The following is a 51,745-nucleotide window of genomic DNA, read 5'->3' as shown; positions in this document are numbered from 1 at the left end:
GGGATCAGGGCCGTCCGGACGAGGCGCGAGGCGACCGCGGGTCGAGACCGTGCTCCATCCTGAAACTCCTCGTCCCTCACCCCGACCCTCTCCCGCACGGGAGAGGCGGCTTGTCGCGCACTGCCGCCGGCGTCGGTGCGCGACCCCTATGGGTGACCGACGCGGCCAGGGGCGGAGACAGGGAGAAGGCCCAGTCGTTGCGGAGCGTGGCGTCTCCGCGCCCGCTCGCGTCCCGAACCGCAGTGGCTCGAGGCGCGGATATGCTCCTTCGAGCCGCGCTCCTCCTTCTCGCCCTGCTCCTGCCGACCCTTCCGGCCCGGGCCGGCCAGCTCGATCGCGCGGGCGTCGAACGCCACTTCCCGCCCCCGCTGGTGGTCGGCGAGAAGGACGACAGGCTCCCGGTCTGGCCGATCCTGAAGCAGCAGGCGGGCTCCTACGAGGTCTTCGCCTACGCGTTCGAATCCGTCGACCTCGCGCCGATCCCCGGCTTCGGCGGCACGCCGCCCGACCTGCTGATCGCGCTCGCCCCGGACGGCACCTTCCGGGACGTGACGGTGCTCTCGCACCACGAGCCGGTCTTCCTGGAGGGCCTCGGCCCGGAGCCGCTCTTCGCCTTCGTCGAGCAGTATGCCGGCCTCTCGGCCCGGCAGGCGATCCGGGTCGGGCGCCCGAACGCGCGGGCCGCCGGCGCAGCGCCCCAGACCACCGTCGACGGCATCTCCATGGCCACCGCCTCGACCCGGGTGATCAACCAGTCGATCCTGGCCTCGGCGCTGGCGGTCGCCCGCGCGAAGCTCGGCTTCGGGGCGGCCAATGTCGGCCTCAAGGTCGAGGCCCGGCCGGACCGCTACGAGCCCCTGTCCCTGGCCGACCTTCTCGCGCGCGGCTGGGTCCGGCGGCTGACGGTGACGAACGCGGACGCCGCCGCGGCCTTCCGGGGCACCGGCGTGGCGGACCCGTCCGAGGGGCCGCCCGATGCCGCCTTGACCGACCTGTACGTCGCCGTCCTGGACCCGCCCTCGATCGGCCGCAACCTTCTGGGTCCGTCGCGCTACGACGCGCTGATGCGCGAGCTCGGCCCCGGCAACCACGCCGTGATGGTGGTCAGCGCCGGGCCGGAGGACGCGCCCGAGAACCCGGTCGGCGACCGGTTCGTGCTGGGCGCCGTCCCCGACCGGCTGGCGATCGGCCAGGGCGGCCTGATCGTGAACGCGCGCGACATGGCGGTGGAGCGCCGCGAGGCCGGCCTCGCCGAGGGGCTGCCGCCCGGCCCCTGGACGGTCCTGCGGATCGACCAGGCCGCTGGCTTCGACCCGTCCGCGCCCTGGGCGCTGACCGAGACGATCGTCCGCGAGCGCGGCCAGATCCTGTCCGAGAAGATCGCCCGGACCTTCACGGTCGAGACCGCCCTGCCCGCCGACCTGTTCACGCGGTCCCGGCCGGATGACGGGCCGAGCTGGACCGACCCCTGGCGGGCCCGGGCGCCCGAACTCGCGCTGATCGGCCTGATGCTCGCCGTGCTGGTGCCGGTCCTGAGCCGCCAGCGCGGTCTCGTGGCGGACGGGCGCCGCTTCGCCCTCTTCCGCCTCGGCTTCCTGGCGCTGACCCTCGGCTTCGTCGGCTGGTTCGCGCAGGCGCAGCTGTCGATCGTGACCCTCGTCGGGCTCGTGCGGGCCGCCACCGCGACCCACGACCTCGCCTTCCTGCTCTACGACCCGCCCTCGCTCGTGCTCTGGGCCTTCGCGCTGGCCGCCCTGGTCGCCTGGGGGCGCGGCACGTTCTGCGGCTGGCTCTGCCCCTTCGGCGCGCTGCAGGAACTCGTGGCGCTGCTCGCCCGGCCGCTGCGCATCCGCCCGGTCGCGGTGCCGCCCGGCCTCGACCGGGCGCTGCGGTCGCTGAAATACGTCGTGCTGGCCGGCATCCTCGGCGCGGCCGCGGCGGGGTCGCCCCTCGCCGACACGTTCTCAGAGGTCGAGCCGTTCAAGACCGCCGTCACCTTGTACTTCGTCCGGGCGTGGCCGTTCGTCGCCTACGCGGCGGGGCTGCTGGTGCTCAACCTCTTCGTCTACAAGGGCTTCTGCCGCTACCTGTGCCCGCTCGGCGCCGCCCTCGCCCTCCTCGGGCGGGTCCGCGTCCTCGACTGGATCCCGCGCCGGGCGGAGTGCGGCTCGCCCTGCCAGCTCTGCAAGGTCCGCTGCCGCTACGGCGCCATCGCGCCCTCCGGCCGGGTCGACTACGCCGAGTGCTTCCAGTGCATGGAGTGCGTGACGATCATCCACGATCCCGGGCAGTGCGTGCCGCAGGTGGTGGCGCGCAAGCGGGGCCGCCGCGCCGCGCCCCGGCCGGTGACCGTCGGATGAGCGCGCCGGTCCGCTTCGCGCCGGCCCGCTTCGCGCCGGCCCGGCGCCGGCTCCTCGTCGGTGCCGCGGGGCTGGCCGCGCTCGGCGGCGTCGCGGCGCTCCGCGCCTCCGCGGCGTCGCGGGGGGCTGGCGCTGCGCACCCGCGCCGGCCTCGCCTTCGGCACCACCGTGGCGCTCACCGCCGCGGGACCCGACCCGTCGGCGATCGAGGCGGCCCTCGGCGACGGGTTCGCGGCGATGCGCGCCGTGGAGGCGGCCGCCAGCCTGTTCCGGGCCGACAGCGCCCTGGCCCGCCTCAACCGGGACGGGTCCCTCGAGGCGCCCGACCCGCACCTGCTCGCCCTGCTGCGCTTCGCCCTCGCCCTCGCGGCCGAGACCGGCGGCGCCTTCGACCCGACCGTCCAGCCGCTCTGGCCGGTCTGGGCCGGCGCGGCCGCCCGCGGCGAGCGCCCCGGGGCGGAGGCCCTGCGGGGGGCCCTGGCGCGGGTCGGCTGGCGGCGCGTGCGGGTCGCGACGGACCGGATCGTCCTGGAGCCCGGGACGGCCCTGACGCTGAACGCCCTGATCCAGGGCTACGCCGCCGACCAGGTCATGGCGGCGCTCCGGGCGCGCGGCATCGCCGACGCCTTCGTGGATACCGGCGAGTTCGGTGCCGCCGGCGCGCATCCGGACGGCACGCCCTGGCGCCTCGGTCTGGCCGATCCCCGCCACCCCGGCGAGGTCGCCGCCGTCCTCGCGCCGTTCACGGGCTTCGCCGCGACCTCGGGCGACTACAACATGAGCTTCTCGGACGACCGCGCGGACCATCACATCTTCGATCCGGCGACCGGCCGGTCGCCGCGCGCCCTGTCGTCGGTGACGGTGACCGCGCCGACGGGGCTCGTCGCCGACGGGCTCTCGACCGCCTGCATGGTCATCGGCCCCGCGCGCGGCGCGGATCTCGTCGCGGCCCGTCCGGGCTGCGCCGTGCGCTTCACCGGGAAGGGCTGACCCAGCCGTCTCGGGCGCGCGGGGCGGGGGGAACCGCGCCGCGCGCCCTGCCCCCGCGGCGGCGATGGCTCTACGGAGGGGCCGATCCGCGGCGCGGGCCCTGCATGCGTCCGCACCGGAGAGGACCGTCAGGAGACGCGCGTGACCGAAGTGACCGGGCCGTACTGGCCGACGGATGACTGGGCGGGACAGGACCCGGAAGCGGCGGGGCTCGATGCCGCGCGGCTCGCGGAGGCGGTCGGCTTCGCGGAGGCCCACGAGAGCGCGTGGCCGCGCGGCCTGTACTATCCCGACGGGCGCTACGTCGGGATCGTCGAGTGGAACGAGACCGGGCCCTGGAGCGCCATCGACGGGCCGGTGCGTCCGCGGGGCGGCCCGGCGGGCGTGATCCTGAAGGGCGGCCGGCGCGTCGCCACCTGGGGCGACACGGCCCGCCCGGACATGACCTTCTCGATCGCCAAGAGCTATCTCGCGGTCCTGGTCGGCCTCGCCCACGACGACGGCCTGATCCCCGACGTCGACGCGCCGGTGCGGGACAGCGTCCCCGACCCGCTGCTCGACGGCCCGCACAACGGCGCGATCACGTGGCGCCACCTCCTGCAGCAATCGAGCGAGTGGCAGGGCACGCTGTTCGGCAAGTCCGATCAGGTCGACCATTTCCGGCAGATCGGCCCCGGCGCCGACAACAGCCGCAAGGGCGAGGCCCGCGCGCTGCGGCGCCCGGGCACCTACTACGAGTACAACGACGTCCGGGTGAACCTGCTGTCGTACTGCCTGATGCGCCGCTTCGGCCGGGCCCTCCCGGAGGTGCTCCGCGAGCGGATCATGGACCCGATCGGCGCCTCCCGCGACTGGGCGTGGCACGGCTACGGGACGGCCTGGGTCGCGGTCGCCGGCGCGCGGGTCCAGTCGGTCCCCGGCGGCGGCCACTGGGGCGGCGGCCTGTTCATCGGGGCCGACGACCACGCCCGCTTCGGCCTCCTCATCGCCCGCGGAGGCGCCTGGAACGGGCGGCAGCTCCTCTCGGAGCGCTGGATCCGCGCCATGCTGACGCCGTCCCCGACCCTCGACAGCTACGGCTACCTCTGGTGGCTGAACCGCGGCGCGGCCGCCAAGCCGCACCTGCCGGCCTCGGCCTTCAGCGCCCTCGGGGCGGGCAACAACGTGATCTGGTGCGATCCCGAGCACGACCTCGTCGCGGTCCTGCGCTGGATCGACAAGACGGCCGTCGACGGCTTCCTGCTGCGCCTCGTCGCGGCCCTGCGCCCGTAGGCGGGCCGGCGGCGCTAGCGGCCCCGGACGTGATCGACGAAGCTCCTGAGCACCGGCCGCATCTGGCGGCCGGCCGCGATATCCCGGCCGCCGCCTGCGCCTCGAACGGACAGGCGCGTCCGGCGCCGCGGCGTCCGCCCGGAGACGGCGACCGCTACGGCGCGGCCGGGCCGGCGATGGTCGGTCTCTGCGCCGTCAGAGCGCCGCGATGGTCTCGGCCATCGCGCGCGCCCGCGGCACGAGGCTTCCCACCTCCAGGTACTCCTCGGGCGAGTGGGCCTTGCCGCCGACCGGGCCCACGGCGCAGAGCGTGGGGCAGCCGACGCTGGCGGTGAAGCCCGAATCGGCGCAGCCGCCGGCGAACTCGCCGGTGACGGGATGGCCGCCGTCCGCGCTCACCCGGGCGTAGGTCTCGAACAGCGCCCGCGAGGCCTCGTCCTGCACGAGCGGCAGGAACTCGCCCTTGATGGTGAGATGCGCGGTGGTGTCGGGCACCGTCGATCCCGCCACGATCTCCGCGATCCGGCTCATGGCGGCCTCGCGGTCGGGCGGGGTCACGTAGCGCAGGTCGATCTCGCAGGTGACCCGCGGCGCCACGGTGTTCACCGACTGGCCGCCGGAGATCAGGCCGACATTCACCGTGGTGCCGCGGTCGAGGTCGGTGAGCGCGTGGAGCGCGACGGTCTTGTGGGCGAGCTCCAGGATGGCGCTGCGCCCGTCGGCGTAGTTGCCGCCGGAATGGGCAGCCCTGCCGAGCACCTCGAGGTGCATGAACACCCCGCCCTTGCGGCCGGTGACGACGTTGCCGGTCGGCCGCCCCGGCTCGGAATTCAGCACCGCGCGGGCGCCCCGGGCGGTCTCCTCGATGATCGGGCGGCAGGCCGGCGAGCCGATCTCCTCGTCGCTGGTGAACAGGCCGACGAGGGGCACCGGCGCGCCGCCGGCCCGGTGGTAGGCCGCCAGCACGAAGGCGTTCATCACGAGGCCCGCCTTCATGTCGGCGACGCCCGGCCCGTAGGCGCGGCCGTCGGCGACCCGGAACGGCCGCCGCGTCGGCTCCCCCTTCGGGAAGACGGTGTCGCGGTGGCCCATGAGCACGACCGGCCGGTTGCCGCCGCCGGACCCGGCCACGCTCGCCTTCAGCGCGTCGCCGTAGCCGTCGACCGGGATCGTCGTGACCGGGATGCCGTGGCCGGCGAGGAACTCGGCGATGCGGATGCCGACCGCGTCGACGCCCGGCTTGTCGTAGGAGCCGGAATCGATGTTCACCAGCGCCTCGAGGAGCGCCAGCATCGCGCCCTCCTGCCCGTCGAGCCAGCGGAGAACGTCGGTGTCAGGTGTGGTCATCGGGGTCCTCATACCGGGCTGCCGGGACCGTGCGGCCCGGACGTCCGTGCGAGCGGAGTGAAGCGATCCGGTCGGCGCCAGACTGCGAGAGCTGCGCCGCCCTGGGTTGCTCCGCTCGCAAGGACGGCGCCGCGCCCGCACGATCCGCCGATCTGGTCGGCCGCGCCTACTCGACCGTGACCGATTTGGCGAGGTTGCGGGGCTGGTCGACGTCTTTCCCCATGAACACCGCCGTGTGGTAGGCGAGCAGCTGGATCGGCACCGCGTACACGATCGGCGCCACCGTCGGATCGAGCGCCGGCATGGTGAAGGTCGCGAGCGTGTCCAGCCCGTGCTCGGCCGCGCCCTTGGCGTCGCCGATCAGCACGATGCGCCCGCCGCGGGCGGCCACCTCCTGCATGTTCGAGACGGTCTTCTCGAACACCGCGTCGTGCGGCGCGATGACGATCACCGGCACGCTCTCGTCGATCAGGGCGATCGGCCCGTGCTTCAGCTCGCCCGCCGCGTAGCCCTCGGCGTGGATGTAGCTGATCTCCTTGAGCTTCAGCGCGCCTTCCAGCGCCATCGGGTAGCTGGTGCCGCGGCCGAGATAGAGCACGTCCCGCGCCTTCGCGACCTCCCGCGCCAGACCCTCGATCGCCGCCTCGTGGGTCAGCGCCTCCGCCATCAGGCCCGGCGCCTTGATCAGGCCGTCGACCAGGCGCCGCTCGCCCGCCGCGTCGAGCGTGCCGCGGGCGCGCCCCGCCGCGATGGCGAGGCAGAGCAGCACGGTGAGCTGGCACGAGAACGCCTTGGTGGAGGCGACGCCGATCTCCGGCCCGGCCAGCGTCGGCATCACCACGGAGGATTCCCGCGCGATGGTCGAGGTCGGCACGTTGACGACGCTCAGCGTGTGCTGGCCCTGGGTCTTCGCGTAGCGCAGGGAGGCCAGGGTGTCGGCGGTCTCGCCCGATTGCGAGATCACCAGCGTCAGCCCGTCCTTCTCCAGCGGCGCCTCGCGGTAGCGGGCCTCGGAGGCGACGTCGATCTCCACCGGCAGGCGCGCCACCTGCTCGAACCAGTAGCGGGCCACGAGGCCCGCATAGTAGGCCGTGCCGCAGGCGGTGATGTAGACGCGGCTGAGCTTGGCGAAGTCGAAGGGCAGCGCCTCGGGCAGCATGACCCGCCCATTCGCCATGTCGACGTAGTGGGCGAGCGTGCGGCCCACCACCTCGGGCTGCTCGTGGATCTCCTTGGCCATGAAGTGGCGGTACTCGCCCTTGTCGATCCGGTAGGCCTGCGTGGCGATCTTCTGCCGGGCGCGCTCGACCGTGGCGCCCGACGCGTCGCGGATCTCCGCGCCGCCCCGGGACAGGATCGCCCAGTCGCCCTCGTCGAGATACGTGATCGCGTCGGTGAACGGGGCGAGCGCCAGGGCGTCGGAGCCCAGGTAGGTCTCGCCCTCGCCGAAGCCGATCGCCAGCGGCGCCCCGTGGCGGGCCCCGATCAGCAGGTTCTCCTCGCCGGAGAAGAGGAAGCCCAGCGCGAAGGCGCCGCGCAGCCGCGGCAGGGCGGCGGCGACCGCCTCGACCGGCCCCATCTGCCGGTCCATGTTGCGGCTGACGAGCTGGGCGACGACCTCGGTGTCGGTCTCGGTCTCGAAGACGACGCCGTCGGCCTCCAGCTCCTGCTTGAGCTCGCGGAAATTCTCGATGATGCCGTTGTGCACGACCGCCAGGCGCGCTGTGGCGTGCGGGTGGGCGTTGGTCTCGTTGGGCCGGCCGTGGGTCGCCCAGCGGGTATGGCCGATGCCGATCGTGCCGGTGAGCGGCTCCTGGGCGAGCTTGGCCTCCAGGTTGACCAGCTTGCCCGAGGCCCGGCGCCGCGCCAGCCGGCCGTGCTCCAGGGTGGCGATGCCGGCGGAATCGTAGCCGCGGTACTCGAGCCGCCGCAGGGCCTCGATCACCTGCCCCGCCACCGCGTCGCGCCCGACGATGCCGACGATGCCGCACATAGGAGTGTCTCTCGCTGTCGCGCCCGGATGGCTACGCGCAGCGCTGCGCAAGGTCCGGGCCGCCCCGCGCCGTGCGGGGCCGAGCGGGACTTCTACCGGATCGGGACGGCGCAGGGCCAGCCCCGGTCACGCGGCCCTTCGCGCTCACGCCTTCCCGCGCCGCGCCTTCTCGGCCTGCAGCGCCGCCCGCTTCTCCCTGGCCCAGCCCGGCTTCACCGCCTGCCGGCCCCGGGCCACCGCCATGGCGTCCGCCGGCACGTCGTCGGTGATCACAGAGCCCGAGGCGACGTAGGCGCCCTCCCCCACCGAGACGGGGGCGACCAGGGCCGAGTTCGAGCCGATGAACGCGCCCGCGCCGATCGTCGTCCGGTGCTTGAGCACGCCGTCGTAATTGCAGGTGATCGTGCCGGCGCCGATATTGGCCTTGGCGCCGATCTCCGCGTCGCCGAGATAGGTGAGGTGCGCGGCCTTGGCGCCGGCCCCCATCCGGGCGTTCTTCAGCTCGACGAAATTGCCGAGCTCCGCGCCGGCCTCCAGCACGGCGTGGCCGCGCAGCCGCACGAACGGCCCGACCTTCACGCCCGCCTCCAGGCTGGTCTCGGTGAGATGCGCGAAGGCGCGCACGGTGCAGCCCTCCGCGACCCGCACGCCGGGGCCGAACACCACGTGGGGCTCCACGATCACGTCGCGCCCCAGCACCGTGTCGTGGCTGAGGAACACCGTCTCGGGCGCGATCAGCGTCGCGCCGCCCAGCATGGCGCTGCGGCGCAGCTGCGCCTGGATCGCGGCCTCCGCCACGCTGAGCTGCACCCGGTCGTTGACGCCCTGCGCCTCGGCCTCGTCCACCGGCACGACCGTGACGGGCAGCCCGTCGGCGACCGCCAGCGCCACCGCGTCGGGCAGGTAGTACTCGCCGGCGGCGTTGTCGTTGCCGATGCGGGCGAGCAGCGCCAGGGCGTGCCGTCCGGCGAGCGCCATCAGCCCGGCATTGCACAGGGTCACGGCCCGCTCGGCCGCGCTCGCGTCCTTCTCCTCGCGGATGGCGAGCACGCGGTCGCCCTCGGTCAGCACCCGTCCGTAGCCGGCGGGCGTGGCCGTCTCGAAGGCCAGCACGGCCACCGCGGCGCCGTCGGCCAGGGGCGCGCGGAGGCGCAGGAAGGTGTCGGCCGAGACGAGCGGCGTGTCGCCGAAGGCGATCACCACGTCGTCGTCCGGGTCGGCCAGGATCTCCCGGGCGGCCAGGACCGCGTGGGCGGTGCCGAGGCGCTCGGCCTGCGGGAAGACCCGGGCGCCGGGGGCCGCCCGGGCGATCTCGGCGGCGACGTCGTCGCGGCCGGGCTCGGCCACCACGGCGATCCGGCCCGCGCCCGCCGCCTGCACGGCGGCCAGGACGTGGCCGAGCATGCTGCGGCCGGCGATCCGGTGCAGCACCTTCGGCAGGTCGGAGCGCATCCGCGTGCCCTTCCCGGCCGCGAGCACGATGGCGGTGAGGCTGCGCGAGGGCGTTCCGGTCGGGGTCATCGCAGGTCCAGGCGTCGATCGAAGGCCACGACGGATGGGCCGGACGGGCGCCCGGCGCAACCCCGTCCGGAGCGATCAGCGCAGCGCCAGGGCGACGTGCTGGCTGGAGCCGTGGGCGAAACGCTCCCGGCGGCGCTCGATCGAGCTCGGGATCCGCAGGGACTCGCGGTACTTCGCCACCGTGCGCCGGGCGATGTCGACGCCCTCCCCGCGCAGCTTCTGCACCAGCGCGTCGTCGGACAGCACGTCGTCCGGCGTCTCGCCGTCGACGAGCTGCTTGATGCGGTGGCGCACCGCCTCCGAGGAGTGGGCGGCGGCGCCGGCCGCCCCGGGGATCGCCGCGGTGAAGAAGTACTTCATCTCCAGGGTCCCGCGGCTCGTGCCGATGGCCTTGTTGGAGGTGACCCGCGAGACGGTCGATTCGTGCATGCCGATCGCCTCGGCCACAGTCTTGAGGTTCAGCGGCCGCAGGTGGGTGACGCCGTGGACGAAGAAACCGTCCTGCTGGCGGACGATCTCGGTGGCGACCTTCAGGATGGTGCGGGCACGCTGCTCCAGCGAGCGGGTCAGCCAGTTGGCGTTCTGCAGCGCCTCCGACAGGAACGCCTTGTCGCCCTCCGCGGCGGCGTTGCGCGAGACGCGGGCGTAGTAGCTCTGGTTCACCAGGACCCGGGGCAGCGCCTCGCTGTTCAGCTCGACCAGCCAGGAGCCGTCCGGCGCGGCGCGCACGAACACGTCCGGAACCAGGACCTCGACGGCGCTCGACCCGAAGGCCCGGCCCGGCTTCGGGTCCAGGCGCCGGATCTCGCCCAGCATGTCGACGAGATCCTCGTCGTCGACGCCGCAGAGGCGGCGCAGCGCGGCGAAGTCCCGCTTGGCCACGAGGTCCAGCCGCGAGACCAGCGCCTGCATCGCCGGGTCGAACCGGTCGCGCTCGCGCAGCTGGATCGCGAGGCACTCGGCGAGGTCGCGGGCCGCGATCCCGGGCGGGTCGAAGGTCTGGACCAGCGCCAGCATCCGGCCGACGAGGGCCGGGTCGGCGCCGAGGCGCTCGGCCACGCCCTCCACCGTCTCGCGCAGGTAGCCGGCCTCGTCGACGGCGTCGATCAGGAACCCGCCGATCAGCCGCTCGGCCGGATCCCGGGTCGCGAGGTCGAGCTGGCCCGCGAGGTGCTCGCGCAGCGAGGTCTCGGCCGTCAGGGTCGCCTCGAAGTCGGGGGCCTCGGCGTCGAAGCTGCCGCCGGTGCTGCCGTAGGGCGGCGGCGTCAGCGAGAGCATGTCGCCCCCGCCCGCCTCGCGCGCCTGGACGGGGCTCTCGTCGGGGAAGACGTTGTCGAGGCGCGTGTCGAAGTCGCTCTCGATCTCGCCGCGGCTCGGGTTGAGGTCGGCCGAGAGCCACGATTCGGGCTCTGCCGCCTCGAACCCGTCCGACCCCGCCTCGTCGGCGTGGCCGCCCGATTCGGCGGCATCGCCCGCGGCCGGCAGGTCCGGCTCGGCGCGCTCCAGCAGCGGGTTGCGCTCCAGCTCGGCCTCGACGTAGGCCGAGAGATCGAGGTGCGACAATTGCAGAAGCTTGATCGCCTGCAGGAGCTGCGGCGTCATCACCAGGGCCTGGCCCTGACGCACTTCCAGCCGTTGCACCAAACTCATGCGAGGCCCCGATGCCCTTCCGGCGCGGTTCGCCAGCCGGAGCCACGCTGCTCACGGCATGGTTCTTGCTTGTTCCGTTGCGCTTTCTCTAGCCCGATCCGGCCCGCGCGTCAAAGCGCGACCGCGCACGCGGATGTTGGCAAGTGCACAGCGCTGCCGCGCCCGTGGCGCGTCGGCCACATCCCGGTCTTCCACCCCGCAGTCTGAAGGCAGATCTTAAAGGAAGGTTTGCGCATTCGTCCGCGCGCGTTTGCCAAGACATCCGAAAATCGCCGGCATTGGTTTGTCTGGTTGCAGACGCTTCGTCCGCTAGATGCAATATCCGCTCGCTATTGCGTGTTGATCCGAGCATGGCTCGGGGGTGCGCCCCGGTTCCCGCACCCGAGCCGGAGCGCGGATGTCGATCTCTGCGTACGCGTCTGCCGAATGCCGCATCAGAACCGCCTTCTGGCTGCCCTATCCGAGGCGGATGGCGCGCTGCTCCGGCCTCATCTCGAGGCGATCGACCTTCCTCTCGGCAAGGTGCTCGTCGAGCCGGCCGCCACGATACCGCACGCGGTCTTCATCGACACCGGCCTGTGCTCCGTGGTGTCGACCATGGCCGAGGGCGGCCGCATCGAGATCGGACTGTTCGGACGCGACGGCATGGCTGCGCCGGCGCTGCTGCTCGGAACCGACACGATCCCGTACCAGATCTTCATGCAGGTTGCCGGTCGCGGGCGCCGGATCTCCGTGTCGGCCCTGCGCGAAGCCCTGCGATCCAGCCCGTCGCTGCGCAACCTGCTGCTGCGCTACGTCCAGACCTTCCTGATCCAGGTTGCCCAGACCGCGATCGCCAACGCGGGCGCGCCCGCCGAGGAACGGCTCGCGCGGTGGCTCCTCATGTACCACGACCGGCAGGACGGCGACGATCTGTCGGTGACGCACGAGTTCCTGTCGATCATGCTCGGCGTACGCCGGCCGACGGTCACGGTCGCGATCCACACCCTCGAGGGCGCCGGCCTGATCCGGGCCCGGCGCGGCCGGATCCGGGTCCTGAGCCGCATGCGCCTGGAGGAGGCTGCCGGCCAGACCTACGGCCCGGCCGAGGCCGAGTACGAGCGCCTGATCGGCCCGCTGCGGCGCCCTCAGAGCACGCTGGCCTAGGGCGCTTCGGCCACCACGGTGCCGGCCGCGCGGCGTGCCGTCGACGTGCGGCCGGCGCATCGCGCTCAGGACGTCGTGGGCGAGGCGCTCGGTCGCGGCCCGGTCGGGCAGCCCGTTGCCCTCCCGATCGGCGATCGGCGTGCCCCGCCGTCGGGATCGGAGCGCCATTCCCCTGTCGGAGCGGAGTCGGGGCCTGAGCAGGGTGTCGGACCGGCGCGGACCACGCCGGGCGGGGGGCCGGCCGCCGCGCACCCGCCGGGAGGAGCAGCGTGCGCGCGGGCGACCGCGGCATCGTGCGCGCCGACGCCTGCGGGTCGGACCATGCCGGCCCGATCGGACGTTCGCGCAGAGGATCCGGCGCTCCGAACGGCGTCCGCCGCACCGGGGCCTATGTCCACACTCATACATTTTTTCGAGGGCGGCCGGATCGCGGCCCGGAGAGCCGCGTTTCCTGCCCGGTCGCCGCGACGCGAGGGTCGGGCGTCCGGTCGCGCGAGGCCATGCCGGTGCCCACACACAGGTTAACGACATCGCTCAGGTCGCGGCGCACGCTCGTCATCTGGCCGTGAGGTTCTGCGCCGTGCGCTACTTCACCGATTTCACCGACGACCGCGGGCTGTCCCGCGACGAGGAGGGGCTGCCCTTCGCCGATTGCCACGCGGCGTGCCTGTCGGCGACCGAGGCCCTGGTCGAGGCCGCGCAGGACCGGCTCCGCGTCAGGGCGGACCGGCCGGCCCCCGGCGATGCCGGCCTGGTGCTGGAGACGCGGGTCCGGGACGCGACCGGCAGCACGGTCTTCCGCGCCCGCCTCACCCTCGACCTGGACTGGCAGGCCGCCGACGGCTGAGCGCGGGCCCTACCAGCCGCAGTTCGGGATCGGCGGCTGCGCCTTGGCCATCGCCGACTTCTCGATCTGCACCATCGCGCCCCAGGCGTATTTCTGGGCGTGGGGCGTGACGTTGGCGAAGAGGCAGCCGAGCTGGAAGTGGGTCGCGCCCATCTCGCCCGCGAAGCCCATGCAGTCCAGGAAGGTCCAGGTCTTGGGTACCGGGGTCATGGACCGCCAGCGCGGCATCGCGACCGGCGAGCAGACCTTGATCGCACCGGTGCCGTCATCGGCGTTCAGCGCGTCGCCCGGGCTCTGCGCCGCGCCGGGCTGCACGGAGAGGCCGAGCAGGAGGGTCGCCGCGAGGGGGGCTCGGCAGGAGATCAAGGCGTGTCGGCTCATCGGTTCAGCGCATCGTCCACCACAGGGCCGCGAGGATCGCGAAGCCGACGACGTTGTAGAGGATCGCCCAGATCCACACACCCAGGACGGCGCGGCTCGGCTGCCGTGGCCGCGACCGACCGAGCCGCAGGCGGTTCCGGTCCTCCGGGGTCGGCCAGATCGCCGCCCGGGGAGCCTTGAGGAGCCGCGTCAGCGCCTCCGGGAGGTGCGGGCCGGGCGGTGTCTCGCCGGTCATGGCGGTCTCCGATGCGACGATGGGCCGTTCCGAGGCGGGCGGGAGCCGGACCTGTTCGGGCGACCGGCGGCCGGGCGCCGCCGCCCGCCGCTCACAGCACCGTGCCGGGTGCCTGCGGGTAGTACTGGTAGGCCCAGGTCTCGGAGAGCAGCCGGTCGCCCGATCTCAGCTGCAGACGCATCTCCACCGGATCCGGTCCCTCGGCGTAGACCTTGAGGAAGACCCGCCAGGGGCTCGGCTTGCCGTAGGGCGCCCAGGTGGCGCCGACCTCCTCGACGCTGCCGCGCGACAGGGTGAGCGCGACCGTCGCCTTCTCGGGATCGAGGCCCGACAGGGCCGCGCCCTCGAATTCCAGGACGAATTGCCGCACGAGGTTGGCGCGACCCGGCCGCCGGTCCGCATCCGCGAGCCACGCGGCCTTGGTGGCCCGGGTCGCGACGCACCGGGCGAGATCGGTGGCGACCGGCTCCGCGACGGTCCAGCGCAGCCGGTAGGCGAAGCTGCGGTCGGACCCGGCCTTCGGCGCGTCGTCCGGCACCCAGAGGGCGACGATGTTGTCGTCGGTCTCCTGGTGGGTCGGGATCTCGACGAGCTGGACGCTGCCGCGGCCCCAGTCGCCCTGCGGCTCGACCCAGATGTCGGGCCGGTTCTCCTCGAAGCCGTCGTCGATGTAGGTCTCGTACGCGCGGTCGCGCTGGAGCAGGCCGAACCCCTTCGGCGACCGGTCCGCGAAGGCGCTGACGCTGAGGCGGGGCGGGTTGTTGAGCGGCCGCCAGATCAGCTCGCCGGACCCGGTCTGCATCAGCAGGCCGTCGGAATCGTGCACCTCGGGACGCCAGTCGCTCGCGAGGAAGCGGCTCATGCCCTCCGAGTACCAGAGCATCGAGGTCAGGGGCGCCATGCCGAACCGCTCCACCGCCTCGCGCATGTAGACCGTGCAGGCGACGTCGATGACGACGTGCGGCTCCTTCCGGGCGACGAACCGGTAGGCGCCGGTCAGGCTCCGGCCCTCGAGGAGCGCCAGCACGGTCACGGCGCCGTCCGAGGCCGGGCTGACGTAGAAGCGGGTGAAGACCGGGAACTCCTCGGTCTTCCCGGGCCCGGGCGCCGTGTCGATCGCGATGCCCCGGGCCGAGGCGCCGTACTGGGCACCGTCCCCGGCGGCGCGGAAGTAGGACGCGCCCAGGAAGGCCAGCCAGTCGCCGTCGTCGCCCGGCTGGCCCGCGGGCGCCTTCTGGAACCGGAATCCCGCGAAGCCCGCCCCGTCCGGGACGTCCTTGGCCGGATTGCCGGGCGGGTAGGTGAAGAGGTCGTGGGCGTACAGCACCTCGCGGGCCTGCCCGCCCTCCAGGGCGTAGACCTTCACGGGGTGACGGAAGAAGTTGCCGAGGTGGAAGAAGGTCACCGGGTAGGGGCTGTCGGCGAACAGGGCGTGGCCCGGCGGGTAGCGGATCTCCTGGAGCGGCCCGTAGGTCAGGGCGTCGAGGGCCGCCGAGGCGGGGGCCTCCGGCGGCGGCGCGTAGGGGCGGTCCCGCAGCGTCCGGGCGAGGTCCTTCAGCCGGTCGAGATCCATGGGCTCGGGCGGCGCCAGGCGCGGCCCGCCGCCGGCGGCCCGGGCGAGGCCGGGATACGGCGCGAGGGCGAGGAGCCCGATGGCGGTCAGGACGCGGCGCGTGATCAAGCTGGAACCCCCCGATGCGGCCGGGCCTCGCGACCCGCGCCGCCCTCTAGCCACGCCGGCGCGGCGGCGCAATTTCCCGGCCCGCGGCTCAGCTCCGCGGACCGCAGCTGCCGGTGCTGCCGTCGGTCGTCCAGAGGTTGGCACCGCCTCCCGGCGGGCACTGCCCCGGCAGCGCCAGGGTGATCAGCTTCGCGAAGGTGCTGGCCTCGTCCTCGCCGTAGCCGATCTCCCCGACCATGCGCCCGGTCCTGTCGAACAGCGCCACGGTGGCGGAATGCTCCATCGTGTAGTCGCCGTCCTTGGTCGGCACGCGCTTGTAGGCGACGTGGTAGGCGTCGGCCATGCGGGCGACCTGCTGCGGCGTGCCGACGAGGCCGCGGATCCGCGGATCGAACGAGGCCAGGTACTCCCGCAGGGCGTCGGGCGTGTCGCGCTCCGGGTCGAGGGTGACGAAGACGACGTTGAGGCGGTCCGCGTCGCGGCCCATCCGGCCGAGGGCGGCCGACAGGGTCGCGAGCGTCGTCGGGCAGACATCCGGGCAGTGGGTGAAGCCGAAGAACAGGACGGACGGCTTGCCGCGGAGATCGGCCTCGGTCACCGGGCGGCCGTCGACATCCGCCATCGTGAACGGCCCGCCGACCTTCCGGGGATGGCTGAACCGCGAGCCCTGCTGGAGGACGATCGCCCCGGTGCCGGTGGCGACCACGGCGATGAGGGCGGCGGAGGCGATGAGGGCGAGAGGGCTCGGTGCCATGCTGTGACCTGCGACGGCGCGTCGAAGCGGACGGTATCGATGCGGCCAATATGGGGTCCGTGTCGACCGGCGTGAGGCCCGGCGCGCCGTGCGGGGCCGGGCACCGAGCCGGGCACCGGGCCGGGAACGGCGCCAGGAACACGCCCGGGCGAGGCCGGTTGGCCAGGATACGGGCGGTCGCGCCATCCGGTGCCGGGACGCCCGTGGCCCGCCGGGATCGGTCGATCCCGTCGGGCCCCGGCCGGGCCGCGCGCCCGACCGTCCCTTCCGCGACCGTGTACGGGAGCCGCCCCAGATGGCCCAGCAGATCCCCGTCGACCCGCAGGCCCGGGCCGACGATCCCCGCCGCGACGCCGAGCGGGACGACGCGACCCACGCCATCGCCGACGACGTCGCCTACCAGCGCCACGTCCTGGTCAACGTCGTGTTCGTGGGGGCCCCCGGCGCGGGCGACCGGGGCTGGGTCCTGATCGATGCCGGCGTGATGGGCGCCAAGCGCGGGATCCAGGCCGCCGCCCGGGCCCGCTTCGGCGCGGGGGCCCGGCCGGCCGCGATCGTCCTGACCCACGGCCATTTCGACCATGTCGGCGTCCTGGAAGACCTCGCGGGGGAATGGGATGTCCCGGTCTACGCGCACGTCCTGGAGCGGCCCTATCTCGACGGCAGCGCCGCCTACCCGACGCCGGATCCGAGCGTCGGCGGCGGCCTCCTGGGTCGCCTGTCGCCGCTGTTCCCCACCCACCCCGTCGACGTGTCCGGGCGGCTGCACCACCTGCCGGAGGACGGTTCGGTGCCGCCCCTGCCCGGCTGGCGCTGGATCCACACGCCGGGCCACGCGCCCGGCCACGTCTCGCTCTGGCGCGAGTCCGACCGGACGCTGATCGCGGGCGACGCCTTCATCACCACGGCGCAGGAATCCGCCTACGCGGTCGCCACGCAGGCGCCGGAACTGCACGGGCCGCCGATGTACCTGACGATCGACTGGCCGGCGGCGCGCGCGTCGGTGCGGGCGCTCGCAGCGCTCGCTCCGGAGCGGGTCATCACCGGGCACGGCCGGCCGCTGCAGGGGCCCGAGATGCGCCGCGCCCTCGACGCCCTGGCGGAGGATTTCGACCGGGTCGCGGTTCCGGAGACGGGCCGGTTCGTGGAGCACCCGCTCGGGGCCGCCGACGGCTCCGCCTACCGGGCGCCGCGCTGACCCGCGCGACGCCGCGCGGGCGGCGTCCCACGCCTCACGAGGCCCGCGCCAGATCCGGGAACGGGGCCGGGGATCGCGCGGCGGCGAGCACGTCGTCCATCTCGGCCTTCGGCATGGCGTGGCCGAACAGGTAGCCCTGGCCGAAATGGCAGCCCTGGTCGGACAGCCAGTCGAGGCTGGCGTCGGTCTCGATCCCCTCGGCGGTGGTGGAGAGGCCGAGGCTCGCCCCGAGCTTGATGATGGCGTCGACCAGCTTCGCCCGCTCGTCGCTCATCGTGATGGCGTCCACGTAGCTGCGGTCGATCTTCAGCTTGTCGAACTTGAGTTCGCGCAGGTGGTACAGGCTGGAATAGCCGGTACCGAAATCGTCCAGCGCGATGCGCACGCCGAGTTCGCGCAGGGACAGCAGGGTCGTCCGGGTCGCCTCCAGGTCCTGGATCAGGGCACTCTCGGTGATCTCGACCTCCAGGCGCTGCGGCGGGAAGCCGGTCTCGGTCAGGATCCCCAGGATGCGCTGGGCGAGCCACGCGTCCTGGAACTGCTGCGGGGCGATGTTCACCGCCAGGATCAGGTGGGGCGGCCAGGCGCGGGCATCCAGGCACGCGCGGCGGATCAGCGTGTAGCTGAGATCCGCGATCATCCCGGTCTCCTCGGCCACCGGGATGAACTCGCTCGGTCCGACCAGCCCGCGCGACGGGTGGCGCCAGCGCGCCAGCACCTCGACGCCGACGATCTCCCGCTCGGGGAGCGACACCACCGGCTGGTAGAAGGGCTCGATCGCGCCCGTCTCGATGGCGCCGCGGAGTTCCGTCTCCATGCGGGCGCGGGCGCGCAGCTCCGCGTCCATGGCGCTGCGGAAGAACCGGAAATTGCCGCGCCCGTCCTTCTTGCCCTGATACATGGCGAGGTCGGCCGCGTGCAGGATCGCGTCGGCGTCCCCGTGCTCGGCCGACACCGCGGCGACGCCGACCGTCGCGCCGACCTTGAGGTCGTTCTGGCTCCACGTCACCGGCTCGGCGATGCGCCCGATGACCGCCTGGGCGAGACGCCTCAGCGCCTCGCTCTCGTAGCGGAGCGGGACCAGCATGGCGAACTCGTCGCCGCCCAGCCGGGCCGCCAGGCCGCCCGACGGCACGAGCTGCTGGAGGCGCTCGGCCACGGCGCACAGGACCGCGTTCCCGGCCGCGTGGCCGTAGAGGTCGTTGACCGGCTTGAACCGGTCGAGGTCGATGAGCAGCACCGCCGCGTCCCCGGCGCCCGACGCGTGCGCCCGCTCCACGGCGTCGATGAAGCGGCGGCGGTTCGCCAGACCGGTCAGCCCGTCGTGCCGGGCGATCGCCTCGGCCTGCGCCGCCGCGGCGGCGCGCTCGAGCATGAGCCGCCGGAGGATGATCGACTTGCGGATGCTGGCGCCCCACTGCGCCACGCCCATGCAGGCGGCGAGCAGGAGGAGATCCGTGAGGTTGTAGGTGGCGACCAGGGTGTTGAGATACGCGAAGGTCCCCAGCGTGACGCCGACGAACCAGATCCCGACGCCGATCACGAGCAGGCACAGGGTCTCGTACAGCTCGCCACGGCCCCAAGCTTTCGACGTCTCGATCGGCATGGTCAGGACCCGGTTTCCAGCGTCAGCGCGAAACATGCTGTCCGCTCATGCGCTGTAAAACAGCCTCCGGACGCGGGCGCCTATCTACATCGTTACGTGACTTTGTCTTGGTTTAATTTGAATTAAAGCCTGCACCACTCTCCGGCGCGCGCGGCTCGATCACGCGCAGGTGTCCCACCGCGCGGGAATTTGCCGCACATGCCCTGGTCACACCCTCGGCGATCCGGCACAGGACCGGCGCCGTCACGCCTCGCCGACGGCGTTCGGACGTTGCGCGCCTGCGCGGCTCTCCTGGAGGGCTGCGGCCGCCTTGACGATCGACAGGATCCCGCCGCGGGTCGTCTCGTCGGTGATGCTGGTGAAGGCCAGAACGAGTTCCATGACCTTCGGATCCTCGAACAGGGCTGCGGGCCCGACGCGTCCGCCGCCGGTGTCCCGCGGATCGGCGAAGAAGGTGTCCACCGGCACCTTCAGCAGGTCGGCGATGGCCTGAAGCCGCCCGGCGCCGATGCGGTTGCGCCCCTTCTCGTACTTCTGAACCTGCTGGAAGCTGACGCCGATGGCCTGACCGAGGTCGGTCTGGCTCAGGCCCTGTGCCACGCGCAGCGCCGCGATACGGCCGCCGATCGTGCGATCGGTCTCGGTGGCGGACTTGGGCTTCGGGGAGGACGACATCGGACGGAAACCTTCGGCATGCGGGACGGGGGCGACTTACCGGGTGTCGCGGTAAAAAACACAACCAAAAACTGCTTAGTGCACCAATAAGTTGCGCAAGTCCTAGTTGCACCGGGCGCATGGCTTGGCTGTTGGTTGTACGCCCACGGTCATCGAAACCGCAATGGCGGGCGGTGTCTGTCACGCGGCGCACAATTCATCGCGACCGTTCCACCGGTTTTCGCCCAGGCGCGAGGCCAGTCAGCCGCTCTACAGGACGACTCGGCGGAGATCGGGCGTCGCGATGTAAAGTACCGACATCGTGGATGATCGTCGCGCGCAGCCACGGATGTGTGAAGCCGCGCACCGCGTCGAGGAATTCCGCCCGCCGCTTCTTCGCAAGACAGCGGCGCCGCGCGCCGTGAGCGGGAATGTCGACGCCGGCAAGGCGCGGTCGCTATTGTCGCCAGGATACTGCGGTTATCGTAGGTCCAAACACTTTGTGTTCCGATCGTGAAAATCTATGAAATGATGTATTCAACGGCCAAGCCCTGCGGTACGGTCGGCTTCCCATCACAGCGCCGGCGTCGATGACCGATCTTCTCGCGACCTTCCAGGAGCCGACCGCCTCTGCCGGGCAGGCCGAGCCGGTGACTGAGAGGTCAGCCCTGCGGGCGCATATCGCGCGGATCCTGCGCAAGCTCCCTTCCGCCAAGGCGGCAGGCGCGGCGCGCTGATGGCCTCCGGGCCGTCATTCGGTCCCCGGCCCGTTTGAACTGCGACTTGCTCCGTGTGGTTGAGCCAGTGTCACTCCTCACAACGACACGGCGGGAAGACCACGTATGATGTCTGAATCCGGTTTCCGGCTCGGGGCCGCACGTCCGGCTTGGCGCATGGCGGCGGCCGTCGCGGCCGGGTTGGGCGTCGGCTCGCTGACCGGCTCTCTCGCCGATGGCGCCCGTGCGGCCGAGGCGATGCCCTCCGTCGACCTGACGATGACCACGGAGAACGGAGCCGCGACATGCGCGCCCGCCGAGCTGCGTCTGCCCGCCGAGTCGGATGTCAGCATCCGGGTGCAGAACAAGTCCACGAGTCAGATCGTCCTGACCGCGCCCCAGATCTTCGAGAACAAGAACGTGCTCCACCACGACGGCGACGTCGTGCACGTGGCCAGCAACGACGGCTACACGGTCAAGCAGAACGGCCAGGGCGAGATCCGCGTGCGGACGATCGCGGCCGGCCAGTATCCCTACGGCTGCACGAGCGTGAACGACAGGTCCCAGCCATTCCGCGGAACCCTGACCCTCAGCCCGGCGGCGCGCTAGCGGCCCGCCGCGTCGGTGTGGCGGCGCTCGGCGACCGGAGAAGGACCGGGCCCCGGCTGGCCCACGAATCCGAGACGGGCCGGACCGACCCGATCTCGCCGGACGCGACGGCCTCCACGGTCGCGCGCCTCGCCGAGCATGCTCGCGGCTGCGCCGCTCGGCGAGAGGCCCCTCGCCTCGGCGCGTTCTGCCGGCGCACCGGTCCGGGCGTACTCCATGGCGAGCGGCTCCTCGGAGTAGACGTGCTCGCCGGCCTCCAGGGCGGCCTCGGTCACCACGCAGCGGCAGGGTTCCGTTCCCGACCCTCATCGACTGGGCGTCGGATCCGCTTTCGGATCGGTCACTGGCCGGTTCGGGTGCCCGAATGCGGCGCGCCCGGATGGATTGTACACGGCGCGGTCGCCGAAAACGGTGGCGCACTTCGGTCGAACAGGCGTTTAACGCTCCGTTTACCGTGCTGTCCGAGAGTTCCAGCTTCAACCGGAGCCCCTGAACAGTCATGCTTGATGTCGCGTTCTGGTGGTGCGTGGCCGTGGCGCTGACCGGATCGGTCGGCCTCGTCGGCCTGGCCCTCTTCGCTGGACGGGGCGCCCGCTCGCGGCCGCGCGGCGTCAGGCTGGCCCGGGCCGAGCCCCTCGTGCTCCGTCACTTCGGGCGCGCGTAGATCGGCGGCCACCGGCCCGACGACGGACGTCCGAGATCTGTCGGTTCGCGGCCGGTTCGATCTCGGGTCGGCATGGTCCGGCCGGCCCGGACGGCGCCAAGATCCAGATGGCGCTCGTCCGGGCCCGTGCGGCCGATCGCTTGTCGCGGACGAGGAGCGGTCGGCGCGGCGGCATCCGAACCGCGGACTCCCCGGGTCACGATTCCGAAGGGGGGAACGGCGCCTGTCGCTGGGCCTCACTCGGCGCGGCCGCAGCACATGCGGAGCATCAAGTCTCTGTAGATCGCCTGCGCCTCCTCGATCCGTTCCACGAGGCAGTACTCATCCGTTTTGTGGCACTGCGCCGCCTCGCCGGGGCCGACGATCAGCGTGGCGACACCGTCAAAAGCCGGCACGAGAGCCGACGCATCGGTGAAGTAGGGTGCCCCGGCCGGTTCCACCGCGGCCCCCGTCCGCTCTCGCAGCAGCGCCAGGAGCGGGGCAGCGGACGGATCGTCCGGCTCGGTCGCGAAGCCCGGGAAGCTCGTGACGATCCGGATCTCGGCCTCGGATCCGAAGAGGCGGCCGAGTTCGGCGACGAGCGCCGCGTGTCTCTGATCCGGGAGGGTCCGGATATCCACGGTGAACTCGGCGCAGTCAGGGACGGAGTTGATATTCTCTCCACCGCGGACGGTGGTGACGCAGGCCGTGGCGCTGCCCAGCAGTGGATGACGGGCGCCGAAATCGTAGCCTTCGAGCCTCCGGATCCACTCCGCGACCTTGCTGATCGCGTTCTCGCCCTCGTGCGGCATCGAGGAATGCGCCGTCCGCCCGCGCGCGGTCACGACGACGCGGAGAGAGCCCTTATGGGCGAAGAGGGCGGCATTCGACGTCGGCTCTGCCACGATCAGGAGTTCGGCGGGCCCGAGACCCTTCTCGCGGGCGACGTGGAATGCGCCCTCGCATCCGGTCTCCTCTCCGGCGGTGATCACGAGCGTGATACCGCGGTGAAAGCTGCGCCCGTCCTCGATCAGGTTGCACGCAGCCGCCACGAACGCGGCCACGCCCGCCTTCATGTCGCTGGCGCCGCGGCCGTACAGCCGGCCATCCTGCACGATCCCGTCGAAGGGAGGGAATTGCCACTCGTTCGACCCGAGTGGCACGACGTCTATGTGCCCAGTGAAGCAGAGCGGCTTGCCGTTGGCCGTCCCAGGCATGCGCGCGACCAGCGTTGGCCGATCCCTGGCGAATTCGTAGCTGACGACATCGAACCCGTATCCGGTCAGCAGGCGAGCGATGAACTCGGAACATTCCTTCTCCTCACCCGGAGGATTGATCGACCGGAACCGGATGAGCTGCTTCGCGAGGTCGACAGCGTTGAGGGGCATCGGTGCTTCCACGTGAAATTTCGCGCCGTTGCCGACGGCGGTCTCCAGGGCACGCGTGTCAGGACGACGACCCTGCAGCTTCATCGGCGATGGACCGCGCTCGGGAGGGCCCGAGCGGTTCGGGCGACCGGGCTGGGTCGCCTGCGGAATGACCGCTCGTGGGGAGCGGTCTGCCCGCTGCGAGTGGAGCATGCATCGGAGCGGCCGTCGCGATCCGATCCGCCTGCGACACTCATCGGGCGCGGGAGAATGAAGTCTCTTCCGCGCACCGGCGAACGAGGAACGCGTGCATTCGCCGCGCGGGCCGCCGAAATCTCGCCGGAAACGTTGAGCCAGAGAGCGATTTCGCGCGAACCACGCGATATTGGGCGACGGTGAAAACGGACGAAATCCGGCGTGGTTCCGAGGACAATGGGAATATATATTCTCACACAAATTGATTTACGTCATGAAATCCTGTTATAGCATGTTTAAGATGATGGACATCGTCGGCTGACTCGCGACAGGTGTCGGCGACTGGGAGAGCCGTGCGCTTCCACCTGCAAGGCGAAGGTGGAGCGACATGCCGTCAGCCCCCGATAGGCAAGTGACATCAGCTCTCATTCGCAAGTTGGAAAGCATCACCGCCCTCTCCGAGGTCGAGCGTGAGGCCATCCAGAGCTTGCCCGTGAGGACGCAGGTCTTCGGCGCGCACCAGGACATCGTGCGCGACGGCGACACGTCCTCGCAATGCTGCCTGATCCTCGACGGCTGGGCCTGCCGCTACAAGCTGCTCAACCAGGGCAAGCGGCAGATCCTGTCGTTCCACGTTCCGGGCGATATCCCGGATCTGCAGAGCTTGCACCTGCCGACCATGGATCACAGCCTCGCCACGATGAAGCACACGACCGTCGCTTTCATCTCGCATGAGAGCCTGCGCGCTCTGACCGCACGCTTGCCGGATCTCGCCGCGCTCCTGTGGCGCGATACCTTGATCGACGCGGCGATCTTCCGCGCCTGGATGACCGGCTTGGGCCGCCGTTCGGCCGACGAGCGGATCGCACACCTGTTCTGCGAGATGTACCTGAAGCTCCAGGCTGTGGGGCTCGCCGGCGATTACCGCTGCCCGATGCCGATCACGCAGATGGACCTGGCGGATGCGCTGGGTCTCACGCCCGTCCACATCAACCGCGTGCTCATGGGTTTGCGCAGCCGAGCCCTGATCACGCTCCGCAGCCGCACGCTGGTGATCGAGGCGTGGGAGGAATTGATGGAGGTTGCTGAGTTCGACCCCCGGTACCTGCATCTGGACAGGCGCGCTGCGTGAGGCTTCGCCTCCACCGACCGTCCGCCTTCGGGGCGGGGCGATGCCGCTCCGCATACCCGGGTAGGTCGTTGGCAGCCGCGGGGAGCGTTCTCAGCGGGGTGCGCGCCAGCGTCCCGTCTCAGTGGGTCTCGCCACTCGCCAAGCCGTTGGCCTCCGGCCGTGCCAGCGCGCGGCTCGCTCCCTGAGCGGCGCCGGTCTCCTGGTCGGAGGCCTCGGGGCCGCGCGAGGCTCGGAGACGGTCGGATGCGTGGCCACGGGCTTCGGCTACCCGCCGCGCCCAGCAGTGCACAGACCGCGAGGAGAGCGTGAGTCGCCCCATGGGCGGTTCTGGCGCCCCGTGGTTCCCCGTGCGCCGTCCGTTCCGCCTCGGCCTGCGGGCGGACTGGCGGCCGTTGATGGAGAAGCCTTGTTGCCCGAAGGCTCTAATGGTCGGAGTGGCGGGATTCGAACCCACGACCCCTAGTCCCCCAGACTAGTGCGCTAACCGGGCTGCGCTACACTCCGACGCCGCTAGGGCTCGCGGCTCTTAGCCTCCGCGCCGCGCCCGCGCAAGCCCTCCGGCGCGCGCGGGCCGCGCGGAGATGCTGGCTCTCGCGGGTCAGGCCCGCTACGGGGAGGCCTCACCCCGACACTTGCCCGAGGATCATGACGGACCGACCGATCGCCTTCGATCTCACGCGCCTCGTCACGCGGCTGCGCCACGCGAGCCCGTCGGGCATCGACCGCGTCGACCTCGCCTACGCGCGCGCCTATCTCGGCCGGGCGGAGACGGGCGTCGGCGTCGTCGCCACGGCCTTCGGACCGCGCATCCTCGATCGCGCGCAGGCGCTGGAGATCGTCGAGGCGGTGGCGGCCGGATGGGTCGAGGACCGGGACGCCGGGTCGGACCCGGTCTACCGGCGGCTCGCGTCCCGGTGCGGCGATCCCGCCGCCCCGCCGTCGCCGCTCGCCGCGCCGCGGACCGGGTCCGCCGAGAGGCGCCGGATCCAGGCGCGCAAGACCGTCGACATCGCGCTGCGCGGCCGGTCGGTCGCCGTCCTGCCCCAGGACGCGCTCTACCTGCACACCTCGCACCTGCGCCTCGACGACCCGCGGCGGTTCGACTGGCTCTATACCCGCCGGGACGTCCGGGCGGCGTTCTTCGTCCACGACCTCATCCCGATCACCCATCCGGAATACGGCCGGTCCGGCGAGGCCGACCGCCACCGGGCGCGCCTGCGCACGATCGGGCGGCACGCCTCCGCCATCCTGGTGAATTCGGAGGATACCGGCCGGCGCACCCTCGCGCACCTCGCCGCCGAGGGGTTCGGAAGGCCGCCGGTGGCCGTGGGCCATCTCGGCGTCGAGCCCGCCTTCGGGCGCGACGGACCCCGGTTCACGCCCGACCGGCCGACCTTCCTGGTCTGCGGCACCATCGAGTCGCGCAAGAACCATCTGCTGCTGTTCCAGATCTGGCGGCTCCTCGCCGAGCGCCACGGGAATGCCGCGCCCCGGCTCGTCGTGGTCGGTCGCCGGGGCTGGGAGGCGGAGAGCGCCATCGACATGCTGGAGCGCTGCCCCGGCGTGCGCGCCCACGTCATCGAGGCCTCGGGATTGTCCACGCACGGTCTAGCGGCGCTCATGCGCAGCTGCACCGCCCTGCTGATGCCGTCTTTCACCGAAGGGTACGGCATTCCCGTCGTCGAGGCCGCGGCCTCCGGGCTGCCGGTCGTCGCCTCCGACATCGCGGTCCATCGCGAGATCGCCGACAGCTTCGCGCTGTTCCGCGATCCCCTGGACGGTCCGGGCTGGATCGAGGCGATCGAGGCGCTCGCGCGGCCCGGCGCGCCCCTCCGGTCCGAGCTGGCCGGTCGTCTCGACGGGTATCGGCCGCCGGACTGGCCCGCGCATTTCGCCGCCGTGGCGCCGACCCTCGCGGCGCTCTGAGAGGGGGCCGGCCCGCGCCGGGCCGGCAACGGTCGGCGCGGCTGCCGGCCGGTCGCGCGCCGACGACGCACGTTGCGCCGCCGAGGTCTGACGAATAAGGAAAAGCGTCAGTCAACCAGCCTGGCCGAGAGCGGGCGGAACGGAGATCCTGCCGATGCGGGTGGTCGACCTCGATCGCGAGACGGTCAAGCGCGGGCTCGATGACGGCTCGATGCTGATCATCGATGTCCGTGAACCGCATGAATACGCGGCCGGGCACATCCCGGGCGCCGTCTCGCACCCGCTCTCGAGCTTCGATCCGCGGGCGGTCGCGGCCCTCGTGGCGGAGGACGGCCGGCGGGCGGTCTTCTCGTGCGCCGCGGGCGTCCGCTCCGTCCACGCGCTGATGGCCGCGCAGAACGCCGGGCTCGACCTCGCCGAACATTACAAGGGCGGCTTCAAGGACTGGTACAGCGCTGGCGAAACCGTCGACTGATCAACCGTTTCAATCCGGCTCGCGAGGCCGTGATGTGCGGTCGCGCACAAGCAACACCGTCGACCGCGGGTTACGGCGCACCCGCGGCGGAACAATCGTCAAGCTCGGCGCGACCGGACGGTCGGCCAACGGACAGCAGGACCCGATGCGCAGCCGGCTTCCCAGCCTTCTCACCGTCTTGTCAGGCCTGATCGCGGGTCTCGCGGCAGGGCCCCTCGCGACCCCCGCCCGCGCGCAGGCGCCGGGCGGCCCGCCGCCCAAGGTCACCGTGGCCAAGCCCGTGGTGCGCCAGATCGTCGAGCAGGATCAGTATACCGGCCGCTTCGACGCGATCGAGTACGTGGAGGTCCGCGCCCGGGTCACCGGCTACCTCGAGAAGATCAACTTCGTCGACGGCCAGACGGTGAAGAAGGGCGACGTCCTGTTCGTGATCGACCGGCGCCCCTACAAGGCGGCGCTGGAGCAGGCCCAGGCGGCCCTGGCCTCCGCCAAGGCGCGCCAGTCCTTCTCGCAGACGGACCTGGAGCGCGCGCAGACCCTGTCCCGGAGCGGCAACATCTCCGAGCAGGTCACCGACCAGCGGCGGCAGGCCTCGCAGACCGCCCAGGCCGACGTCGACAGCGCCCAAGCCGCCCTCAACAACGCCCAGCTGAACTACGATTTCAGCGAGGTGAAGGCGCCGATCAACGGCCGCATCAGCCGCCGCCTGGTGACCGAGGGCAACATCGTCAGCGCCGACCAGACCATGCTGACGACGATCGTGTCCCTCGACCCGATCTATTTCAGCTACACGGTCGATGAGAAGTCGTTCCTCAAGTACCAGAACAGCCTCGGCATCGGCATGGGCCAGACCCAGCAGGGCAAGGGCGTGCCGATCCTGATCGCGCTGTCCGGGGAGGCGAAGCCGACCCGCAAGGGCACCCTCGACTTCGTCGACAACCGCGTCGACAACGCCACCGGCACGATCCTGCTGCGCGCGACCGTCCCGAACCCCGACATGTTCATCAAGCCCGGCCTGTTCGGCATCGTCTCGATGCCGGCGACCAAGCCGTTCCAGGGCATCCTGCTGCCCGACGAGGCGGTGTCCGCCAACCAGGACAAGCGCATCGTCTACATCGTCGGACCCGAGAACGTGATCCAGCAGAAGGACGTCGTGCTCGGGCCGAAGGTCGACGGCTACCGGGTGATCCAGTCGGGGCTGAAGGGCGACGAGACCGTGGTGGTCAACGGCCTGTCCCGCGTCCGTCCGGGCGCGAAGGTCACCCCCGAGACGATCGAGCTGCCGCCGAGCAAGACCTGAGCCCGCGCGGCTCGACACGAACGCCTTCGTGCGCGCCCCGCGGCGCGCCCCGCACCGACGACGCAGGGCCCCGTCCGGGAGACCGGCGGGCCTCAGAGGTTTGACCGATGCGTTTCGCCCACTTCTTCGTCGACAGACCGATCTTCGCGTCCGTCACGTCGATCGTCTTCCTGATCCTCGGCTTCGTGGCCTACGAGAGCCTGCCGGTCTCGCAGTACCCCGAGATCGTGCCGCCGACCGTGACGGTGCGCGCCTCCTATCCCGGCGCCAACGCCGAGACCGTGGCCGCCACGATCGCGACGCCGATCGAGCAGGAGGTCAACGGCGTCGACAACATGCTCTACATGACGTCGTTGTCGACCAACGACGGCAACATGCTGCTGACCGTGACCTTCAAGGTCGGCACCAACCTCGATATCGCGAACGTGCTGGTGCAGAACCGGCTGTCGGTGGCGCAGCCGCGCCTGCCGCCGGACGTGCGCAACCTCGGCGTCACGGTCCGCAAGGCCTCGCCCGACCTGATGCTGGTCGTGCACCTGCTCTCCCCGAACAAGACCTACGACCAGAACTACCTCGCCAACTACATCTACCTGAACATCCGCGACGAGCTGCTGCGCCTCGACGGCGTCGGCGACATCACGATCTTCGGCGGTAACGAGTACGCCGAGCGCGTCTGGGTCGACCCCAACAAGCTCGCCGCCTACGGCCTCTCGGTCACCGACGTCACGACCGCCCTGCAGGAGCAGAACGTCCAGGTGGCCGCCGGCCAGCTGAACGGTCCGCCGGCCGCCAAGGGCGAGGCGTTCCAGCTCGTCGTGCAGTCGCAGGCGCGGTTCAAGACGCCGGAGCAGTTCGCCGAGGTGATCATCAAGGCGCAGGACGGGCGCCTCGTCCGGGTCAAGGACATCGCCCGCGTCGAGATGGGCCAGAAGGACTACACCACCAACTCGTTCCTCAACGACACGCCCGCGGTGGGCATCGGCGCCTTCCAGCGGCCGGGCACCAACGCTCTCGACGCGGCGGCGTCGGTCAAGAAGGTGATGGAGGAGGTCAAGAAGAACTTCCCGCCGGACGTCGAGTACCGCATCGCCTACAACCCGACGGAGTTCATCGAGGAATCGATCCACGAGGTCTACAAGACGCTGTTCGAGGCGGTCGGCCTCGTCGTCATCGTGGTGCTGGTCTTCCTCCAGAGCTGGCGGACGGCCCTGATCCCGGTCATCGCGATCCCGGTCTCGCTGATCGGCACCTTCGCGGCGATGGCGGCCTTCGGCTTCTCGCTGAACAACCTGACCCTGTTCGGGCTGGTGCTCGCCATCGGCATCGTGGTCGACGACGCGATCGTGGTGGTGGAGAACGTCGAGCGCAACATGGCCGAGGGCCTGTCGCCGGGCGATGCCGCGCACAAGACCATGGACGAGGTCGGCGGCGCGGTCATCGCCATCGCGCTGGTGCTCGCCGCGGTGTTCGTGCCGACGGCGTTCATCCCGGGCATCTCGGGCCAGTTCTACAAGCAGTTCGCGCTGACCATCGCGGCCTCGACCCTGATCTCGGCCTTCAACTCGCTGACCCTGTCGCCGGCGCTCTGCAAGCTGCTGCTGGTGCCCCACCACGCCCGCAAGGAGCCGAAGTTCTTCCTGACCCGGTTCGTGAACTGGCTGGCGAACGGCTTCAACCGCGCCTTCGACGCCACGTCGAACGCCTATGGACGGTTGATCCGGGTCCTGACCGGCGGCATCGTCGGCCTCGGCGTGATGCTGCTGGTCTACGCGGCGGTGATCGCCGGGACGCTGCATCTGGCGCAGACGACGCCCACGGGCTTCATCCCCGACCAGGATCAGGGCTACCTGATCGGCGTCGTCCAGCTCCCCTCCGGCTCCTCCCTCGACCGCACCACGGAGGTGTGCCTGCGCGCCGCCAAGCAGGCCCGGACGGTCGACGGCGTGGCCAACGCGGTGATCATCGCGGGCTTCGACGGCGCCACCTTCACGAACACGACCAATGCCGGCGTGATGTTCCTGACCCTCAAGGGGGCGAAGGAGCGCGCCGAGCAGGGGCGGAGCGCCGCCGTGATCACCGGTGAGGTGCTCAAGGCCACGTCCGACATCCAGGAGGCGCGGGTCATCGTCATCCCGCCGCCGCCGGTCCGCGGTCTCGGCAACGGCGGCGGTTTCAAGATGCAGATCGAGAGCCGCCAATCGTCGGACATCGGTCCGCTCATGGCCGCCGCCGGCGAGGTCATCGCCCAGGCGAACCAGAGCGCGGACGTCCAGCGCGTCTTCACGACCTTCGACAACTCGACGCCGCAGCTCTTCCTCGACATCGACCGCACCATCGCGCGGATGCTGAACGTGCCGCTGGCCAACGTGTTCTCGTCGGTCCAGGCGGATCTCGGCGGCACCTACGTCAACGACTTCAACACCCTCGGCCGCATCTACCAGGTGCGCCTGCAGGGCGACGCGGCCTTCCGCACGTCGGTGCAGGACATCTCGCAGATCAAGGTGCGCTCCTCCACCGGCGCGCTGGTGCCGATGGGCACGCTCGCCTCGGTGCGGGACGTCACCGGGCCGCAGATCGTGCAGCGGTTCAACCTGTACTACTCGGTCCCGGTGCAGGGCGTGGCCAAGCCCGGCGTCTCGACCGGCCAGGCGCTCAACGCCATGGAGGAGATCGCCAAGAAGGCGCTGCCCGACGGCTACTCCTACGACTGGACCGAGATCGCCTACCAGCAGAAGGCGGCGAGCGGCACGGCCGGCGCGGTCTTCGCCCTCGGCGTGCTGCTGGTCTTCCTCGTGCTCGCCGCGCAGTACGAATCCTGGGCGCTGCCCCTCGCGATCCTGCTGGTGGTGCCGACCGGCGTGCTCGCCGCCCTGGCGGGCGTGCAGTTCCGGGGGCAGGACAACAACATCCTGACCCAGATCGGCCTGATCGTGCTCATCGGCCTCGCGGCGAAGAACGCGATCCTGATCGTCGAGTTCGCGCACGACATCGAGCAGCGGGAGCACCGCGGCCCGGTCGAGGCGGCGGTGGAGGCCTGCCGTCTCCGCCTGCGCCCGATCCTGATGACCGCCTTCGCGTTCATCCTCGGCACCCTGCCGCTGGTCGTGGCCACCGGCCCCGGCGCCGAGATGCGCCAGGCGCTCGGCACCGCGGTGTTCTTCGGGATGATCGGCGCGACCTTCTTCGGCCTGTTCCTGACGCCGGTCTTCTACGTGGTCATCCGCCACTTCTCGATCTGGCTGGGCCGATTCCGGAAGAAGCACACGCACGGCGATCCCGGCGGCGCCGCCCCGGCCCACGGCTGACGGCCAGCGCGGCCGCCGAGCCCGGGCCGCCAGAACCCGGAGGCCGCGCCGGATCCGCGAGGGTTGGGCGCGGCTTCCGCGCGACGGGCGGGGGCGCCCGGTGTAGAGGCTCGCGGCATGTACGCCCTCGGTCGCCTGATTCTCGGGGCCTTCGCCCTCCTGCTCGCCGTCCCCGCGGGCCTCGCGGTCCTCGTCCTGGCGCTCCTCGTCGACCCGGACGCGCAGGCCTGGCTGACCGGCGGGGCGCTCGCCGGCCTCGACATGGCCCTGTCGGACCTCTCGGCCGGGCTGCCGCCGGAGGGGCTCGCCCTGTTCCTCGCCGGCCTCGCCAAGGCGCTGTTCGCGCTGCTGTTCGTGCCCCCGGCCCTGATCGGTCTCGGCGGTGAGATCCTCGGGCGCCGCGGCGTCCTGTGGTACGGCGCCGGCTGCGGGCTGCTCACCGCCGCCCTCCCCTGGCTGACGCGCGGCGCACTCCGGTCCGGCGGAGGCGCCCGCGACGCCGCCCTCCTCGCCGGCGAGGCGCGCCTGACGCTGATCCTGTTCGCGGTCGGCGCCAGCGCCGGGCTGGTCTACTGGCTGGTGGCCGGGCGCGGCGCCGGCCTTCTCTGGGACCGGCATCGCCCGGAGGGGGCCTGACGCTTCCCGCGACGCCGCCCTTGGCCCCGGACGCGCGGGCGCGCTACAGGGGAGCCGCCACGACACGGTTTCCGATGCTCGCCCTGCGCTCTCTCGCCTTTAACATCTGCTTCTACGCCGTCACGACGGTCCTGGCCTTCGCCGGCCTGCCCATGCTGGTCTCCGGCCGGTCGGTGCTGCGGCTCGCCCGCGCCTGGGGGCGGATCACCCTGTGGCTCCTGCGGGTCGTCGCGGGGACGCGGGTCGAGTTCCGCGGGCTGGAGAACATCCCGCCCGGCCCCCTGCTGGTGGCGGCCAAGCACCAGTCGGCCCTGGAGACCCTGGCCCTCTGCACGGTGCTGCCGAACTTCGCCTACATCTTGAAGAAGGAGCTGCTGCTCATCCCGCTGATCGGCTGGTACCTGTCGCGCAGCGGCATGGTGGCGATCGACCGGTCGAAGGGCACCCGGGCCATGAGCCTGATGAACGCCGCCGCCGGCGCGGCGATCCGGGACGGGCGCCAGCTCATCATCTTCCCCGAGGGGACCCGCCGTCCGGTCGGGGCGCCGCCCGCCTACAAGCAGGGGCTCTCGCACCTCTACACCGCCCTGAACGTCCCCTGCCTGCCCGTCGCGCTGAACACCGGGCTGTTCTGGTCGCGCAACAGCCTCGTGCGCCGGCCGGGCCGGGCCGTGATCGAGTTCCTGCCGCCCATCCCCCCGGGCCTGCCCCGCCAGGCGTTCCAGTCGCTGGCCCAGGAGCGTCTCGAGACGGCCTCGAACGCCCTCGTCGAGGGCGGACTCCAGGGCCTCGCGGCCGAGGGGCACGCCGTGCCGGCCGACGAGGCGCCGGCCGCTGCCGACGCCCGTCGCTGAGCCGCTCGCGGGCGCGGTTTTCCGCGTCGGGCCGGTGCCCGGCGGCTTGTGGATAACGGGCATCGTCGCCACATCTCCCTCTAGGAACGTCGCCCTTGACGCCTGTGGATATCGCGCGTTAGGTTGGAACAAATGGCGAACAGAAGAGCCCTGTCCTGGTCGGCCGCGCTCCGCGACCTGAAGGACGATCGCACCCGGAGGCAGGACGTGCGTGAAGAACGCCTCAAGACGACCGCGGGTCTGCGCGGCTCCCCCGCGCTCCCGCTCTCGGCCTGGCGTGGCCGTTCCGGCCGGCGCTACGTGGTCGGTGTCCATCCGGCCGGGGGCTTCGACCTCGACGAGATGGCGCAGGCCGTGGTGATCGCCGTCCGCCGGGACAATGCCGGCATCGCCGAGATGGTCTCGGTGGCGAGCTCCAGCGAGCGCCCGCGCGACCATCTGCGCCGGACCTGGCTCGACCGTGTTCGTCGCCGGGGTGCCACCGAGATGCACGTGCACCGCCTCGCCGAGAACGAGGCCGAGCGGACGGCGATCGTCGAGGATCTGCAGGTCGACACCGTCGAGCCGGCGCAGGTCTGAGCGGAAACGCGCCGCGCAGGAACGGATCGCGTCCGTGGCGGTCGACCCCGGGCGGCGCTGCCCCAGTTTCGCCCCGTGCATGGCCTCAAGGCGGGGCCACGATGTCCCCGAGGGGACGGGGTCGGGGAGCGGAGCGCATGGTGCAGGATCGGACGCGGCCGGAGAGCGCCGCTGGGACAGCCCCGGTTCGGGGCGCGCGGCGATCCCGGCTCGGGCTGTTCCTGCCCTACATCCTGCTCGCCCTGGTGGTGGCGGGCTGGTCGGCCGGCTGGCTGTGGATGCGGGAGCGCGCGGCCAGCGAGATCGACGGCTGGATCGCCCGCGAGGCGGCGGCCGGGCGCACCTGGACCTGTGCGGACCGGTCCCTCGGGGGCTACCCGTTCCGCCTCGAGCTGCGCTGCAGCGCCGTGACCCTCGAGCGCGCCGACGGCCGCTTCCGGCTCGGGCCGAGCACCGCCGTGGCGCAGATCTATCAGCCCCGCCTCGTCGTGTTCGAGAGCGTCGGGCCGTTCCATGTCGAGCAGGGCCCGCTGACGGGCGACGCGTCCTGGACCGCGCTCCAGGGCAGCTTCCACGGCGCGGCGGGAGGGTTCACCCGCGCCTCGCTGGTCGTCGACAATCCCGACATCTCCGTGACGGGCGCCGAGCCCGGCCCGATCGCGGTCTCGGGCCGGCACCTGGAGCTGCATGCCCGGCCGAGCCCCGGCCGGTTCGAGTCCGACGGCGCCGTGGATATCAGCCTGCGCCTGAACCAAGCGGCGGTGCCGCAGCTCGACGCCCTCACCGGGACGCAGGATCCGGCCGATCTGGCCGTGGACGCGACCTTGACCCAGGCCACCGTGCTGCGCACCGGGACGGTGGCGCGCGAGCTGGAGCGCTGGCGTCAGGCCGGGGGCGCCCTGGACCTGACGGCCCTGTCGCTGGCCAAGGGCCCGCAGCGCGTCCAGGCGAAGGGCACGCTCGCCCTCGACGCCGCCCACCGCCCCGCGGGCCAGGTCGATCTGCGGGCGGCCGGCGTCGACGCGCTGGTCGGCAGCATCGTCGGCCAGCGCTTCGGCTCGGACAAGGGGGCCCTCGTGGGCCAGCTGGTCGGCGGACTCCTGGGCCTGGCCCAGCGCCCCAACCCGGGCGCGCCGGCCGACGCGACGCCGCTCAAGGCGCTCCCGCCGCTGCGGCTCGTCGACGGGAAGGTCGTCTTCAGCGGCTTCCCGATCCCCAACGTCTACGTGCCGGCGCTGTACTAGGCGACCCGCTGACCCGGGTCGCGGACCTGCTCGGCGTCGCGAGATCGGCTATAGAGGGCCCATGGCCTCATCCGCGTCCCCGACCCGCGTCAAGATCTGCGGGCTCAGCACCGAAGCGACCCTGACCGCCGCGCTGGAGGCCGGGGCGGACTGGATCGGCCTCGTGCACTTCCCGCGCAGTCCCCGGCACGTCTCGCTCGCGCAGGCCGCCGCCCTGGCGGCCCGCGCCCGCGGGCGGGCCGAGCGGGTCATCCTGCTCGTCGATCCTGACGACGCGCTGCTCGCCGCGGCGGTCGAGGCGGCGGATCCGGACCTCATCCAGCTCCACGGGAGCGAGAGCCCGGAGCGCGTGGCGGCGATCCGCGCCCGGACCGGGCGGCCGGTGATGAAGGCGATCGGCGTCGCGACGTCGACGGATCTCGCGGCGATGCCCGCCTACGCGGCGGTGGCCGACCGGATCCTGCTGGACGCCAAGGCCCCGCCGGATGCCGCCCTGCCGGGTGGCAACGGCCGGCGCTTCGACTGGGAGATCCTGCGCGGTGCCGCGCTCCCGGCCGGCACCATGCTGTCGGGCGGTCTCGATGCCGGTAACGTCGCCGACGCCCTCGCCCGCACGGGGATCGGCGCGGTCGACGTGTCGTCCGGCGTCGAGACGGCGCCCGGGGTGAAGGATCCGGCGCGGATCGCGGCCTTCGTGGCCGCCGCGCGCGGCGGCCGCTGAGGCCCCCGGCTCAGCGCGGGGCCGGAAGGGCCGTCCGGCCCGTATTCGGCACCGTGTAGGCGCCCGAGGTCTCGGTCTCCGGCGCGTAGGCCCGCAGTCGGGTCGCCTCGCGCTCGTGCCGGACGGCCTCGCGGCGGTGGTAGCGCGCCCGCGCCCGGGTCTTGCCCTGGCCCAGCCACGTGAAGATGCCGCCCACGACGATGCCGAGGGCCACCGCGCCGAACAGGATCGCGTAGAGCGGGAGATCGACGCTGAAGACCGGCGCGTCCACGTTGAACGGATCGAAGGAGAGCCGCACCGGCGCGCGGTTGGCCACCGCCAGGAGGATCACCAGGGCGGCGATCGGCAGCAGCACGAGGCTCTTCAGGAAACGGATCATCGCGCTCACAGGTCCTTCCTACTCGGCGGCCGAGGCATTCTCGCCGATCCCGGCGGCGTTGAGGCGCTGGCGCATCTCCTTGCCGGTCTTGAACACGGGGATCGCCTTCTCGGACACGGCAACGGCGGCACCCGTGCGCGGGTTGCGTCCCCGGCGCGCCTCGCGGCGCTTGACCGAGAAGGCGCCGAAGCCGCGCAGCTCGACCCGGTCGCCGCGGGCCAGCGCGTCGGAAATGGTGTCGAGGATCGCGTTGACCAGGATCTCCACGTCGCGCTGGTAGAGATGCGGGTTCTGCTCGGCGATCTTGAGGACGAGCTCCGACTTGATCATGGCGTGGGATCTTCTCGCGGGATCGGGGCGGGCTGCGCGGCGGCGGTCGTTCAGGGTTCCGGGCGCCAGAGGGCGAGCATCCCGCCCCGGGCGGCCTCGGCCTCGGCGCCGACGGCCCGCAGCCGCGCCGCGAGGCCTTCCAGGCCGAGGAGGTCGGCGCCGATCCCGGCGGCGGACCAGAGGGAGAACCGGCTCTCCGAGGCGGGCTTCCAGTCCTTGATCGGCAGGTTCGCCTGGACGCCGCGGGCGCTCTCCAGCCACGCCACCGCCTGCCGCTCGCCCCCGAGTTCGTCGACCAGCTTCAGCGGCACGCTCTGGCGCCCGCTGAACACCCGGCCGTCCGAGACGGTGCTGAGCTGCGCCGGATCCATGCCGCGGCGCTCCGCGACGAGGCCCTTGAACCACGCGTAGGTGTCGCCGACCACGGAGGCGAGCGCGGCGCGCGCCTCCGGCGAGGTCGGGGTGAAGCCCGAGGGCTCGGCCTTGAGCGGCGACGACTTCACCGACTCGACCTTGACGCCGACCTTGTCCAGGAGACCCGAGAAGTCCGGGTACTGGAACAGCACGCCGATCGAGCCGACCAGACTGGTCTCGCGCGCGACGATGTGATCGGCCGCGATGGCGGTGATGTAGGCGCCCGAGGCGGCGGTGCCGTCCACGAAGGCCACGATCGGCTTCTTGGCGGCGAGCGCCCGGAGGTTGCGGAAGATCTCCTCCGAGCCCGTCGTGGTGCCGCCGGGCGAGTTGATCGAGACGATCACGCCCTTCACGGCGTCCGAATCGCCGACCCGCTTCATCAGCTTCGCGGTGGCCTCGCTCCCGGCGATGAAGCCCGAGACGGAGATGCGCGCGATCTGCGGCTGGACCGCGAAGGCGCCGTCCGCGCCCGTCCGCACCCGGTACCCGAGAGCCCCGACCGCCACGACGAGGCCGCCGACGCCGAGCACGCGCCAGAGGGACAACCTGCGGCGCAGGCGCCGCCGGTCAATCAGCAGTTCGGCATCGGCTGCCATGCTGTCGCTTCCCCTAAAGCACCCCGACCGGCCCCTCGACGGGGTGCGGGAGGCGTACCCCCGCGCCGGGCAAGTCCTTGGTTTCCTTCGGCTCGCTCGGTCCGAGCCGTGCGAGGCCGGTGTTCTAGAGCATTTTCCGCGGGCGTGGATACGGGGCGCGCGAAGAAAATGACGGGGCGGCGGGCCGCTGTCGCGTCGGACGGCGCGACCGGGCTCGCGGCCCGCGTTCGGCAACCTTGAATTGTCGGTGCCAAAAGAAAAACCCGCCCGGGACCAAGGTCCCGCGCGGGTCACGACGCGGCGGATCCGCCGCCCGGACAGGCCGGGCGGCGGAGGCCGTCGCTCACTCGTCGTCGGAGCGCTTCTTGTTGAAGGCGGCGCCGAGGATGTCGCCGAGCGAGGCGCCCGAATCGGCGGAGCCGAACTGGGCCATGGCCTCCTTCTCCTCGGCGACCTCGAGGGCCTTGATCGAGACCTGCACGCGGCGGGCCTTCCGGTCGAACTGGACGACGCGGGCGTCGAACTTCTCGCCGGCGGCGAAACGCTCGGGACGCTGGTCGCCGCGGTCGCGGGCGAGCTCGGCGCGACGGATGAAGGTCTGCATGTCGGTGTCGACGATCTTCACCTCGACGCCGGCATCCTTCACCTCGATCACCTCGCAGGTGACGATCTGGCCCTTCTTGATCTCGCCGGCCTCGGCGAAGGGGTCACCGCCGAGCTGCTTCACGCCCAGCGAGATCCGCTCCTTCTCGACGTCGACGTCGAGAACCTGGGCGCGGACCATGTCGCCCTTCTTGAACTCCTCGATGACCTGCTCGCCGGGACGGTTCCAGTCGAGATCCGACAGGTGGACCATGCCGTCGACGTCGCCCTCGAGGCCGATGAACAGGCCGAACTCGGTCTTGTTCTTGACCTCGCCCTCGACCTCGGAGCCGACCGGGTGCTTCTCGGCGAAGGCCTCCCAGGGGTTCTGCAGGGTCTGCTTGAGGCCCAGCGAGATGCGGCGCTTGACCGGATCGACCTCCAGGATCTGAACCTCGACCTCCTGGGAGGTGGAGACGATCTTGCCCGGATGGACGTTCTTCTTGGTCCAGCTCATCTCGGAGACGTGGATCAGGCCCTCGATCCCCGGCTCCAGCTCCACGAAGGCGCCGTAGTCGGTGATGTTGGTCACGCGGCCCTTGAGCTTGGCGCCCTCGGGGTAGCGGGCGGCGATGCCCTCCCACGGATCGGCCAGCAGCTGCTTGATGCCGAGCGAGATGCGGTGCGTCTCGTGGTTGATCTTGATGATCTTGACCTTCACGGTCTGGCCGATCGTGACCACTTCGGACGGGTGGTTCACGCGGCGCCACGCCATGTCGGTGACGTGCAGCAGGCCGTCGATGCCGCCGAGGTCGACGAACGCGCCGTACTCGGTGATGTTCTTGACGACGCCGTCGATGACCTGACCTTCCTCAAGGTTGGCCACCAGCTCCGAGCGCTGCTCGGCGCGGCTCTCCTCGAGGACCGTGCGGCGCGACACGACGATGTTGCCGCGGCGCCGATCCATCTTGAGGATCTGGAACGGCTGCGGGGTGCCCAGCAGCGGGGTGACGTCGCGGACCGGACGGATATCGACCTGCGAGCGCGGCAGGAACGCCACGGCGCCGTCGAGGTCGACGGTGTAGCCGCCCTTGACCTGGTTGAAGATCGTGCCGGTGACGCGGTCGTTGTTCTCGAACGACTTCTCGAGCTTGACCCAGCTCTCCTCGCGGCGCGCCTTGTCGCGCGAGATGACGGCCTCGCCGAGCGCGTTCTCGATCCGGTCGACGTAGACCTCGACCTCGTCGCCGACCTTCAGCTCGCCCTCGCGGCCGGGACCGGTGAATTCCTTGAGCGCGACACGGCCTTCCGTCTTGGCGCCGATGTCGATGACGGCCACGTCCTTCTCGATCGCGACGACGCGACCCTTGACGACGGAGCCTTCGGTGATCTCGTGTTCGAGGAAGCTCTCCTCGAGGAGGGCTGCGAAATCCTCGCGGCTCGGGCCACGCCCCAGAGCGGTACCTGCGGTCATTCTGTCTCCTGAACGGCCCCCGGCGGAGGCCCGTTGCGTCGGCGGCTCGCGTTGCAGGCGCCCCCGTTCGCCGCGGCCTTCCCGGAGTCTTTCGGGAGAGGCGACCGGTCCCGTGGGACCCGGTTTGCCGACGCGTCGATACGGATGACGAGGGCGGTCCGTCCGGCGGCCCGGCGGGCGCGCCAGAAGACGAGCGCGCGAGGGCGGATCCGGGAGGACGCGCGTCCCTTACAACATCGCCCTTGCGACTTCAACCGATTAGGGTTTTAGGCTCGGCGGAAGGCGGACGGTCTGCGGAGACCGGGCGGTCTTGCCGCCGGCGGCGGTTTTGGCGAACGTGTCCGCCATCGAACACTCGCGGTCGCGCTTCCGCGAATTGAGGGGGGGGCATCGCCGGACTGGCCGGGATCCGGGCCGGTCCGGCGATGCGGGGCGTGTTAGGGGGTGAAGCGTGCGGCGTCCTGATCACGACTTACGGGTTGACCACCGTCGGCGCGGCGGGACCGCGCGATCCGGGGGCTGAGCCTCCGATGCCGAACGGGTACAGCACCCCGATGGAGATGCTGGCGCGCAAGCTCGACAGCATCTCGCGCCTGGCCGATTCCGACCGCGCGGCGCTCCTCGACCTGCCGCACACGGTCCGGAACCTGCCGGCCCGCCACGACATCGTCCGGTTCGGCGACCGGCCGACCCACAGCTGCCTCGTCCTGCAGGGCTGGGTCTACCGCTACGCCGCCCTCGCCGAGGGCGGGCGGCAGATCCTGTCGTTCTACATCGCGGGCGACCTGCCGGACCTGCAGAGCCTTCACCTGCACCGGATGGATCACAACCTCGCCACCCTCACGCCCTGCGTCGTGGCGCTGATCGCGCACGACGACCTGCGCGCGGTCCTCCTGAGCAATCCGGGGCTCGCCGGCACCCTCTGGCGCGACAGCCTCATCGACGCCGCCCATTACCGGGAGCGCATCACCAGCCTCGGGCGGCGGCAGGCGCTCGGCCGCGTGGCCCACCTGTTCTGCGAACTGTACCTGCGGCAGAAGGCGGTCGGGCTCGCGCGCGGGCTGAGCTGCCCGCTGGTGCCCAAGCAGTCCGAACTCGCCGACGCGCTCGGTCTGACCAGCGTGCACCTGAACAGGGTCCTGCGCACCCTGCGCGGACGCGGGCTCGTCACGCTCAGCGGCGGCCTCCTGACGATCGAGGACTGGGACGCGCTGGCGGAGGTCGCGGAGTTCGACCAGACCTTCCTGCACCTCGCGAACAACCCGATCCGGGCCCGCGAGGCCGCCGAGGCGGTCTAGGGGGCGGGCCGGCGGACTGTCCGGCGGGCTGTCCGGTGGGGGCGCGCCTCAGGCGGCCCGGGCCAGCGTATCGGGGGCCTCGGTCACCTCGTCGGTGTGGACGTCGAACCGGACCAAGTGGGCGGCGCCGAAGCTCGTCGTCAGGGCGCAGTCGGTGGCGTCGCGCCCGCGGGCCATGACGATGCGGCCGATGCGGGGCCGGTTGTGGCGGGCGTCGAACGTGTACCAGCGCGGTCCCTCGGGCCCCTCGAGGAAGACCTCGAACCACGCCGAGAAGTCCATCGGCGCCGGGTCCTTCGGGACGCCGATATCGCCGAGGTAGCCGGTGGCGTAGCGCGCCGGGATGTTCATGCACCGGCACAGGGTGATCGCCAGATGCGCGAAGTCCCGGCACACGCCGACGCGCTGCGTGTAGCCGTCGAAGGCGGTCCGGGTCGCGTCGGCCTGCTGGTAGTCGAAGCGCAGGCGGGTATGGGCGAAATCGACGATCGCCTGGACCCGTGCCCAGCCCTCCGGGGTGCCGCCGAACAGGGACCACGCGGTCTGCGAGAGCTTGTCGGTGTCGCAGTAGCGCGAGCCGAGCAGGTACGGCATGACGTCGTCGGGCAGATCCTGCACCGCCATCTGGCGGGCGCCGGGGGCCTGATCGTCCGGCAGGCCGCTGTCGGCGATCGTGAAATCGGCCGCCATGGTGATCCGGCCGCCCGGCGCGACGATGCGCGTGCAGACGTTGCCGAAGGCGTCGATGTGCTGCGCCGCCGCGACCGGCGGATCGAAGGTGATCACCTCCGGCGTCAGGAGGTCACCCCGGCGCTCCGGGCGCACGTTCAGGAGCAGGTTCATCGGCGTGGGGCCGAACGTGTCGAAGGCGATCGAGAGGCCGGTGCGGATGTGCATCGTCGGAGACCGTGAGGATGGTCGCTGTCCGGCCTGGCCGGCAGACGGGTCGTTACAGTACAGGGCCCTACAAACCGCGAGCCGAGGTCAGGTTCCGTCAGCGAGGTCAGTTCAAGACAGTTTGAGCTGCCTGAATATTTGGCAAGGGCCGCGCGGCGGTCGCCTCGGGGCCTCGGGGGCAGCCATGCGGCAGGCCGAGGGCGGGGCTGCGGTCAAGCGGGGCCGTCCGTCACCGTGCCATGTTGCAACGCACACGGCGCCCTCTTATCCCAGGCCGCTCGATTCCAGGGTCGGCCGGCTCCGCCGGGCACGGCCTGCTGCCAGACGATCGACGCCCATGACGCCCGACAAGCTTTCCCTGCCGAAGGACAAGATCCGAGTCCTGCTGCTCGAGGGCATCAACGACAGCGCCGTCGCGCTGATGCGGGCGGCCGGCTACACCAACCTGACGCGGCTGCCGAAGGCGCTGGACCGGGAGGCCCTGCACGAGGCGCTCCAGGGCGTTCACATGGTGGGCATCCGCTCGCGCACGCAGCTCGACGCGGCCGCCTTCGAGGCGGCGGACCGGCTCCTGGCCGTGGGCTGCTTCTCGGTCGGCACCAACCAGGTCGATCTGGAAGCGGCGCGTCACCGGGGCATCCCGGTCTTCAACGCCCCCTTCTCGAACACCCGGTCGGTGGCGGAGCTGACGATCGGCGAGATCGTGATGCTGCTGCGCCGGATCGTTCCGCGCTCGGTGGGGGCCCACGCGGGCCGCTGGGACAAGTCGGCGGCGGGCTCGCTGGAGGTGCGCGGCAAGACGCTGGGCATCGTCGGCTACGGCAATATCGGCACGCAGCTCTCGACCCTGGCCGAGGCCATGGGCATGCGGGTGCTGTTCTACGACCACACCGACAAGCTGCGCCACGGCAACACCGAGCCGGTCGAGACGCTGCACGATCTGCTGGCCCAGAGCGACGTCGTCTCGCTGCACGTGCCGGAGACCGACGCCACCGCCAACATGATCGGCGCGGCCGAGATCCGGGCGATGAAGGCCGGCGCCTTCCTGATCAACAACGCCCGGGGCACCGTGGTCGATCTCGAGGCGCTGGCCGCGGCCCTGCGCGACGGCCATCTCAAGGGCGCGGCCGTCGACGTCTTCCCGGTGGAGCCCGGCTCGAACGCCGAATCCTTCGTGAGCCCGCTCCAGGGGCTCGAGAACGTGATCCTCACCCCGCATATCGGCGGGTCCACCGAGGAGGCGCAGGAGCGGATCGGCTCCGAGGTGGCGCGTAAGCTCGTGGACTACTCCGATATCGGCTCGACCGTCGGCGCCGTGAACTTCCCGCAGGTGCAGCTCCCGGCCCGCCCGACCGGGACGCGGTTCATCCACGTCCAGCGCAACCTGCCCGGCATGCTCGGGCGGCTCAACGACGTGTTCTCCCGCGGCCACGTCAACATCGCCGCGCAGTTCTACCAGACCGACGGCGAGGTCGGTTACGTGGTGCTCGAGACCGACGCCACCGACGCGGATGCCGAGGCGCTGCTCACCGAGATCCGCGCCATCCCGGGCACGATCCGCGCCCGCCTCCTGTACGAGCGCCGCTGACCGCAAGGCGCGCGCGGGAATTTCCGCGCCGCGCGTGAACGCGGCGGGTCTTGCCGCGTTCGTCTTGCGCGGCCAAGCTGGCCGCTGTTCAAGTCATGCACGGCACATCGACGGCCTCGACCGATCGAGCGCCCGGCCGGCGGAGGAATTGCGGTGACGAAGCGTGTAGCGTGCGCATGGGCCGGCCTCTTGCTCGGCATCGCCGGGTCGGTCTCGGCCGTCTCCGGCGCGTCGGCGGATTGCCTGCGCCGGGTCTACAACCGGTCGAACCTCGTCCTCGTCGCCCGTCAGGACGGTGGGCCGCCCGCTACCCTGCTGCCCGGCCAGTCGCTCCCGGTGCGGTTCGCGCGGCCGGGCCAGATCGATATCGCGGCCTATTGCGGTGTGCCGGCCGCGGGCGGGACCCCGGTCACCCAGCGGACCTTCGATTACGAGGCGGTGCTCGACCGCTGCTTCGTCCGGTTCGGGGGCGACCTGTTCGTGCCGCAGCTCGGGCGCGGCTTCATCGGCCTCCAGGAGACGGCGCCCTTCACGGTGAACAACCCGCGCCAGGGCGACATCATCCTCGGGCCCGCGGCCGGAGCGTCGTGCCCGCTGCCGGCCGCGGCTCCCGTGCTGAGCCGCCGGGGTTGAGTCTCAGAGATAGTGCCGGAAGACGACGCCGCCGTCGTCGGAGGCGCCCGGTTGCGGGTGCGAGACCGGCCCGATGAACGGGCTCGCGAGGCGCAGGGCGACGAGGCCGAGGGCCGCGAGCGCCGGGGCGATCAGGCGGAACGGGCGAGCGAGCATGGACGCCTCCGTCGCGCCGCCGATCCCGCCTGCGTCGTGCAGAGAGACAGGGTGCGCATGTGAAGCATCGCACCTTACGGCCGAGCTGAACGTGCCGAAGCGCACACGGGTAACGTTAAGGGCCCTCCTGGCCGGCCGGCTCGCGGGCCCGGCCGGGGACGACGTGACGGTCGGGCGCTTGCGTCCACCGCCTCGCTGGCAAGTCCGCCGATGCCCTCCTATGCTGCCCTTGTCGGGGGCTGCCTGGGGTCGCGCTGCACGGGCCGCGATGGCGCTTCCCGGGTAGGACCGACTGCGTGAACGAGGACGCGCGTATGCTGACCCAGACAGGCAACTCGATTCTCCGAGGCGATCTCGGCGTCGAGGAGACCACCGAGTCCGACAACATCGTCCGCTGGGACGGCGAGCGGCTCTACGTGGAGCAGGACGTCTACCACAACGGGCAACTGGTTCACCGCAAGTACCGTCGAACCGTCACCGAGCCTGTCGCCCGCGCGCTCTGGGCGATCATCAACCGCGCCAAGCAGTGAGGCGCCGGGCGGGCGCGTCGCGCACGCGCCTGCCCGATCCGACGTTCCGCCCTCCCCGGCCGCGCCGGCGAGGAGCGTCGTGGACCTGTCCGGCCGGGTGACGCGACTCGGAGACGTGAGCTGCGCGGCGGCGGGCGCCGCCTGTATCGGGCGCGTGGTAGCGCGTTCAGTCCCGGAAACCGGACCTCGCGTCCCGAATGCCGCTCGTCCTCGACGAAGCCGGAGCGGCGCGGTCTTGCTGAGCTTGACCGGGATCGGTGAGCCCGCGTCGCGCCCGAGTTCTGCGTCCATGCGCGTTCAGACTGCGCTCCGGTCCATGCTGGCAAAACTACTCCTCAATCGGTGGTCGATCGTCGTGTTCAACGCGCTGATCGCGCTGCCGCTGACGCTGGCGCTCGTCGAGGTCGCGTCGCTGCTCTGGGGCACGGGCTTCCGGACCCACGCGACGATCCACGAGGCCGGCCACCTGATCGAGGGGATGGGGGTCATCCTGATCGGCTGGGGCGTGGTGCTGGAGGAGCGCCACGGCGTGAGCCACCTCCTCGGCGGCCTGCCGAGCGAGGATCCGGAGCACGAGGCGGCGATCGACGCCCTCTGCCACCACGGCGGCCTCGCCCTGCTGGTCCTGAGGCTGGTCGCCGAGATCCTCGTGCAATGCGTCGAGGTGCCGGACCACATCATCAACACCGACCGGATCGAGCGGGTGGTCCTGACCGGCGGGGCCGCCTTCCTCGCCTTCGGCCTCGCGACGCTGGTGCGGTTCTCGGCCGGTCTCGCGACGTTCCGCGGGCCCGCGCCCGCGAGCGCCGGCGCGTCCCTGCCCGAGGCGCACCCGCGCTGAGGCCCGGTCCGCGCCGCGCGTTCCCGGCAGAGGCCGACCCGTGCGCGCCTAGGCGGCGACGGCCGCGGTCGGCGCGACGAGGGTGAGGTGGGCCGGCCGAAGCACCTCGAGACGGTCATGGGCGTTGTCGAACGCGGCCCGGATCGTCGTGCCCGCGTCCTCGACGGCGACCAGCACCGCCAGCTTCTGGGCGGTGGCCCGATCGGCGAGGCCGCGCGCGGCCGAGACGAGCGACTGCTCCAGATTCAGGAATTCCGTCTCCGCATCCTTGCCCGCCTCCCGCGCGACGGACGCGAGGCGGTCCAGCACGGCTTCCAGGGCGTGGCGCAGGACAAGTGTCCGCACGCGCTCCTGCAGGAGCGCCCTCTCGTCGATCTTCATCGGAATCGGTCCGGGTTCGGGAACACGGCCAAGCTCTCATACTTCGCGGCCGTGTGCAGCCACCTTTTTGCAACAGCGCAATACTGTCTCGCGACCGGGGCGCTCTGCCCGTTCACCGTCTCGCCGCCGCGATCCGGCTCAGTTGTTCTACAATCACGTGCCGAGTATTTGGGCGTTTCGAGAATCGAATGCGCTATCTCGACAGATTCAGGGCACAGAAAACCCCCGCGTGGAGGCCAGCATCGCCGCCCGAATACCTCCGATTCGCCGGGGACGATGCTGGCGGCCGCACGGCCTCGCGGTCACCGCCCGGCACGAGTCGGCGCCAGCCGGGAGGCGCTCCGCGGGTCAGTACGGCGTGCCGCGCCGGCGCCGGTCCCGCAGGGCCTCGGCGTGCCATTCCAGCTCGTCGAGGAAGCGGCCGGCCGCCGCCGCGAGCCAGGGCTCGGCGGGGACGCCCTGCGCGTCGACGACCTTCTGGAGCCGGGGAATCGGCAGGAGCGAGGGGATACTCGACATGCCCATCTCGGCGAGCATGGCCCGCAGCGGCATCGCGGCCCGGACGCCGCCGAACTGGCCGGCCGAGTAGCAGCAGATGGCCGAGGGCCGCCAGAAATACTCCTCGAGGAAGTGATCGAGGGTGTTGGACAGCGCCGGCGGCACACCGTGGTTGTACTCGGCCGTGACGACCAGGAAGGCGTCGGCGCGGCGGAAGAGGTCGGCGCAGCGCTGCAGGGGTTCCGGGGCCGTCCCGGCCGGGTATTCCTTGAACATCCGGTCGAGGAGCGGGAGCGCCAGTTCGGCCGGATCGACCAGCGGGGCGGCGTGGCCGCGCGCCGCGAGCTGCGCGATCAGGAAGCGCGCGGCGCGGATGCCGATGCGGTCGGCCCGGACGCTGCCGAGGATCACGGGGATGGTCAGGGCCATGGCGCTCTCCGGTTGTCCCGATCATGCCAGAGCCGGCCGCGCCGCTCCAGACGCGGGTCGAACCCGGGGGCGTCAGGCCTTGGTGCTGCTGGTGAGCGCGGCCGCGATGCCGAGCGGTCCGCCGGCCGCGTAGGCGGTGACCGCCTTCGTCAGCTGCTGCAGGAAGGATTGCAGGTCGCTGCCGCTGTCCGTCGCCGTGGCCGTCGCGGGATCGGCGGACGCGGTCGTGGACGTGCTCGCGGAGGTGCTCGCGAAGGTGCTTGCGGACGAGGCCGCGGACGCGTCCGCGGCGCCGCCGCTCTGGGCGGCCGCCCCGCCCTGCTCGGCATCCGACACCGAGCGATGGCCGTGGTGGCCGCGATGGTGCTGGACGGGGCGCGCGCCGGCCGCGGCCTGGCCGGCCTCGGTGCCGGTGGTCGACGCGTCGTCGGCGTTGGCCGCGGCTTCCGCGGGCGCGGTGACGCCGTTCTGCAGCCCCATCTGGCTGAAGTCGGATTGCAGCTGGAGGAGCGACGCCATCAGGTCGTTCGACAGGGTCGGCGTCGATGCCGTCCCGGTCGACGGGGCGGCGCTGTCCGCGGTCGCCGCCTGCGCGCCGGTCCCCTGGCCCGCCGTCGCGGCGGTCCCGGCGTCGAGGCGGGCCGCGTTCGCCGCGCGCGCCTGCCTCAGGGCGCCGACGAGATCCCGCTGGAGTGAACTGCCCGAAACCGTATTCACCGACATGGTACGTCTCCGCGACCGCCCTCACTGCGGGCAGGCACGGGCCGTTCCAGGATTTCCCCAATGTTTTCAGCGGCGCGTCCGGGCCCCTGGCCGGCAGGATCGGCCGGGCGGCAGAATCTGCCGCTCCTAGCCGGCCGACACGGACCGCATCAGCACGAGCCCGGTCGCGTGCCCGTTGCCGAAGGCCGCGAGGAGCGCGACCACGGCCAGCAACGCGCTCAGGAGGAACAGGGCTCCCAGCCCCTCCGCCACGGCCTCGGTGCGGGTCCCGGCCTTCTGGATGACGATCCAGCCGAGGGTGAACAGGGACGCCATCGCGAGCGGAAAGCCGAGACCGGACGGCATCACCGATCGCGTCCCGACAGGGGCCGGGCGCCCACCGCGTCGCAGGCGAGAGGGGTCCGCATCGACGGGGCGGGCACGGGGCCGCCCTCGTAGCGCGTCCGCACCGTGTAGGCCGCGTGCCAGACCGGCCCGGTCCGCAGGATCCTCCGAGCCGCGGACCCCCGCCCCGGCCGCCGCGACAGCGCGGCGATCAGGGCGGCGATCAGGGCGGGGACGACGTAGTCGGTGACGGCGTGCACGTGGATCGGGATCATGTCCGGCACGGCCTCGGCAGCGGGTCAGGCGGATCTCGGCCCGGTGCTCGCGTCGCCGAGATGGCGCAGGTTCTCGGGCGGCGTCTCGGCCTCCGTCGCCTCCACGGAGTCGACGCTGCCGCCGCTCACCGCGTCGACGCGGTGCTGACCCGACGCGGTGCGGACGACCTCGGCCTGCCAGCCCGGATCGGACTGGCGCTCGTGCATGAGTTCCGCCGGGCGCGCCAGATCCCGGGCCTCGTCCTGACCCAGATCCTGGCCGTTCCGGTCGGCCGTCGCGCTGAAGCTGCGCAGGCTCGCGCGGTCGGACGGGTTCGCATCGGTCGGGTTGCGGGCCATGGCGGTTCTCCTGAGCTGTGACGGGATGGGTCAGAGGATCGGCTTGCCGCCGGTCACCGCCACGGTGGCACCGGAGACGTAGCTCGACTCCGGTCCGGCCAGCATGACGTAGACGGGGGCGAGCTCGCAGGGCTGGCCGGGGCGCTTCATCGGCACCTGCGACCCGAAGGAGCGGACCTTCTCCTCCGGCATGGTGGAGGGGATGAGCGGCGTCCAGACCGGCCCCGGGGCCACGCAGTTCACCCGGATGTCGCGCTCCGCCAGCATCTGGGCGAGGCCGCCGGTGAAGTTCTGGATCGCGCCCTTGGTGGTGGCGTAGGCGAGCAGTTGCGGGCTGGGCGCGTCGGCGTTCACCGAGGTGGTGTTGATGATCGATCCGCCGCTCCTCATGTGCGGGAGAGCGGCCTTCACCAGGTAAAACATGGCGTGGATGTTGGTCGCGAAGGTGACCTCCCACTCCTCGTCGGAGATCTCCTCCGGGTTCGCGAAGGTCTTCTGGTGCGCGGCGTTGTTGACGAGCACGTCGACCTGCCCGAACGCGGCCACCGCCTTGTCGACGATGGCGCGGCAATGCTTCGGGTCCTTGATGTCCCCCGGCACCGCCACGGCCGTGCGGCCCGCCGATTCCACGAGGCGGCAGGTCTCCCGGGCGTCGTCGTGCTCGTCGTAGTAGCTGACCAGCACGTCCGCCCCCTCGCGGGCGAAGGCGAGCGCCACCGCCCGGCCGATGCCGCTGTCCGCGCCGGTGATGATCGCCTTGCGGCCGGACAGCCGCCCCGAGCCGCGATAGTGCGACTCGCCGTAATCCGGTCGCGGATCCATGTCGGCGTCGCGGGCCGGCGGGGTGAGCTGGCGCTGCCGGTCGAAGGGCGGCTTCGGGAAGTCGGTCATGTGGCGCTCCTTGGGCGGCGGCTGAGGTGGTCGCGCTGCGGGGATCCCCAGGCGGGGCGTCGAACGGGAGCTGCGCCTCGGCGCCCGGATCGACCGCGGACATGTCTGCGCCCGGCCGCCGGATGCCGCGGAGGTCGAGCGTGGCCGGGACCGGGGTCTCGGCAGGAATCGTCCCCCGTGTCGACAACCCGACCCGGCCGGCATTGTTTCGCGGGATTCGCGAGCCGCCGCGCAGTGTCGAGGTCGTTGCGCGCACGGTCACAGTAATGGCGCCGATCATGGCGCTCGCTCGCCTCCGTGATCGGGGCGGATGAATGTATAGTTTCGCTCGAACGGTGCCGCGTTCGCGGATCAGCTACCAAGCGTGACCGGGAAAGCCTGGTCCGGAACGATGCGGACCTTGTCGGGTTGGCTCCGTATTCGGCCAACACGGGGTTACCATGACGACCAAGCCACCGCCTGTTCCGCCGGCCAACCGGTCCGACAAGGGGCCCGGCAGCGCCACCGAAGCGCCGCTCACGCAGGGCCGTGCCGGATCCCAGACCAAGGATCCGGACAAGGTCGGCCAAGCCGGAAATTCCAAGGTGAACACCACCAACCAGGGCTACCAGCAGGACCGCTGACTGTCCGAGCCGCGCGGGCGCCGCGAGCCGCCGTGCCCGACGAGAGTGTTGATCTGCACCGGAGGATGATCATGGCGAATGCCAGTCGGCACAAGGTCGGCCCAGGCGCCCAGGGCAAGGGAAGCGGAACCGGGGCCATGTCGGAGCTGCCGGAAGGCGTGCTGCCGGAGAACATGGTGCTCAGCAACCGCGACAAGTCCCGGCACAGCGACGAGCGAGGCCTGGACAGCAAGAACGTCCAGACCGAGCAGTACCAGGATCACGCCGGCAATCGGCAGGTGGTCGCCGAGCTGGACGCCGACGCCGACGGCAACACGAGCGGCCTGGCGAACCCGAAGACGGACGAGTCCGGGGCGCAGAGCAGCCTGAAGCGTCAGCAGCACTCGTAGGCGCCCAGTCCACGATCGGGGAGGCGCGGCGCGAGATCCGCGTCTCCCGAGGCCGCACCGCGCGGAACCCCCCGCGCGCCCATACCGGCGCGCCGCGTCCGACGTTCGCGCGGGCAGCATTCGACCTGCGGCGCCGGCCACCCCATCCCGGAGAGGCGCGATGTCGCGTGTGAGAGGTCTGGCCACAGCGCTGCTCGGTTTGGCCGCCGGTCGCGCTCAGGCGCAGGCCGTGAATCCGACGCCGGGAACCGAGGCGGCGCAATCCAACGGGCTGCTCGGGATGCCGGCCCTGCTGCTGATCGGCATCATCATCGCCTTCGCGGTTCTGTACGCGCTGCGCGCCCGCCGGCGCTGAGTGACGGAGCGCCGCCTCGCGGGACTGTGGGACCGTGCGCGCCGCCTCCAGCCCACCCGCGGACACCGCACCGGAGCCGAATGCGGTTCACGGGGCTTTGCCGTCGGCCGACCTGAGCGTGCCCGCCGGTACAGCGACGCCGCGCGACGAGGTGACGGTCGCCGAAGTGGCGGCCTCTCTGAACTGTCGCAGGACAAAAGGAAGCGGGATTGGCCGTGTCCTGCGCGACGTTCATTCGGATAGATATGACACAGCCTGAGTAGCGACCATGACCACAACAGTCACAGCGGTGGCATCGGCAATCCTTGCCGGCGCCCTTTTCGGCATGCCGACCGGAGCCAGCGCGCAGGCGGGCAGCTTCGCCAATCACGGATTCGGCAACCACAACTTCGGAGCTGCGGCCGTCGCGGGCGGCGGTGGTTTCAGCAATCACGGCTTCGGCAATCGCGGCTTCGGAGCCGGTCCCGCAGGCGGCGGTTTCGCCAACCGGGGTTTCGGCAATCACGCGCTCGGGTCGGGAGCGGCTGCCGCCGGCTTCGCCAATCACGGTTTCGGCAACCACAATTTCGGTCGGCCCTCTGTCGGCGGCGGGCTGTCCAACCTGGGCTTCGGGCACGGGCTCGAGGCCCATCGCGGCTACGGTCATCATCGCCATGACGGCTACAACCGCGGCTTCTACGGGAGGCCCTACGGCTACGGCTACGGCCGGCGCGGGTATGGCCTCGGCGGTTTGGGCCTGGGGCTCGCTGTGGGCGGTCTGTACGGCGGCTACGGCTATCCGGGATACGGCTACGACGCCGGGTACTACGGCGGCTACGCGCCCGTCACTTACGGCTACGCCGACACCGAGACCGACCGCGTCGTCGACGATGACCGCGGCTGCGCGCGCCGGTTCCGGTCCTACGACCCGCAGAGCGGGACCTATCTCGGCCGGGACGGGCGCCGCCATCGCTGCCGGTAAGGCTCGGCCGTCCTGAGGCGACTGAATCGGCCATGGAACAGTCCCGGCACGCTGCGGCGTCGGCGGGACTGGAGGTGGCCTCGGCGCGATCGGCCTGATCAGACACGCGGCACGACGTAGCGCCGGCGCTACGACATCGTCTCGGCCTCGTCGTCGCCGCCGGTTGCCCCGACCGTGGGCCCCGGCCGATACGCGTCGAGGGTCGCGTAGGCATCCGTGCCGGTGAGCCCCAGCCGTTCCATGTCGGTCAGGAGCGCCAGGATGTCGGCGTCGACCGGCTCGCCGGCTTCCTTGCGCTCGATCAGGGTGTTGACCAACTCCTGGTCGCTGATCGACGTCGCGCTGGGTTCGTTCGGATCGGTGAAGGCCATGACCGGTCTCTCGCAGGGTGGATCCGGGATCTAGGTCGCGCCCGGCGCCCGGCCACACGCGTCTGAGGGTGGGGCTGCGGGGCGGCGGCGGCGCCGATGTCTGTCGCGGCCGAACGTGCTGGCAAGGA

At 71.8% G+C, this 51,745-nt stretch carries 53 protein-coding genes, 1 tRNA gene and 1 pseudogene; 28 read left to right on the top strand and 27 right to left on the bottom strand.

Annotated features, from left to right (window positions below):
* The first annotated feature begins 260 nt into the window (after positions 1-260).
* From ME121_RS21255 to ME121_RS21245, 3 genes and pseudogenes are all read left to right on the top strand, one after another.
* A complete protein-coding gene (locus tag ME121_RS21255) occupies positions 261-2,360 on the top strand; it encodes a 4Fe-4S binding protein (protein ID WP_059409553.1) in 2,100 nt (699 codons plus the stop codon).
* Positions 2,357-3,350: pseudogene (locus ME121_RS21250) on the top strand (FAD:protein FMN transferase). The gene ME121_RS21255 and the pseudogene ME121_RS21250 overlap by 4 nt, the downstream one beginning before the upstream one ends.
* A 141-nt stretch (positions 3,351-3,491) precedes the next feature.
* A complete protein-coding gene (locus ME121_RS21245; protein ID WP_059409552.1) occupies positions 3,492-4,622 on the top strand; it encodes a serine hydrolase domain-containing protein in 1,131 nt (376 codons plus the stop codon).
* 195 nt (positions 4,623-4,817) lie between these two features.
* Here the strand turns inward: ME121_RS21245 and ME121_RS21240 are convergent, their stop codons facing one another.
* From ME121_RS21240 to rpoN, 4 genes are all read right to left on the bottom strand, one after another.
* Entirely contained in the window at positions 4,818-5,969 is a 1,152-nt protein-coding gene (locus ME121_RS21240; RefSeq protein ID WP_012319385.1) for a M20 family metallopeptidase, read from the bottom strand.
* Positions 5,970-6,135: 166 nt separating this feature from the next.
* The gene (gene glmS / locus ME121_RS21235) at positions 6,136-7,962 is read right to left on the bottom strand and encodes a glutamine--fructose-6-phosphate transaminase (isomerizing) (protein ID WP_012319386.1); all 1,827 of its coding nucleotides are present in this window, start codon (positions 7,960-7,962) and stop codon (positions 6,136-6,138) included.
* 144 nt (positions 7,963-8,106) lie between these two features.
* On the bottom strand, positions 8,107-9,483 hold the full coding sequence (glmU, locus tag ME121_RS21230) for a bifunctional UDP-N-acetylglucosamine diphosphorylase/glucosamine-1-phosphate N-acetyltransferase GlmU (RefSeq protein ID WP_012319387.1): 1,377 nt from the start codon (positions 9,481-9,483) through the stop codon (positions 8,107-8,109).
* 75 nt (positions 9,484-9,558) lie between these two features.
* The gene (rpoN, locus tag ME121_RS21225) at positions 9,559-11,133 is read right to left on the bottom strand and encodes an RNA polymerase factor sigma-54 (RefSeq protein ID WP_012319388.1); all 1,575 of its coding nucleotides are present in this window, start codon (positions 11,131-11,133) and stop codon (positions 9,559-9,561) included.
* 426 nt (positions 11,134-11,559) lie between these two features.
* On the opposite strand from rpoN, the gene ME121_RS21220 reads away from it, so the two are divergent.
* Entirely contained in the window at positions 11,560-12,279 is a 720-nt protein-coding gene (locus tag ME121_RS21220; protein WP_012319389.1) for a Crp/Fnr family transcriptional regulator, read from the top strand.
* A gap of 580 nt (positions 12,280-12,859) precedes the next feature.
* Positions 12,860-13,126: a DUF6894 family protein gene (locus ME121_RS21215; RefSeq protein WP_012319390.1), complete on the top strand. Its 267-nt coding sequence runs from the start codon at positions 12,860-12,862 to the stop codon at positions 13,124-13,126.
* A gap of 9 nt (positions 13,127-13,135) precedes the next feature.
* Here ME121_RS21215 and ME121_RS21210 read toward each other — a convergent pair whose 3' ends face one another.
* The 4 genes from ME121_RS21210 to ME121_RS21195 all read right to left on the bottom strand — a co-directional run bounded on the left by ME121_RS21210 (position 13,136) and on the right by ME121_RS21195 (position 16,177).
* Complete coding sequence (locus ME121_RS21210) at positions 13,136-13,507, bottom strand: hypothetical protein (protein WP_012319391.1); 372 nt, start codon at positions 13,505-13,507, stop codon at positions 13,136-13,138.
* Positions 13,508-13,511: 4 nt separating this feature from the next.
* On the bottom strand, positions 13,512-13,742 hold the full coding sequence (locus ME121_RS21205) for a hypothetical protein (protein WP_012319392.1): 231 nt from the start codon (positions 13,740-13,742) through the stop codon (positions 13,512-13,514).
* 91 nt (positions 13,743-13,833) lie between these two features.
* Positions 13,834-15,423 carry an OpgD/OpgG family glucan biosynthesis protein gene (locus ME121_RS21200; protein ID WP_012319393.1) on the bottom strand — a complete coding sequence of 530 codons (1,590 nt, stop codon included), beginning with the start codon at positions 15,421-15,423 and terminating at the stop codon, positions 13,834-13,836.
* An 88-nt stretch (positions 15,424-15,511) separates the two neighbouring features.
* A complete protein-coding gene (locus ME121_RS21195) occupies positions 15,512-16,177 on the bottom strand; it encodes an SCO family protein (protein WP_029359657.1) in 666 nt (221 codons plus the stop codon).
* 295 nt (positions 16,178-16,472) lie between these two features.
* On the opposite strand from ME121_RS21195, the gene ME121_RS21190 reads away from it, so the two are divergent.
* Positions 16,473-17,375 carry an MBL fold metallo-hydrolase gene (locus ME121_RS21190; protein WP_059409551.1) on the top strand — a complete coding sequence of 301 codons (903 nt, stop codon included), beginning with the start codon at positions 16,473-16,475 and terminating at the stop codon, positions 17,373-17,375.
* A 34-nt stretch (positions 17,376-17,409) separates the two neighbouring features.
* On the opposite strand, the gene ME121_RS21185 is transcribed toward ME121_RS21190, so the two are convergent.
* The gene (locus ME121_RS21185) at positions 17,410-19,017 is read right to left on the bottom strand and encodes a putative bifunctional diguanylate cyclase/phosphodiesterase (protein WP_012319396.1); all 1,608 of its coding nucleotides are present in this window, start codon (positions 19,015-19,017) and stop codon (positions 17,410-17,412) included.
* 207 nt (positions 19,018-19,224) lie between these two features.
* Positions 19,225-19,656 (bottom strand): helix-turn-helix domain-containing protein, encoded by a 432-nt coding sequence (locus tag ME121_RS21180; RefSeq protein WP_029359654.1) that lies wholly within the window; start codon positions 19,654-19,656, stop codon positions 19,225-19,227.
* Positions 19,657-20,225: 569 nt separating this feature from the next.
* Between ME121_RS21180 and ME121_RS33965 the strand changes: the two genes are divergently transcribed.
* Positions 20,226-20,372: a hypothetical protein gene (locus ME121_RS33965; protein WP_158682005.1), complete on the top strand. Its 147-nt coding sequence runs from the start codon at positions 20,226-20,228 to the stop codon at positions 20,370-20,372.
* Positions 20,373-20,477: 105 nt separating this feature from the next.
* Complete coding sequence (locus ME121_RS21175; RefSeq protein ID WP_234742051.1) at positions 20,478-20,960, top strand: cupredoxin domain-containing protein; 483 nt, start codon at positions 20,478-20,480, stop codon at positions 20,958-20,960.
* On the opposite strand, the gene ME121_RS21170 is transcribed toward ME121_RS21175, so the two are convergent.
* Positions 20,957-21,238, bottom strand: a complete 282-nt coding sequence (locus ME121_RS21170; RefSeq protein WP_059409550.1) for a hypothetical protein — start codon at positions 21,236-21,238, stop codon at positions 20,957-20,959. The two genes, ME121_RS21175 and ME121_RS21170, sit on opposite strands and share 4 nt — an antisense overlap.
* A gap of 221 nt (positions 21,239-21,459) precedes the next feature.
* Between ME121_RS21170 and ME121_RS33960 the strand changes: the two genes are divergently transcribed.
* Entirely contained in the window at positions 21,460-21,624 is a 165-nt protein-coding gene (locus ME121_RS33960; protein WP_179239996.1) for a hypothetical protein, read from the top strand.
* Positions 21,625-21,860: 236 nt separating this feature from the next.
* Here the strand turns inward: ME121_RS33960 and ME121_RS21165 are convergent, their stop codons facing one another.
* Positions 21,861-23,075 carry a M20 family metallopeptidase gene (locus tag ME121_RS21165; RefSeq protein ID WP_165851055.1) on the bottom strand — a complete coding sequence of 405 codons (1,215 nt, stop codon included), beginning with the start codon at positions 23,073-23,075 and terminating at the stop codon, positions 21,861-21,863.
* Positions 23,076-23,553: 478 nt separating this feature from the next.
* On the opposite strand from ME121_RS21165, the gene ME121_RS21160 reads away from it, so the two are divergent.
* Positions 23,554-24,297: a Crp/Fnr family transcriptional regulator gene (locus tag ME121_RS21160; protein WP_024829971.1), complete on the top strand. Its 744-nt coding sequence runs from the start codon at positions 23,554-23,556 to the stop codon at positions 24,295-24,297.
* 426 nt (positions 24,298-24,723) lie between these two features.
* Here ME121_RS21160 and ME121_RS21155 read toward each other — a convergent pair.
* Positions 24,724-24,801 (bottom strand) — tRNA-Pro (locus ME121_RS21155).
* 141 nt (positions 24,802-24,942) lie between these two features.
* On the opposite strand from ME121_RS21155, the gene ME121_RS21150 reads away from it, so the two are divergent.
* From ME121_RS21150 to ME121_RS21110, 9 genes are all read left to right on the top strand, one after another.
* The gene (locus tag ME121_RS21150) at positions 24,943-26,223 is read left to right on the top strand and encodes a glycosyltransferase family 4 protein (RefSeq protein WP_012319402.1); all 1,281 of its coding nucleotides are present in this window, start codon (positions 24,943-24,945) and stop codon (positions 26,221-26,223) included.
* Positions 26,224-26,377: 154 nt separating this feature from the next.
* Positions 26,378-26,698 carry a rhodanese-like domain-containing protein gene (locus ME121_RS21145; protein ID WP_012319403.1) on the top strand — a complete coding sequence of 107 codons (321 nt, stop codon included), beginning with the start codon at positions 26,378-26,380 and terminating at the stop codon, positions 26,696-26,698.
* Between the two features lie 145 nt (positions 26,699-26,843).
* Positions 26,844-27,998 carry an efflux RND transporter periplasmic adaptor subunit gene (locus tag ME121_RS21140; RefSeq protein WP_012319404.1) on the top strand — a complete coding sequence of 385 codons (1,155 nt, stop codon included), beginning with the start codon at positions 26,844-26,846 and terminating at the stop codon, positions 27,996-27,998.
* A 107-nt stretch (positions 27,999-28,105) separates the two neighbouring features.
* A complete protein-coding gene (locus ME121_RS21135) occupies positions 28,106-31,303 on the top strand; it encodes an efflux RND transporter permease subunit (RefSeq protein WP_012319405.1) in 3,198 nt (1,065 codons plus the stop codon).
* A gap of 117 nt (positions 31,304-31,420) precedes the next feature.
* Positions 31,421-31,939 (top strand): hypothetical protein, encoded by a 519-nt coding sequence (locus ME121_RS21130; protein ID WP_059409548.1) that lies wholly within the window; start codon positions 31,421-31,423, stop codon positions 31,937-31,939.
* Positions 31,940-32,013: 74 nt separating this feature from the next.
* Positions 32,014-32,793: a lysophospholipid acyltransferase family protein gene (locus tag ME121_RS21125; protein WP_012319407.1), complete on the top strand. Its 780-nt coding sequence runs from the start codon at positions 32,014-32,016 to the stop codon at positions 32,791-32,793.
* 132 nt (positions 32,794-32,925) lie between these two features.
* Positions 32,926-33,372: a hypothetical protein gene (locus ME121_RS21120; RefSeq protein ID WP_059409547.1), complete on the top strand. Its 447-nt coding sequence runs from the start codon at positions 32,926-32,928 to the stop codon at positions 33,370-33,372.
* Positions 33,373-33,509: 137 nt separating this feature from the next.
* Positions 33,510-34,616, top strand: coding sequence for a DUF2125 domain-containing protein (locus tag ME121_RS21115; RefSeq protein WP_059409546.1), 1,107 nt, complete (start codon positions 33,510-33,512; stop codon positions 34,614-34,616).
* 61 nt (positions 34,617-34,677) lie between these two features.
* Positions 34,678-35,337, top strand: coding sequence for a phosphoribosylanthranilate isomerase (locus ME121_RS21110; RefSeq protein ID WP_024829925.1), 660 nt, complete (start codon positions 34,678-34,680; stop codon positions 35,335-35,337).
* 10 nt (positions 35,338-35,347) lie between these two features.
* On the opposite strand, the gene ME121_RS21105 is transcribed toward ME121_RS21110, so the two are convergent.
* The 4 genes from ME121_RS21105 to rpsA form a co-directional block, all read right to left on the bottom strand.
* Positions 35,348-35,716, bottom strand: a complete 369-nt coding sequence (locus tag ME121_RS21105; protein ID WP_012319411.1) for a LapA family protein — start codon at positions 35,714-35,716, stop codon at positions 35,348-35,350.
* A gap of 18 nt (positions 35,717-35,734) precedes the next feature.
* Positions 35,735-36,046: an integration host factor subunit beta gene (locus tag ME121_RS21100; protein ID WP_012319412.1), complete on the bottom strand. Its 312-nt coding sequence runs from the start codon at positions 36,044-36,046 to the stop codon at positions 35,735-35,737.
* A 50-nt stretch (positions 36,047-36,096) separates the two neighbouring features.
* A complete protein-coding gene (gene sppA, locus ME121_RS21095) occupies positions 36,097-37,059 on the bottom strand; it encodes a signal peptide peptidase SppA (RefSeq protein ID WP_043073763.1) in 963 nt (320 codons plus the stop codon).
* Between the two features lie 343 nt (positions 37,060-37,402).
* Positions 37,403-39,115, bottom strand: coding sequence for a 30S ribosomal protein S1 (rpsA, locus tag ME121_RS21090; RefSeq protein WP_012319414.1), 1,713 nt, complete (start codon positions 39,113-39,115; stop codon positions 37,403-37,405).
* A 530-nt stretch (positions 39,116-39,645) separates the two neighbouring features.
* Here rpsA and ME121_RS21085 point away from each other — a divergent pair.
* A complete protein-coding gene (locus tag ME121_RS21085; protein WP_012319415.1) occupies positions 39,646-40,413 on the top strand; it encodes a Crp/Fnr family transcriptional regulator in 768 nt (255 codons plus the stop codon).
* Positions 40,414-40,461: 48 nt separating this feature from the next.
* Here ME121_RS21085 and ME121_RS21080 read toward each other — a convergent pair whose 3' ends face one another.
* Positions 40,462-41,310: a transglutaminase-like domain-containing protein gene (locus tag ME121_RS21080; protein WP_059409545.1), complete on the bottom strand. Its 849-nt coding sequence runs from the start codon at positions 41,308-41,310 to the stop codon at positions 40,462-40,464.
* Between the two features lie 337 nt (positions 41,311-41,647).
* Here ME121_RS21080 and serA point away from each other — a divergent pair, with 337 nt between their 5' ends.
* Together serA and ME121_RS21070 are read left to right on the top strand one after the other, a co-directional pair.
* Complete coding sequence (gene serA / locus ME121_RS21075) at positions 41,648-42,898, top strand: phosphoglycerate dehydrogenase (protein WP_024829921.1); 1,251 nt, start codon at positions 41,648-41,650, stop codon at positions 42,896-42,898.
* Between the two features lie 153 nt (positions 42,899-43,051).
* Positions 43,052-43,531, top strand: coding sequence for a hypothetical protein (locus ME121_RS21070; RefSeq protein WP_059409544.1), 480 nt, complete (start codon positions 43,052-43,054; stop codon positions 43,529-43,531).
* Between the two features lie 3 nt (positions 43,532-43,534).
* Here ME121_RS21070 and ME121_RS33955 read toward each other — a convergent pair whose 3' ends face one another.
* Positions 43,535-43,687 carry a hypothetical protein gene (locus tag ME121_RS33955; RefSeq protein ID WP_179240011.1) on the bottom strand — a complete coding sequence of 51 codons (153 nt, stop codon included), beginning with the start codon at positions 43,685-43,687 and terminating at the stop codon, positions 43,535-43,537.
* 314 nt (positions 43,688-44,001) lie between these two features.
* Here ME121_RS33955 and ME121_RS21065 point away from each other — a divergent pair, with 314 nt between their 5' ends.
* Complete coding sequence (locus ME121_RS21065; RefSeq protein WP_012319420.1) at positions 44,002-44,217, top strand: hypothetical protein; 216 nt, start codon at positions 44,002-44,004, stop codon at positions 44,215-44,217.
* A gap of 289 nt (positions 44,218-44,506) precedes the next feature.
* A complete protein-coding gene (locus ME121_RS21060) occupies positions 44,507-45,058 on the top strand; it encodes a hypothetical protein (RefSeq protein WP_059409543.1) in 552 nt (183 codons plus the stop codon).
* Positions 45,059-45,106: 48 nt separating this feature from the next.
* Here the strand turns inward: ME121_RS21060 and ME121_RS21055 are convergent, their stop codons facing one another.
* From ME121_RS21055 to ME121_RS21025, 7 genes are all read right to left on the bottom strand, one after another.
* Positions 45,107-45,439, bottom strand: coding sequence for a hypothetical protein (locus ME121_RS21055; protein ID WP_012319422.1), 333 nt, complete (start codon positions 45,437-45,439; stop codon positions 45,107-45,109).
* Between the two features lie 348 nt (positions 45,440-45,787).
* Positions 45,788-46,366 carry an NADPH-dependent FMN reductase gene (locus tag ME121_RS21050; protein WP_012319423.1) on the bottom strand — a complete coding sequence of 193 codons (579 nt, stop codon included), beginning with the start codon at positions 46,364-46,366 and terminating at the stop codon, positions 45,788-45,790.
* Positions 46,367-46,438: 72 nt separating this feature from the next.
* Positions 46,439-47,089 (bottom strand): hypothetical protein, encoded by a 651-nt coding sequence (locus ME121_RS21045; protein WP_059409542.1) that lies wholly within the window; start codon positions 47,087-47,089, stop codon positions 46,439-46,441.
* A gap of 126 nt (positions 47,090-47,215) precedes the next feature.
* Positions 47,216-47,434, bottom strand: a complete 219-nt coding sequence (locus ME121_RS21040; RefSeq protein WP_012319425.1) for a hypothetical protein — start codon at positions 47,432-47,434, stop codon at positions 47,216-47,218.
* Complete coding sequence (locus ME121_RS21035) at positions 47,434-47,688, bottom strand: hypothetical protein (RefSeq protein WP_206406867.1); 255 nt, start codon at positions 47,686-47,688, stop codon at positions 47,434-47,436. Before ME121_RS21035 ends, ME121_RS21040 begins: the two co-directional genes overlap by 1 nt.
* 24 nt (positions 47,689-47,712) lie before the next feature.
* Positions 47,713-48,027 carry a hypothetical protein gene (locus ME121_RS21030; protein ID WP_012319427.1) on the bottom strand — a complete coding sequence of 105 codons (315 nt, stop codon included), beginning with the start codon at positions 48,025-48,027 and terminating at the stop codon, positions 47,713-47,715.
* A gap of 30 nt (positions 48,028-48,057) precedes the next feature.
* The gene (locus tag ME121_RS21025; RefSeq protein WP_043073766.1) at positions 48,058-48,918 is read right to left on the bottom strand and encodes a glucose 1-dehydrogenase; all 861 of its coding nucleotides are present in this window, start codon (positions 48,916-48,918) and stop codon (positions 48,058-48,060) included.
* Between the two features lie 440 nt (positions 48,919-49,358).
* On the opposite strand from ME121_RS21025, the gene ME121_RS21020 reads away from it, so the two are divergent.
* The 4 genes from ME121_RS21020 (at position 49,359) to ME121_RS21005 (ending at position 51,246) form a co-directional block, all read left to right on the top strand.
* Positions 49,359-49,541: a hypothetical protein gene (locus ME121_RS21020; protein ID WP_012319429.1), complete on the top strand. Its 183-nt coding sequence runs from the start codon at positions 49,359-49,361 to the stop codon at positions 49,539-49,541.
* Positions 49,542-49,612: 71 nt separating this feature from the next.
* Positions 49,613-49,930 (top strand): hypothetical protein, encoded by a 318-nt coding sequence (locus tag ME121_RS21015; RefSeq protein WP_012319430.1) that lies wholly within the window; start codon positions 49,613-49,615, stop codon positions 49,928-49,930.
* Between the two features lie 160 nt (positions 49,931-50,090).
* A complete protein-coding gene (locus ME121_RS21010) occupies positions 50,091-50,285 on the top strand; it encodes a hypothetical protein (RefSeq protein WP_059409541.1) in 195 nt (64 codons plus the stop codon).
* A gap of 268 nt (positions 50,286-50,553) precedes the next feature.
* Entirely contained in the window at positions 50,554-51,246 is a 693-nt protein-coding gene (locus ME121_RS21005) for a BA14K family protein (protein ID WP_059409540.1), read from the top strand.
* 128 nt (positions 51,247-51,374) lie between these two features.
* On the opposite strand, the gene ME121_RS21000 is transcribed toward ME121_RS21005, so the two are convergent.
* The gene (locus ME121_RS21000) at positions 51,375-51,617 is read right to left on the bottom strand and encodes a hypothetical protein (protein WP_012319433.1); all 243 of its coding nucleotides are present in this window, start codon (positions 51,615-51,617) and stop codon (positions 51,375-51,377) included.
* Positions 51,618-51,745 lie beyond the last annotated feature (128 nt).

The organism is Methylobacterium sp. ME121, from assembly GCF_000974725.1.
GTDB classification, from domain to species: domain Bacteria; phylum Pseudomonadota; class Alphaproteobacteria; order Rhizobiales; family Beijerinckiaceae; genus Methylobacterium; species Methylobacterium radiotolerans.
This window is presented reverse-complemented; position numbering and strand designations above follow the sequence as displayed.

What these genes read in the sequence shown, in the direction of transcription:
- ME121_RS21255 (WP_059409553.1), top strand. Translation starts at nt 261, where the DNA reads ATGCTCCTTCGAGCCGCGCTCCTCCTTCTCGCCCTGCTCCTGCCGACC.
- ME121_RS21240 (WP_012319385.1), bottom strand. Translation starts at nt 5,969, where the DNA reads ATGACCACACCTGACACCGACGTTCTCCGCTGGCTCGACGGGCAGGAG.
- glmS (WP_012319386.1), bottom strand. Translation starts at nt 7,962, where the DNA reads ATGTGCGGCATCGTCGGCATCGTCGGGCGCGACGCGGTGGCGGGGCAG.
- glmU (WP_012319387.1), bottom strand. Translation starts at nt 9,483, where the DNA reads ATGACCCCGACCGGAACGCCCTCGCGCAGCCTCACCGCCATCGTGCTC.
- rpoN (WP_012319388.1), bottom strand. Translation starts at nt 11,133, where the DNA reads ATGAGTTTGGTGCAACGGCTGGAAGTGCGTCAGGGCCAGGCCCTGGTG.
- ME121_RS21220 (WP_012319389.1), top strand. Translation starts at nt 11,560, where the DNA reads ATGCCGCATCAGAACCGCCTTCTGGCTGCCCTATCCGAGGCGGATGGC.
- ME121_RS21210 (WP_012319391.1), bottom strand. Translation starts at nt 13,507, where the DNA reads ATGAGCCGACACGCCTTGATCTCCTGCCGAGCCCCCCTCGCGGCGACC.
- ME121_RS21205 (WP_012319392.1), bottom strand. Translation starts at nt 13,742, where the DNA reads ATGACCGGCGAGACACCGCCCGGCCCGCACCTCCCGGAGGCGCTGACG.
- ME121_RS21195 (WP_029359657.1), bottom strand. Translation starts at nt 16,177, where the DNA reads ATGGCACCGAGCCCTCTCGCCCTCATCGCCTCCGCCGCCCTCATCGCC.
- ME121_RS21190 (WP_059409551.1), top strand. Translation starts at nt 16,473, where the DNA reads ATGGCCCAGCAGATCCCCGTCGACCCGCAGGCCCGGGCCGACGATCCC.
- ME121_RS21185 (WP_012319396.1), bottom strand. Translation starts at nt 19,017, where the DNA reads ATGTTTCGCGCTGACGCTGGAAACCGGGTCCTGACCATGCCGATCGAG.
- ME121_RS21180 (WP_029359654.1), bottom strand. Translation starts at nt 19,656, where the DNA reads ATGTCGTCCTCCCCGAAGCCCAAGTCCGCCACCGAGACCGATCGCACG.
- ME121_RS33965 (WP_158682005.1), top strand. Translation starts at nt 20,226, where the DNA reads ATGACCGATCTTCTCGCGACCTTCCAGGAGCCGACCGCCTCTGCCGGG.
- ME121_RS21175 (WP_234742051.1), top strand. Translation starts at nt 20,478, where the DNA reads ATGATGTCTGAATCCGGTTTCCGGCTCGGGGCCGCACGTCCGGCTTGG.
- ME121_RS33960 (WP_179239996.1), top strand. Translation starts at nt 21,460, where the DNA reads ATGCTTGATGTCGCGTTCTGGTGGTGCGTGGCCGTGGCGCTGACCGGA.
- ME121_RS21165 (WP_165851055.1), bottom strand. Translation starts at nt 23,075, where the DNA reads ATGAAGCTGCAGGGTCGTCGTCCTGACACGCGTGCCCTGGAGACCGCC.
- ME121_RS21160 (WP_024829971.1), top strand. Translation starts at nt 23,554, where the DNA reads ATGCCGTCAGCCCCCGATAGGCAAGTGACATCAGCTCTCATTCGCAAG.
- ME121_RS21150 (WP_012319402.1), top strand. Translation starts at nt 24,943, where the DNA reads ATGACGGACCGACCGATCGCCTTCGATCTCACGCGCCTCGTCACGCGG.
- ME121_RS21145 (WP_012319403.1), top strand. Translation starts at nt 26,378, where the DNA reads ATGCGGGTGGTCGACCTCGATCGCGAGACGGTCAAGCGCGGGCTCGAT.
- ME121_RS21140 (WP_012319404.1), top strand. Translation starts at nt 26,844, where the DNA reads ATGCGCAGCCGGCTTCCCAGCCTTCTCACCGTCTTGTCAGGCCTGATC.
- ME121_RS21135 (WP_012319405.1), top strand. Translation starts at nt 28,106, where the DNA reads ATGCGTTTCGCCCACTTCTTCGTCGACAGACCGATCTTCGCGTCCGTC.
- ME121_RS21130 (WP_059409548.1), top strand. Translation starts at nt 31,421, where the DNA reads ATGTACGCCCTCGGTCGCCTGATTCTCGGGGCCTTCGCCCTCCTGCTC.
- ME121_RS21125 (WP_012319407.1), top strand. Translation starts at nt 32,014, where the DNA reads ATGCTCGCCCTGCGCTCTCTCGCCTTTAACATCTGCTTCTACGCCGTC.
- ME121_RS21120 (WP_059409547.1), top strand. Translation starts at nt 32,926, where the DNA reads ATGGCGAACAGAAGAGCCCTGTCCTGGTCGGCCGCGCTCCGCGACCTG.
- ME121_RS21115 (WP_059409546.1), top strand. Translation starts at nt 33,510, where the DNA reads ATGGTGCAGGATCGGACGCGGCCGGAGAGCGCCGCTGGGACAGCCCCG.
- ME121_RS21110 (WP_024829925.1), top strand. Translation starts at nt 34,678, where the DNA reads ATGGCCTCATCCGCGTCCCCGACCCGCGTCAAGATCTGCGGGCTCAGC.
- ME121_RS21105 (WP_012319411.1), bottom strand. Translation starts at nt 35,716, where the DNA reads ATGATCCGTTTCCTGAAGAGCCTCGTGCTGCTGCCGATCGCCGCCCTG.
- ME121_RS21100 (WP_012319412.1), bottom strand. Translation starts at nt 36,046, where the DNA reads ATGATCAAGTCGGAGCTCGTCCTCAAGATCGCCGAGCAGAACCCGCAT.
- sppA (WP_043073763.1), bottom strand. Translation starts at nt 37,059, where the DNA reads ATGGCAGCCGATGCCGAACTGCTGATTGACCGGCGGCGCCTGCGCCGC.
- rpsA (WP_012319414.1), bottom strand. Translation starts at nt 39,115, where the DNA reads ATGACCGCAGGTACCGCTCTGGGGCGTGGCCCGAGCCGCGAGGATTTC.
- ME121_RS21085 (WP_012319415.1), top strand. Translation starts at nt 39,646, where the DNA reads ATGCCGAACGGGTACAGCACCCCGATGGAGATGCTGGCGCGCAAGCTC.
- ME121_RS21080 (WP_059409545.1), bottom strand. Translation starts at nt 41,310, where the DNA reads ATGCACATCCGCACCGGCCTCTCGATCGCCTTCGACACGTTCGGCCCC.
- serA (WP_024829921.1), top strand. Translation starts at nt 41,648, where the DNA reads ATGACGCCCGACAAGCTTTCCCTGCCGAAGGACAAGATCCGAGTCCTG.
- ME121_RS33955 (WP_179240011.1), bottom strand. Translation starts at nt 43,687, where the DNA reads ATGCTCGCTCGCCCGTTCCGCCTGATCGCCCCGGCGCTCGCGGCCCTC.
- ME121_RS21065 (WP_012319420.1), top strand. Translation starts at nt 44,002, where the DNA reads ATGCTGACCCAGACAGGCAACTCGATTCTCCGAGGCGATCTCGGCGTC.
- ME121_RS21060 (WP_059409543.1), top strand. Translation starts at nt 44,507, where the DNA reads ATGCGCGTTCAGACTGCGCTCCGGTCCATGCTGGCAAAACTACTCCTC.
- ME121_RS21055 (WP_012319422.1), bottom strand. Translation starts at nt 45,439, where the DNA reads ATGAAGATCGACGAGAGGGCGCTCCTGCAGGAGCGCGTGCGGACACTT.
- ME121_RS21050 (WP_012319423.1), bottom strand. Translation starts at nt 46,366, where the DNA reads ATGGCCCTGACCATCCCCGTGATCCTCGGCAGCGTCCGGGCCGACCGC.
- ME121_RS21045 (WP_059409542.1), bottom strand. Translation starts at nt 47,089, where the DNA reads ATGTCGGTGAATACGGTTTCGGGCAGTTCACTCCAGCGGGATCTCGTC.
- ME121_RS21040 (WP_012319425.1), bottom strand. Translation starts at nt 47,434, where the DNA reads ATGCCGTCCGGTCTCGGCTTTCCGCTCGCGATGGCGTCCCTGTTCACC.
- ME121_RS21035 (WP_206406867.1), bottom strand. Translation starts at nt 47,688, where the DNA reads ATGATCCCGATCCACGTGCACGCCGTCACCGACTACGTCGTCCCCGCC.
- ME121_RS21030 (WP_012319427.1), bottom strand. Translation starts at nt 48,027, where the DNA reads ATGGCCCGCAACCCGACCGATGCGAACCCGTCCGACCGCGCGAGCCTG.
- ME121_RS21025 (WP_043073766.1), bottom strand. Translation starts at nt 48,918, where the DNA reads ATGACCGACTTCCCGAAGCCGCCCTTCGACCGGCAGCGCCAGCTCACC.
- ME121_RS21020 (WP_012319429.1), top strand. Translation starts at nt 49,359, where the DNA reads ATGACGACCAAGCCACCGCCTGTTCCGCCGGCCAACCGGTCCGACAAG.
- ME121_RS21015 (WP_012319430.1), top strand. Translation starts at nt 49,613, where the DNA reads ATGGCGAATGCCAGTCGGCACAAGGTCGGCCCAGGCGCCCAGGGCAAG.
- ME121_RS21010 (WP_059409541.1), top strand. Translation starts at nt 50,091, where the DNA reads ATGTCGCGTGTGAGAGGTCTGGCCACAGCGCTGCTCGGTTTGGCCGCC.
- ME121_RS21005 (WP_059409540.1), top strand. Translation starts at nt 50,554, where the DNA reads ATGACCACAACAGTCACAGCGGTGGCATCGGCAATCCTTGCCGGCGCC.
- ME121_RS21000 (WP_012319433.1), bottom strand. Translation starts at nt 51,617, where the DNA reads ATGGCCTTCACCGATCCGAACGAACCCAGCGCGACGTCGATCAGCGAC.